This window comes from Pseudoalteromonas luteoviolacea H33-S (assembly GCF_001625695.1).
Lineage (GTDB): Bacteria > Pseudomonadota > Gammaproteobacteria > Enterobacterales > Alteromonadaceae > Pseudoalteromonas > Pseudoalteromonas luteoviolacea_B.
In genome coordinates, this window is sequence record NZ_AUXY01000061.1 from 1 (window position 1) to 57,671 (window position 57,671).

The following is a 57,671-nucleotide window of genomic DNA, read 5'->3' on the forward strand; positions in this document are numbered from 1 at the left end:
ATCCCTATCTCTCCGCCACTACAATAAACATCACGTTTAAAATGTGTTGTTTTACAAACTTGGAGAGATGGCTGAGTGGTTGAAAGCACCGGTCTTGAAAACCGGCATACGTTAATAGCGTATCTAGGGTTCAAATCCCTATCTCTCCGCCATATTAAGCCCAAGCTAAGTTAGCTTGGGCTTTTTTACTTTCAAAATATATTTAGCTTAATTTAGTAGTATGCGACCAAAGTCTTATTGATGGGATTTCACTAACAAAGAAGACTTCACTAACGACATATTCTTGTAAGGAATTTGAAATGAAAAAAGTCGCAACTGCAATTGGCGTTTCAATGTTATCGCCTCTTATCATTGGCAGCGTATTAGGTGCATACTTTTATATTTCGACAGGACAAGGGCAGCTTTTTTTTCAGCTGCTAACCACTGCGATTTCAAATGCACATATTGTGGGTATGGTCATGGCGTTATGTGTTTTACCGGCGTATTTATTTTTGTATAAACGCGACAAGCTATCGTATTCGGCCTTAACAACAACAGCTCTACTAGGCGGAACTGCATTTACTTACGTGCTTGCAGTCTCTACGGGGCCAATACTCATTGCAAATGCGGTTATGAGTGCGTTTGCATCCGCACTTTTTTTATACAGTCTCAGAAGGCAATAACATTTCCTTTGAGTGTAAATTGAACAGTTGCAGTTAGATTGAGGATAAATTGGGACTTTTTCCTCTGAAAAGGTTTCATTTATTGGCTTGAAAGAGTACCTTTACTGTTTATATGTAAGAATGTTCAGTATTAATAATGCAAAAGCAAAAATTTTATGAGCTGTTAAATCAACAGGCAAAAGGGTTAATTGAAGGCGAGCACAACCACATTGCTAATATGGCGAATTTAAGTGCCTTGCTGTTTACCAACATGGAAGATATTAACTGGTCTGGTTTTTATCTTATGGATGGTGACAATGAACTCGTATTAGGCCCATTCCAAGGTAATCCTGCATGTATTCGTATTCCGGTTGGTAAAGGCGTTTGTGGCACCGCAGTGTCAGAGGCTAAAACTCAACTAGTTGAAGATGTGCATGCCTTTGCAGGTCATATTGCATGTGATGCGGCGTCTAACTCTGAAATTGTAATACCTATATATAAGCAGGGTAAAATATTTGCTGTGCTGGACATTGACAGCCCTAGTTTGGCAAGGTTTGATGAACAAGATAAACTGGGCTTAGAGGCGTTAGTTAAAAGCTTCGAGGAAACACTTTAAAATGAAAGATATGCTTAATGTACAAGACTACTTGTTCTCTAATTTTGATGTTGGGGACTGGGAAGGTGACGAAGAGCAAGTAGCAGAAACGCTCAACGAGCTTATCCATTTCGCTTGGGAAAGATTACCGGAAGATCTTGGAAGTGAGCAAATTGATCAAATTATTAATGGTATTTGGGAACATCTGCGCGGTGACATGGCTTTAATTGAAACCGAATTGGATGAACTCTTAGACTGGGTTACACACTATATTAACTCATCACTTGATGAAGATATTTAAATAGGTTTAGACATGGAAACCACAAACAAGCTAAAAGATATTAATGAGGTTCTGGAGTTTTTATACTCAGAGTTCCCTCAGTGTTTTAAACAAAAGGATGGTATAAAGCCACTTAAGGTCGGGATCTTTAAAGATATTGCTGAGAAGATCGAAGGCTCTGATAAAGTGAGCAAAACACAAGTAAGACAAGCTTTAAGAAAGTACACGTCAAGCTGGCGCTACTTAGAAGCGGTGACTAAAAATGAGTTTCGTGTCGATTTAGAAGGTGGTCAAGCTGAGAAAGTTGAGCAAGAGCACGTTGAGCACGCACAAAAAGCATTAGAAGAAAGCCGTGCGAAAATGGCTAAGCGCAAGAAGCAGCAAAGACCTCGCAACGACGGTGACACAAAGTCTTACAAATCAAAAGGGCCTGGCCAAGCACGCCATGCTAACAAAAAGCCTAGAGTTAATAAGAAACCAGCTCAACAACAGCAGCGCAGAAGCTCTGGAAAAGTTGAACCTCTTCCTGCAAATGAGGTCAAGGTTAATAACAAAGTAAAAGTTAAACTTGGTCAAGCGCTAGTTAACGCAACGATTACTGAAGTCAATAAAGACGAGGTACATGTTGAACTTGTAACTGGTATGCAGGTTAAGACAAAGGCTGATAGTCTATTTATTCTATAAGGAGTAGTGTATGAGTAAAAATTTACCACTCATTGGGGCAGTTGCATTGTTTGTTGCAAACACGTGTTTTGCAGCTAATAGCGTTGTAACAGAAAAAGACATACCTGTGCTAAAACCTGAATTACAGCACGCAACAGCTACGAAAAGAGTGACAGATAAATTTACTCAGAACCACTACAAACGTTTTAAACTGAATTCAACATTGTCAGAAGAAATTTTTGATAGATATGTAGAAACCTTAGACTACAACAAGTCTATTTTTTTGCAGTCGGATGTTGATGGTTTTGAACAACATAAAGCAAAGTTTGATGAAGCCCTAGCTGATGGTAAGTTAGACTTTGCTTTTGAAATGTTCAATGTGAGCTTACAGAGACGGTTTGAGCGATTCCAATATGCCATTTCTTTATTAGATAAAGAGATGAAATTTGATACGCCAGATGCGTTTTACTTTGACCGTGAAGAGGTCGTTTTTGCTAAAGACCAAGCGGAACTCAATGAGTTTTGGCGCCAAAGAGTCAAATCTGATGCCTTGCGATTAAAGCTAACGGGTAAGGATTGGGAAGGCATAAAAGAGATTTTAACTAAGCGCTACAAAAACGCTCAAAAGCGATTAGTTCAAACCAATAGTGAAGATGCATATCAAATTGTTATGAATGCATTCGCTAGAAGCATCGAAGCACACACATCTTACCTTTCTCCTCGTAGAGCTGAGCAATTTAAGATGGATATGGACCTTGAACTTGAAGGGATCGGTGCTGTATTAAGCTACGATGAAGATTACACTGTTATTCGCAGCTTGGTTCCAGGTGGGCCTGCTGATAAAACGGAACAGATAAAAGCAGACGACAAAATCATAGGGGTAGCCCAAGATGGTGAAGAGTTTGTAGATGTTATCGGCTGGAGACTAGATGACGTGGTCGATCTGATAAAAGGACCAAAAGGCACTAAAGTCAGATTGCAATACCTTAAAGGAAGCGATTCACACGGTACTCCGAAAGTTGTTGAAATAATTAGAGACAAGATCAGGTTAGAAGATCGCGCCGCTAAGTCGTCAGTCTTTGAAGCGCAGTACTCTGATTTAACGAGTAAGATAGGTGTAATTGAAATACCTAGTTTCTATAACAACCTTTCTGAGGATGTTCTTAAAGAAATCAACTCCCTCAAAGCAGAGAAAGTTGACGGTATTATTATTGACCTTAGACAGAATGGTGGTGGCTCACTTTACGAAGCTAAGAAGCTGTCTGGACTGTTTATTGATAAAGGGCCAATCGTACAAATTCACACTGCGCAAAATCGTTTAGACGTACAAAAAGATCAAGACGGTAAAACATATTACAGCGGCCCGATGACAGTGTTAGTTGACCGCTATAGTGCTTCAGCATCTGAGATTTTTGCAGCTGCAATGCAAGATTATGGCCGTGCAATTGTTATTGGTGAGCAAACATTCGGTAAAGGTACTGTGCAGCAACATAAAGGGCTGAGAAGAACTTACGATTTGTTCGAAAACCCACTTGGTAGCATTACCTACACAATTGCTAAGTTTTATAGAATAAATGGTGGCAGTACTCAGAATAAAGGTGTGATCCCAGATATTTTATTGCCGTCTTTTATTGAGCCAGAAGAGTGGGGCGAAAGCCAAGAAGATAACGCATTGCCGTGGGATAGCATTGCCCGTGCCAAGTACAATACCATTGATGATTTATCATCGGTGATTGCACATTTAAATGAAAAGCACACCAAGCGTATAGCTAAAGAGCCTGAGTTTTCATACGTTTACGCCGACATTAAACGTTATAAAGATAAAGAAAACGAAGTATCAATTTCATTAGTCGAAGCGCAAAGAAAGAAAGAGCGTGAGGAAAGAGATCAAAGAGCGCTTGCCAGAACCAATGAACGTTTGAAGCGTTTAGGCCTAGAGGCAATCAAAGATTTGGATGATGCACCTGACGTTATTTCGGAGCTAGACCCCTATTTGGAAGAAACAGCACTAATCACTCAAGATATGATTAACTTTGGTAAGATTGTAAAGAACGATATTTAAACCTATTTAATGGTTTGGTATTACGAAAAAAGGCGCAACAGCGCCTTTTTTCGTTACTCCTGAACGCAAATTTGTTATTATCGTCAGCCGCAACAAGACAACATAGACTATGTTTATCAATCCGTCTTGATAATCGATACTGACAAGTACGGGTTTAATTATTATCAAACCGGATTGGTAAAAGAGTGAAAATACTCGGTCAAATAATAATACGCACCAAAATGAGTGCGAGGGGTACATAAATTTGAAACAACCAAAAACAGCATCTTCGTGGGATGCTTTTATACCAATTATTGTATTGGTCAGCTTATTAGGCGCCGCTGTTTATCTTTATGGTGACAGTTCATCGTCTGGTCCAAACCAAATCGCGTTATTGTTCGCAACGTTTACAGCGGCACTAATCGGCTTAAAAAATGGCTTCACATGGAAAACGCTTGAAGAAGCGATGATCAAAGGTATCACGATTTCGTTGGGTGCTATTTTGATCTTGCTCATGGTAGGCGCTTTAATCGGTACTTGGCTTTTATCTGGTACGGTCCCGACACTGATATATTATGGATTGCAGATCATCAATCCGTCTTGGTTCTATGCCGCAAGCTGTTTAATCTGTGGTATTGTCGCCATGAGTATTGGCAGCTCTTGGACCACGGCCGCAACAATTGGTGTGGCTTTGTTAGGCGTGGCCAACGGTTTAGGGCTCGACCCCGTTGTGACCGCGGGTGCCGTGATATCTGGCGCCTATTTTGGCGATAAACTCAGTCCGTTGTCAGAGACAACTAACCTAGCGCCAGCAGTGGCAGGCAGTGACCTGTTTGATCACATTCAGCATATGCTTTGGACTACGGTACCAAGTTTTGTTATTGCCTTGATTATTTTCATTGTAATGGGCTTTAACGCTGATGTTGCAAGTGATGCGAGTAAAATTGATGCAATCAGCACGATTTTACAAGACAATTTTAATATCAATATTTTGATGCTCGTCCCACTGGTTATTTTACTTGGCCTTGCAATTAAGAAGATGCCGGCATTTCCAGCGATATCAATTGGTGCTGTCGTCGGCGCTGTGTGGGCATTACTTTTCCAAGGTGATTTAATTGCAAGTCAAATAGATGCGTCTCAAGGTGAACTTGTTGGGCAGTTTAAGCTGATTTGGGCAACTTTTTTTGATGGGTTTAGTGTTCAAACTGGCGATGCAAAAATGGATGATTTACTCAGTGGTGGAGGTATGTCAAGCATGTTGACAACAACATGGTTGATCATGACAGCCCTGATGTTCGGTGCCATCATGGAGAAAACAGGCTTACTAGAAGTTTTTGTTCGTAGTATTCTTCGCATAGCGAAAAGCACCGGCTCACTTATTGCTTCAACAATAGCAACATGTTTTGGTACGAACCTTGTTGCAGCCGACCAATATATCGCGATTGTGGTCCCTGGTAGAATGTTCAAAGAAGAATACAAAAAGCGTGGTCTTCAGAGCGTTAATTTATCTAGGACGCTTGAAGATGGTGGAACGATTACTAGCCCGTTAATACCATGGAATACCTGTGGTGCATATATGCAAAGTGTACTATTGATTAACCCATTAGATTATGCAGTTTACGCTTTCTTCAATTTAATCAACCCGCTTTTAGCAATCGTTTATGGCTATCTTGGTGTCAAAGTCTTAAAGCTAAAACCAAGAGAACAAGATTAAAATAGGCAGGCTCCAAATACTGGGGCCTTTTTTATTGTCTAAACAGTCAGATAACCCATCTAAACTTATTTGCAAGCTACATTTCCCTCATTTAATATTATAAAATCTCGTTTAACTTATGTATGTGTCCTTAATGGATGCATGTGTATATATATTAGACACTTGCATGATTTAGGTAGCAAAGATTGGCGGATAGGTGGTGTTAATCATATTGCGCTATTTTATGCGATGAAGGAATTTTAATGACACAAAAACCGCAAGCTAAATTATTGGCAGATTATCAGCCACCAAGTCACCAAGTGGATCATATTGACCTCACATTTAACTTATCACCGTTAAAAACCCGTGTAATCGCAAAGTATGAATTGCAAGCGAATGGTGCGCAACCATATGTTCAGCTTGATGGCGTTGATTTAACGCTTATTTCACTCAAAGTTGATGGCCAGCCACACTCTGATTTTACCCAGCTAGTTGATGGAATAAAGATCAACTCTGTGCCTGCATCCTTTTCCCTCGAAATAGAAACTGAGATTGCCCCTGAACAGAATACGTCACTTGAAGGGTTATATCTTTCTGATGGTGCATATTGCACGCAGTGTGAAGCTGAAGGCTTTAGGAAAATAACCTACTTCTTCGATAGGCCTGACGTATTAGCGACTTATAAAGTTACCGTAATAGGGGATAAATCATTTCCGTTTTTACTTTCCAATGGTAATCAAGTTGATTCGGGAGAGCTAGAAGGTGGGCGACACTTCGTTGCTTGGGAAGACCCGTTTAAAAAGCCATCTTATCTATTTGCTCTGGTTGCAGGTGATTTTGATACCCTTGAAGATAAGTTTGTGACTAAAACAGGTCGTGAGGTTAAGCTGCAGTTATTCGTCGACAAGGGCAATTTATCAAAAGCCCCTCATGCGATGACGTCTCTGAAAAAGTCGATGCAATGGGATGAGGAGCGTTTCAATTTAGAATACGACCTTGATATCTACATGATTGTTGCAGTCGACTTCTTTAATATGGGCGCAATGGAAAACAAAGGTCTGAATGTTTTTAATAGTGCTTGTGTACTTGCTAATCAAGAAACAGCGACGGATAGAGATTATCACGTTATTGAATCCATTGTTGGTCATGAATACTTCCATAACTGGACCGGTAACCGTGTAACTTGCCGCGATTGGTTTCAGCTGAGTTTAAAAGAAGGTTTGACTGTTTTTAGAGATCAAGAGTTTAGCAGTGACTTAGGCTCTAGAGCATTAAACAGAATTGACGCTGTTAATGCGATGCGCACGCATCAGTTTGCAGAGGACGCGGGCCCTATGGCGCATCCTATCCGCCCTGAAAAAGTCATAGAGATGAATAACTTTTATACGGTGACTGTTTACAATAAAGGCGCTGAAGTGATCCGCATGATGCATACCTTGCTTTCGGAGGAGGGCTTCCAGCGAGGTATGAAGTTATATTTCGAACGTCACGATGGTCAAGCTGTAACCTGCGATGATTTTGTTAATGCCATGGCTGATGCAACAAATACCGATCTGAGTCAGTTTAAATTGTGGTATCAACAATTTGGTACGCCAACACTACATGTTAAAACCAAATATGACGCACAAGCAAAAACATATCAAATAGATATCACCCAGACTCACGCAAAGAACGATCCGGTGACCGAGCCTCTACATATCCCCGTAGCGATTGAATTACTTGATGAAAATGGCAAAGCGATTGCTCTTAAGGGAGCACCTTTAAAGCAAGGTAAAGTACTAGAGTTAACCGAAGAAAAGCAAACTTTTGTGTTTGAGGATATCGGTTCAGTACCAACTCCTGTTCTATTAGAGGACTTTTCTGCGCCGTGTTTACTTGAGTATGAATATTCCTTGTCTCAGCTGAGTCATATTGCAAAATATGCATCAAGCTATTATGCAAGATGGGAAGCGATGCAAATATTGTTTACTCAGCAAATACGCGCTTATGTCGATTGTGAAGAAAATAATCAAACTATGTTTGGTGAGTTATCTTCTGTGCTAGAAAGCCTATTTGAAAATAAGCCAGATGATTTAGCAATTTTGGCTGAGTACATTTCAGTGCCAAACTTTGACACACTGTCAGGTGGTTACGATGTTGTGCCTGTAGATGCTTTATGCCAAGCAATTGAACGTCTTGAGCGACAAATTGCAGACTTACTAGAAACTCAGTTAGCTGAATTCTATCAAAGTGTTAAGGACAGCGGTGGGTTAAGTGCTGAAGATGTGGCGATCAGAGCGCTACGTAATAAGAGTCTCTATTATCTGTCACTCTCGACGGCCAATGTATCAGATTGGTTGAAAGAGCAGGCCAGCTCTTCGAATATGACAACTAAACTGGGTGGGTTAAAGAGTGCACTAAACGCTCAGCATCCACTGTCAACAGAATTAATGCAAGAGTTTGATACACAATGGAATCATGATCTACTTGTCATGGATAAATGGTTTGCACTGCACGCAACAAGTCAGTCAGATAAGTGCATAGACGTGATCCTATCATTGTATGAACACCCATGCTTTGATAAGTCCAACCCGAATAGAGTGAGATCTTTGGTTGGTACCTTTGCAAGGATGAATCCTAAACAATTCCATAGACCTGACGGTAAAGGCTATGAATTATTAGGTAACTTAATCGCTGAGCTTAATGAACTTAATCCACAAAATGCATCAAGAATTATTACTCCACTCTTATCTTTTAAGCGGTTTGATGAAAGCCGACAACAAAAGATGCGAACACAACTTGAGCGTTTAGCAGGAATTTCAGACTTAAGTGATGATCTATATGAGAAAATTGATAGAGCATTAAACTGATACATGCAAGAATATTACTTTTATTTAAGACTGACCCATGAGCAGTGCCTTGCTTATTATGAAGGGGATATTGAATCTATTCAGGTTGTGGAAGATGGTGGGAAGCGGATCCGCTTTCCAGCAGCACACATCAGAAGGTTTGTATCCAGCATTGGTGTGAATGGGCGTTTTAGATTACAGCTTGACGGTAGCAACCGATTTATCGCACTTGAAAAGGTGACATAAGCACTAAAAAGGCTTTGTGGGATAAAGTATTTTTGTTAATTCGGTTTGTTTTAAACTTAAATTACGTGTTATAACTATTCTGGTAAGACGTCTTACCAAGGTTAAAAGACGGTCTAAAAAGTTAAAAATGCACCGAACGAACGCGTAAAATTTGTAATTTTCGATTTTCGCTTCTATCGTTACGACAACAAAAAACAATAACTTGATTAGATTTACCCGCCATAAGGGGGAGAAATAATGATAAAAAAAGCGCGCTTTACTAAGAACAAGATTATGCTTGGACTTGGAGCAGCCATTTTCGGAACGGTTGGCATGCATGCGCAAGCCGCTAATTTCCAAGTCGGTGATTTTGAGATAACGTTCGATTCAACGTTCTCATATGGACAAAGTATTCGTGTTGAAGACCGAGACTTTGGAATTATCGGTAAGAGTAACCACCCTAGGTTTAATTGGAGTGGGTACAATGCCTCAACGGGCAATACCTTGTACTCTTCTTCACAAGTTTGGAGCCAAGAAGGTGCTTACTCTAACAATGGTGATGCAGGCAACTTAAACTTTGACGCTGGTGATACTTTTTCTCAACAGTTAAAAGGCACACACGAATTTGCCATCACTAAAGATAATTATGGTTTCTTCTCTCGCTTTATGTACTTCTATGACTTTGCGATGGAAGACGGTGATTTTGCTTACCGTAACCCAGTGTCTGGTCAACATGTAGACCCATGTGCAGATGACGATACGAAAGAACAGGTTTGTTCTGACGCTAGATTGTTAGATGCCTTTGTGTGGGCTGATTTTGATTTAAACGACGGCAATAATCCGCTGTCTATTCGTCTAGGTCAACAAGTAATCAACTGGGGTGAAAGTACATTAATATCGCATGGTATTAACGTAAACCCTGTTGATATCGACCGTTTGAAAGCGCCGGGCTCTGAGTTAAAAGAAGCATTTATCCCTGTCGGTATGCTTTGGGCTTCATTGGGCATTACTGAAAATGTCACTCTAGAAGCATTTTATCAATACCAGTGGCACGAGACTCGCTTGCCAGCGACAGGTAGTTATTTCTCGACGAATGATTTTGCATCAGCAAATGGTTATTCGCAAAATGTACAACTTGGTTTCACGTCAAACCCAGATATCGACTTACATCATCTAACTGAAGCTTTAAATTCTTTGCAGTCTAACTGGGTTGGTGCACTTGCTGCACAAGGTTTAGACGTCACAGATCAAAACGTATTGAGCAGTCCTGATGCATTGCAAATGCTATCGTCTATGTACCTTGCTTATCCAACAAGAGTTGCGTTAAAAGGTAAGGGTGACGCGGGTAAAACAGATGCTGATGACAGTGGCCAATTCGGTATTCGTTTAGGTATGTTTGTGCCTGAGCTGAATGATACTGAGATTGCGCTTTATCATATTAATTATCACAGCCGTAGACCGCTTATTTCTGGTAAAGCATCTAACTTTACTACCGGTGCGATAATGCAGGATCTTAACTATATTCAGAATAATAAGATCACTGAAGACAATATCACGAACCTGAACGCTTTCACGCAAGCGGTTATTGTTTATCCTGAAGATATTAAACTTTATGGCTTGAGCTTTAACACGGCAATTGGTGAAACAGCTTTCTCTGGTGAATTTGCTTACCGTCAAGACGAGCCGCTTCAAATTGATGATGTGGAGCTTTTATATGCTGGCATGGTTGAGCAGTTAGCTGCGGCAGGCATTCGCGAAGATTTTGAAGGCTTCTCTCAATTAAGCCAAGGTAATGATGTTTCTTATGTTCAGCCTGGCGAAGTTGCACAAGGTTTCGTATTAAAAGATACGATGCAGCTACAATTCACAGCAACGCATTTATTCGGTCCATCACTTGGCGCGGATAGCTGGGCGGTTGTCGGTGAACTAGGTGCTGTTACGATTAAAGACATGCCTTCTTATGATGAATTACGTCTGAATGTTGCGGGTACTGGTCGAAGCGGCACAATTGAAGGAATAGAAGGTCGTAACTACGATTTGATCCATCAAGCAGTGTCTAATGGTCCTGAAGTTAATCCATTCCCAACGGCTTCTTCATGGGGTTACCGTCTGATCGCTAAAGGTGAATACAACAATTTATTCTCAGGTGTAAACTTCTCACCACGAGTTGTGTTTTCACATGACGTAAACGGAACAACACCAGATCCAATGTTCTTGTTTGTTGAGGATAGAAAGTCGATGGGTGTGAACCTTAACTTTAGCTATCAAAATGCATGGTCATTTGATTTAGGGTACAACACGTTCTGGGGCGGTGGTGCAACAAACACATTCTCAGATCGCGATTTTGTATCATTTAATATTAAGTACTCAATTTAAGGGCTTTCGATATGTTTAGAAAACCTACACTACTAGCAGCATCAATAATGACAATAATGGCTGCACCAATTGCTTTAGCGAAAATGACACCTGAAGAGGTTGATCGCTTAGGTAAAGACTTATCACCAATCGGCGCTGAAGTTGCGGCTAATGCTGATGGCTCAATCCCTGCTTGGACTGGCGGTATAACTAAGCCACCTGCAAACTTTAAGCCTGGTATGCACCATCCAGATCCGTATGCGGACGACAAGATCTTATTTACTATCGATAAGAGCAATCTTGATAAATATAAAGATAACTTGAGCCCTGGCCAAATTGCTTTATTTGAAACGTACCCTGATACGTTTAAGATGAATATCTATCAAACGCGACGAAGCGCGGCTTATCCGCAGTTTGTATACGATGCGACTAAAAAGTACGCATCAACGGCTGAGCTGATTGAAGGCGGTAACGGGATTAAAAATACAGCGATTGGTATTCCATTCCCAATTCCAGAAAATGGCTTAGAAGCGATTTGGAACCACTTATTAAGATATCGTGGCTTGTCTATTGAACGTAACGGTGGTCAGGCAATGCCAACGGCTTCTGGCTCTTATAACATCATTGGCTTTGATGAGAAGCTACTGGTTAAGTATTCAGATCCAAGTGCAACACCAGAAGAGCTACAAAAATCTAATGTGTTATTTAAGTTCAAGCAGAAGGTAACTGAGCCTGCGCGATTGGCGGGTACAGCATTACTTGTGCACGAAACAATGGACCAAATATTAACACCACGACAAGCATGGACGTACAACACAGGTCAGCGTCGAGTTCGTCGTGCACCTAACGTTGCATATGATGCACCGGGAACAGCGTCTGATAGCTTACGTACAACAGATGACTTTGACATGTTCAACGGTTCTCCTAACCGTTATAACTGGACATTAAAAGGCAAAAAAGAGATGTACATTCCGTACAACAGCTATAAATTACATAGCGACTCTTTGAAGTATGAAGACATTCTGAAGGCCGGTCACATTAATCCAGATCACGTACGTTATGAAAAACACCGCGTATGGGTTGTTGAAGCGAACCTTAAAGAGGGAACACGTCACATTTATAAAAAGCGTGTATTCTTCATCGATGAAGATAGCTGGCAAATTCATGTAGCGGACTTGTACGACAACCGTGACCAAATGTACCGTGTTGCGATGGCACATGGTATTAACTATTACGACGTACCGACACATTGGAGTACACTAGACGTATACCACGATTTAAACTCTCGTCGTTATCTAGCAATCGGCCTAGACAACGAAGAAAAAATGTATGACTTTACACAGTCATTCCAAGACAATGAGTTTACTCAAAGTGCACTTCGTCGAGAGGGAAGACGTTAATATAACGTCTTTCGGGGTCAATTAATTTTGATCTTTCTACACTCTATTAAAACTGGACATCAATATGTCCAGTTTTATCCCCCCAGTCATTCACGACATTTTTATTTGAGTATTCATAATGATTAAGAAGTTAATTGCAACCTCGATTGCAGTGTTCGTTATGCAAAGTGAAGCTATTGGCAGCGCCTCAGAAGCGTTGAGAGTTGCACACCCAGAGAAAACCTTGCTAACTGATATTACCAATAGCGGAAAGAAACTTGTTGCCGTAGGGAAGCATGGGACAATAGTGTACAGTGATGATGGTTCAAATTGGGAGCAAGCGCATGTACCAATCCAATCTCTCTTAACTGCGGTGGAATTTACATCGGCAAAAAGAGGCTGGGCGTGTGGTCATGACGCTTCGATTTTAAATACCACCGACGGTGGCGTCTCTTGGCAAATCCAACAATACTTGCCTGATCTAGAAAAACCTTGTTTAGATATTGAGTTTGTAGATGATAAGCAAGGTTTCGCAATTGGTGCATACGGCATGATGTATCAAACACAAGATGGCGGTAAAAGCTGGACTAAACGCTTTTTAAATGAGTTTGTACACCCTGATGACGTTGAGTATTTAGCTGAACTAAAGCAAGACGATCCGCAAGCATATGAAGAAGAAACGCAATTTATTTTACCTCACTTCAATCGAATGCTGATTGATGGCAACGATATTTTTCTGGTTGGCGAGATGGGCCTATTTGCGGTAAGCCGTGATTTCGGCACAACATGGGCAAGAATTGACGAATTTTATTCAGGCTCACTGTTTGCTGTAAACAAAAACAAACAAGAACAGATTATTGCAGCAGGCTTACGTGGCAACACATTTATTTCTGATAGTAAAAACGTGTCTTTTTCACCTATCAATGTGGAAAAAGCCGCGACGATTAACAGTATTGTTTCAACTGATACTGCACAAATTATGCTGGCGAACAGCGGTTTTGTTTTTACTGTAGAGGGTAAAAATGTGAAAACAAAACAGCTGAAAAACGGCAAATCTATTCTTTCAGGTGTGCTGCACAATGGTCAACTGGTGCTGGCTACAGAAGAGGGTATTCAAACAATCGAGGTTGATCGCTAATGCAGTCTATTTTAAATCAACTAGTGTATGTCGTTTTTAGGCATCGTTTTATGGTTATAGCGCTGTTTGCGCTAGCGACGGTCTTTTTAGGTTATAAGTCTACACATATCCAGCTTGATGCATCTTTCAATAAAAATATTCCTTTAAATCATGATTACATGAAGGTTTATCTAAAGCATGAAAAACAATTTGGTGGTGCGAACAGTATTTTAATCTCTGTATGTGATGCCGAAGGTGATATTTTTAATCCTGAATTCTTTACACAGCTAAAAGCGGTTCATGACCAACTTTACTTTATTCCTGGCGTGAATCGTCCTTTGGTAAACTCTATTTTTGCACCGAGTGCACGATTTGTAGAAGTCGTTGAAGATGGATTTGCAGGTGGCCCAATTATTCCTGCGAACTTCACAGCTGATGCAACAGGTCTTGCTGTAGTGAAGCAGAATATTGAAAAAGCCAAAGTGGTTGGTCGCATGGTTGCGAGTGACTATTCTTGTGCCATGGTATCTGCTCAGCTTATGGAGACAGATCCGCAAACACAGCAAAAGTTAGACACGCTCGCATTTGCAAAAAAATTAGAGTCTGAGATCCGCGAACCTTTAAGTACAGATAAAGTATCAATTCATATCATTGGTTTTGCCAAGATGGCAGGGGATATTGCTGATGGTGCAAAAGATGTAGTGTTCTTTTTTGCAATCGCCATTTTATTCACTTTCATCATGGTTTGGCTATTTTGCAAAAGCTTTAAACTGACATTGTTACCTATCGCCTGTTCGTTAATTGCGGTAGTTTGGCAGTTAGGTTTGTTATCTGTACTTGGCTTTGGTTTAGATCCAATGTCTATTCTTGTGCCATTTTTGGTCTTTGCGATTGGTGTAAGCCATGGTGTGCAAATGATCAACGCCATTGGTAAAAAGGTATCTGAAGGCGTGACCAGTAAGGTTGCTGCTGAAGCAAGCTTTAAAGCGCTGCTTATTCCGGGCGGTATCGCGCTGTTATCTGATACGATTGGCTTTATGACTTTACTTGCTATCGATATTGGTATTATCAGAGAGCTTGCTATCACAGCAAGTTTGGGTGTTGCTGTTATCATCTTTACGAACCTAATTTTACTGCCTGTTCTAGCTTCTTACTTCAAGTCTTCAAAAATGCATCGCGTTGATGATGGTAAAGCCAAAGCGAATAGCGTGTTCACTAAACTAAGAGAAAGTCTTGTTTTAGCGACGGATAGACGCTATGCCGCTGTTATTTTATTGATATCAGCTGGACTATTTGCATTTGGTTATTGGCAGTCAAAAGACATGCGTATTGGTGATTTACATGCAGGTGCACCTGCGCTGCATGAAGACGCGCGCTATAACCTAGATACTTTCTTGATTTCAGATCGCTATGAGATATCTTCGGATATTTTAAAAGTATTGGTAGAAGCGTACCCAGCGGCATGTACTGAACACGATACCATGGATAGAGTAAGTCGTTTTCAGTGGCGAGTGGAAAACTTAGACGGGGTGCAATCCGCAGTTTCATTGAGCTCTGTAGCACAAGCTGTCAATGCAGGTTACAACGAAGGTAACTTAAAGTGGCAAACCTTGCCAAGAAATGGCGCGTCTTTAGTTCAAGCGACTTCTCGCGTTGAAACGAGTACGGGTTTATTAAATGGCGACTGTTCTGTTATGCCGATCATCATTTTCATGGACGATCATAAAGCTGAAACCATTGACCATGTTGTGTCGGAAATTAAGCGGTTTGCTCAAGAAGAAGGAACAGACCGTGTAAGTTTTAAACTCGCATCTGGACCAATTGGTGTGATGGCTGCAACAAATGAATCTGTCGCTGCTGCACAATTACCAATGATGATCTATGTTTATGGTGCGGTGATTATTTTATGCCTTATCAGCTTTAGAAGTATAAGAGCAACAGTCGCAGTTGTTTTACCTCTGTATATCGTTTCAACCTTGGCGCAAGCGCTGATGGTTAAACTTGAGATTGGTCTAACCGTATCCACATTACCTGTGATTGCATTGGGTGTGGGTATAGGCGTTGACTATGGTATTTATATCTTGTCGTCAATGATGAACCAATTAAAGCAAGGTATGCCATTGTCGGCTGCGTATCGCAATGCATTGGCTGAACGAGGAAGTGCTGTATTGTTCACAGGTATTACCTTGGCCATAGGTGTGAGTACGTGGATTTTCTCTGCATTAAAGTTCCAAGTTGACATGGGCATATTGCTTACGTTTATGTTCTTGGTAAATATGTTGGGCGCTGTGCTGTTATTACCTGCGATAGGGACTTTTATCTGGCCAGACCAGAAAAAAAAGTGTGAATAATTGTGCTCTTAAATGGCCTTAATTGGCCATTTATATCTACAATTTGTGAATATATGACCAACTGGCTGAAAAGCCTCAAATGTTTTTGTCAAAAAAGCTTTTTATTAGCGCCAGAAAGGTTAAAATCCTCTGGACTCCACGCTAATAATTGGCTGTACAAATAATCTACCGTTCAAAGGTGGTATAGATTAAGGAACACATAATGACACAAAGTGAAGGTCCAGCATCGGTTATCCTTGATAACGTTTGCAAGTTGATCCAGAAAAAAGTTCATGCCGATAACGTGTCGCTCGTTGAAACATTCGCCAAAGCCTTGTACAGCAACATGTCTAAAGAGGACTTGGCTAATCGTAACGACAGCGACCTGTACGGTGCTGCTCTGAGTCTGTGGAATTCTCTTGAAAAGAATACTTCAGAAGACGCAGTTATCCGTGTATTCAACCCTGAAGTTGCGAAAGATGGCTGGCAATCGTCTCACACGATTGTAGAGATCATTTCAGATGATATGCCATTTTTGGTTGACTCAGTGCGTATGGCGCTAAGCCGTAAGAATATTGCTTCGCATCTACTTTTACACTGCCCTCTCAAGATCAACCGTGACCAAGAAGATAAAATCTCAGCTGTTTCAGGTTTAAAAACTGAACAAGAATCTTCATCTACTAAGACTGTTTTCTTTATTGAGATTGACCGTCAAACAGACGAGTCGGTCATTGCTGACTTTACGCAAGAATTAGAATCAGTGTTAAAGGATGTTTCTGTAGCGGTTGAAGACTGGTTACTTATCAGAGATAAGTTGGTTGCAGTTGGTGAAGATATTCCTAATCGCAAACACAGCTCTTCTGAACAAGAACTCAGTGAAGCGGTTGAATTCCTTGATTGGCTTGCGCGTGATAACTTCACGTTCATGGGATACCGTCAGTATGACCTTGTGCCAGTTCAAGGTGACTACGAGCTTAAGCCTGTAGCAGGTTCAAGCTTAGGTCTAATGAAAAACTCTTCTGAAAGTAGTCGTCTGTTATCAGAACTACCAGAAGTTGCGCGCCTTGAAGCTCGCAGTAAAAACTTATTGATCTTAACCAAGACAAACTCTCAATCTCGCGTTCATCGTCCAGCACATATTGATTATGTTGGTATTAAGCGTTTTGATAAAGAGGGCAACGTGATTGGTGAAGATCGTTTCATCGGTCTTTTCTCTTCAAGTTTTTACAACAACAGTGCTTCTGACGTTCCTGTATTAAAGAGTAAAATTGCGCGCATTATGGAGCAGTGTGATTTTGCTAAAGGAACTCACGCTTACAAAGCAGTGCTTAATATCTTAGAGACGTATCCACGTGACGAGCTTGTGCAGGCTCGTGAATCTGAGTTATTAGATGTTGCAACGGGTGTATTACAAACCCAAGAGCGTGATATGTGTCGTCTATTCGTTAGAAGAGACGTATATGGACGTTTCTTCTCTTGTATGGTCTATGTACCGCGTGAGAGATACAATACCGCGCTTCGTCGCGAAACTCAGAAATTGTTAGGCGATGCCTTTGGGTCTAACGAAAAAGTTGAGTTCACTACATTTTTCTCAGAGTCTACATTGGCAAGAACGCATTATATTGTTCGTGTAGCTGACAACAACATTAAGTACAACGTGAAAGAAATCGAAAATAATTTAGTAGAAGCTGCCCGTACTTGGGAAGATAAACTACAAACAGCTTTGCTTGCGGGCGAAGGTGAAGCACGCGGTAACGAGTTAAACCGTAAATATGCAACGGCTTTCCCTCGCGCATACAAAGACGAAGTTTTGCCAAGCGCTGCTGTCGTTGATATCTCAAAACTTGAGAAGTTGAGCGATGAGAACAAGCTTGAAATGTTGTTCTACAGACCTCAAGAAGAAGCGAATTCACAAATCGTTCGCTTAAGCTTGTTCCATAAAGATGAGCCAATTCACCTTTCAGACGTGATGCCAATGCTAGAAAACTTTGGCTTACGCGTAATCGGTGAAACACCTTTTGCGGTTAAGACAAGTGATGGTCAAGTTAATTGGATCATGGATTTCTCTATGCTGTTAGACAGCAAAGGGCTAGCAGATTTTGATAAAGTATCAGCACGTTTCCGCGCTGCACTTATCAACGTTTGGAACAACCGTCTAGAAAATGATGGCTTCAACCGTTTAGTTTTAAAAGCGGGTTCTACGGGCCGCGAAGCATCTATCCTTCGTGCATACGCTAAATATATGCGCCAGATTGGTGTGACTTTCTCACAGTCTTACATCGAAAATACGTTCGAGCATTATCCTCACATCGCAAACCAATTGGTTGAGTTGTTTGAGAAGAAATTCTGCCCACAGAAGAAAGTTGCGCAAAAGTCACTTGATAAGCTAGTAGAGAAAATCTACCACGAGCTGGAAAGTGTAGCTAACCTTGATGATGACCGTATCATTCGTCTTTACGTAGCAATGATTGATGCGACGCTAAGAACGAACTTCTACCAAAAAGAAGCGGATGGCTCTAACAAATCATACGTTTCATTCAAAATTCAGCCAAGCGCAATTCCAGAAATGCCGTTGCCGTTACCTGCATTTGAAATCTTTGTATACTCTCCTCGTATCGAAGGTGTTCACTTACGTGGTGGTAAGGTTGCGCGCGGTGGTTTACGTTGGTCTGACCGTCGTGAAGACTTCCGTACAGAAGTGCTTGGCCTAGTTAAAGCACAGCAGGTTAAGAACACTGTAATCGTACCTGTTGGCTCTAAAGGCGGCTTCGTATGTAAACAGTTACCAAATGACCGTGAAGGTTTCTTCCGTGAAGGACAAGAGTGCTACAAGATCTTCATCCGTGGTCTGTTAGATATCACAGATAACATCATTCACGGTGACATCGTGCCGCCTGTAGATGTAGTTCGTCATGATGAAGATGACCCATATCTAGTAGTTGCTGCCGATAAAGGTACAGCGACATTCTCAGATATCGCCAACGGTATTGCTGATGAATATAACTTCTGGCTAGGTGATGCATTTGCATCAGGTGGTTCAATTGGTTATGACCACAAGAAGATGGGTATCACAGCTAAAGGTGCTTGGGAGTCAGTTAAACGTCACTTCCGTGAAATGGACATTGACTGTCAAACAACTGATTTCACAGCGGTTGCTATTGGTGATATGGCGGGTGACGTATTCGGTAATGGTATGTTGCTATCTGAGCACACGCGCTTAGTTGCTGCATTTAACCACATGCACATCTTCATTGATCCAAACCCAGACGCAGCGAGCTCTTACAAAGAGCGTGCACGTATGTTCGAATTACCACGTTCATCGTGGGAAGACTATGATGCAAGCTTAATTTCTCAAGGTGGCGGTATTTTCTCTCGTGCAGCGAAGTCAATCACGCTAACACCAGAAATTAAGAAAATGCTTGGTACTAAGAAAGCAAGCATGACACCAACTGAGTTGATTAAAGCGCTTCTAATGATGCCAGTTGATCTACTTTGGAATGGTGGTATCGGTACTTATATCAAGGCGAAAAACGAAAGTGACGCGGATGTAGGTGACAGAGCGAATGATGCACTACGTATCAATGGCTCTGAGCTTGGTGCTAAGATCTTCGGTGAAGGCGGTAACTTAGGTGCTACCCAACTTGGTCGTATCGAGTTTGCAGCTAAAGGCGGTCGTATTAACACTGACTTTATCGATAACGTTGGTGGTGTTGCATGTTCAGATAACGAAGTAAACATTAAGATTTTACTTAATGGTTTAGTTGCTGAAGGTGACCTTACGAAGAAACAACGTGACGAATTGCTATATGCAATGACTGACGAAGTGTCTGAACTTGTACTTGCTGATTGTTACCGTCAAACACATACATTGTCTGTAACTAAGTCAAAAGGTCCTGCGACACTTAAAGAAAAGATCCGCTTCATCCACGCACTTGAAAAAGACGGTAAGCTTGATAGAAACATTGAATTCTTACCAAGTGATGAAGAGCTAGCAGAGCGCGCTGCAGCCGGTCTTGATTTAACTCGTCCAGAGCTTTCTGTTCTAGTTTCTTATTCTAAGATGGTACTAAAAGAAACATTAGTGGTTGATGAAATCACTGAAAACCCTTATTACCGTCAGCTACTAGTAAACTCTTTCCCTGTGCCTCTTCGTGACCGCTTTAACGCAGCAATGGATGAGCACCCGCTGAGAAAAGAGATCATTGCTACTAAGCTTGCTAACAATATCGTAAACGATATGGGCTTGAACTTCATGATCCGCATGCATGAAGAAACAGGCGCAACAGAAGCTGAAATTGCACTTTGTTACTCAATTGCATGTGCGACATTCGAGATGTCAGAAACATGGGCTGAAATTTCAGCGCTTGATAACAAGATCCCATCAGCTGTACAAACAGAAATGTTGTATCAGTTACGTCGTACAGTTCGTCGTGTTACGCGCTGGTTCTTACGCCACCGTAACAAAGCACTGAGCATTGAAGAAACAATTGAGTTCTTCGCACCGACATTTGCAGACTTAAGCGCTAACCTGACAACTTACATGGTTGAAGAAGAAAGTGCGCGTCTTGCTGAGAAAGCAGCTGAGTTAACATCAGAAGGTGTTCCACAAGCATTAGCGGATCGCATCGTATCACTATCTAGCTTGTTCTCAGTGATGGATCTTGCAGAAGTTGCAAACAACGCGAAGCGTGATATTTCAGTAGTATCTAACACGTACTTCAAGTTAGGTGCAAACATGGGCCTACACTGGTTCCTAGACCAAATCACTGCGCAACCAGTGGCTAACCACTGGCAGGCACTAGCACGTGCTTCATACCGTGAAGAGCTAGACTGGCAGCAGCGTGCATTGTCTGAAGTTGTTCTAAACAGCTTTGAAGGAGACGGTGAAGTTGACGCACTTATCAATCAGTGGATGGATAATCAGTCTTCACTTTTACACCGTTGGCAGCAAATGCTAGCGGAGTTTAAGACTTCTCAGAACCATGACTTTGCGAAGTTCTCAGTAGCGTTAAGAGAATTAATGTTATTAAGTCACAACTGTGACACTTCCAAATAAAAATTAACACGTTAAAATACCCCGGCAATTGCTGGGGTATTTTTTTGCCTCAAACTGTTACCAGGAACTTAAGGAGTCTCGATGTTTTACGATTTAGCACGTCGTTATATGTTTAATAAAGATGCGGAATGGGCCCACGATTTTGCTTTAGGCAATTTGCGCCGTTTCAAAAATACCCCATTAAGTCTTGCTTGGTCACAGTCTCTTCCTAAAAAGCCAGTTAACTTTTTAGGCTTAGAATTTGATAACCCAGTGGGATTAGCTGCTGGTTTAGACAAAAATGCTGAATGTATTGATGCATTTGGCCAAATGGGTTTTGGGTTTATTGAAGTAGGTACTGTTACACCTAGGCCTCAAGCTGGAAATGATAAGCCACGTATATTCCGTCTTCCAGAAGCACATGCTGTGATTAACAGAATGGGCTTTAACAATAAAGGCGTAGATAATTTAGTTGCTAACGTAAAAGCTTCAAATTATACCGGGATCCTTGGGATCAACATTGGTAAAAACAAAGATACACCAAACGAGCAGGGCAAAGATGATTACATCCATTGTATGCGCAAAGTTTTTGAACATGCATCATACATCACAGTAAACATCTCTTCACCGAATACGCCTGGCCTTCGTGATCTGCAATATGGTGAAGCGCTAGATGACTTATTACAAAGCCTTAAAAATGAGCAGGTAGACTTAATTGAAAAGCACAAAAAGTCAGTGCCAATGCTTGTTAAAATTGCGCCAGATGTTGATGCGGTGCAATTAACGCAAATCGCTGAATCACTTGTAACTAATCGCATTGACGGCGTCATTGCGACGAATACAACGTTAGCAAGAGACGCAGTACAAGGCTTAGAATTTGCAAATGAAGCTGGCGGTTTATCAGGACGTCCTGTGCGTGAAAAGTCAACGCATGTTGTTCAAGAACTAAAACGCCTTACAGAAGGCAAGCTGCCTATTATTGGTGTGGGTGGGATTGACAGCGCTGAAGCTGCGCAAGAAAAGCTCAACGCAGGTGCAGATCTCGTCCAATTGTACACTGGTTTTATTTACGAAGGACCACAATTGATCAAAAGGATCGTAAATTCTTTATAAGGATCAGTCATATTACAAAATGATCCTAAACAAATTGTTATTATAAATATTTTTACACTTGCAAAAATCGCGATATACTTCGCGTTACTGGATGAATTAATTTAATAGTAACGCGGAGGGCGATTTTGCAAGCATCAAAAGAGTGGCGTTGGCTTCAATGTCGCACACAAAACCGTTTGCTTGTTGATTTAGGCGACGAGCTTCAACTCTGCACGCCGTATCGTCTTCGCCAGCTTACTGCCGATTCTGATTCCAGCCCCACATTTAGTGTCGAAGAAGCTGCATTTTATCAAAATGTATTTGATTACTTGTGTACTTATTCTGTCTGGTCAGAAGCGCAATGTTGTCAGATTGCACTTAATGCCACTGCTGCTAAATTCCACTTGTTACCTGTCCAAGCCAAGAGTTGGTTTTTCCAAGCCTATATTGGCAATGAAGTTTTGTGTAATGCAGTCATTAGTCTTAAGTCTAAAGTCATGACAGGCGATTGTTTGATAGTTGATCATGAACGCGATGCAAGCTTGTGTATAAACCTGACCGCGAACTTCCAGCTAGATGAAAATATCAGTTTAGAGCAGTTTCAGGCCATCAAGGTTTTAAACGATCGCATTCACCCTGTATTGGCGAGTAATAAAGTCAGTAGAAGGGCTTAATCCAATCCCAGTCTGTACATAGCTGTGTTATACTCGCGTCAATTGAAATTACAGGGTTATCACATTGCAGTTTATTGCGCTTACATCGATTGGCATCGAAAATCTACTAGTCGAAGAACTTCAATCTTTCGAAATTAAAGTTACTAAGCAAAGCATTGGTTCGGTTCGCTTTGAAGCCGACAATCTTACCGCTCAGAAATTTTGTATGATGACGCGATACTCAACGCGCGTTATGTTATTAATTGATGAGCATGAAGATATTAAAAATAAAGATGACCTGTATAAGTTTGCTCGTTTCCAAGGCTGGCAAGAGTGGTTTGGCCCGTCACAAACCTTTGCTGTTGAGTTTAATGGCACGAATAAAGAATTAAAAAACACGCAGTTCTCGGGTTTGGTCATTAAAGATGCCGTTGTTGATTATTTCCAAGATCTTTATGAGCAACGTCCATCCGTAGATAAACAAGACGCAAATGTTCGAATTATTGCTAAGCTTAATAAGCAAAAAATTGCACTATATCTTGATTATTCAGGTCCAAGATTGTCTGACCGCGGCTATAGAACCAAACAGGGTAAAGCCCCAATTCGTGAACACCTAGCTGCAGCGCTTGTTACTCGAAGTGGCTGGCTGAATGACACCTCAAAGCCTTTGTTTGACCCTTGTTGCGGCTCTGGTACATTGTTAATTGAAGCCGCCAGTATGGCTTTAAACCTGCCTACAAACCTGCATAAGGCATTTGCTTTTAAGCGTCTACCGAGCTTTAGAGAAGCAAAGTTCAAAGAAATCCAAAAAGAACTTAAAGCGGAAAAAGTCGATTCTAAATTGTGGCTAATTGGTCACGATATTGATGGAAGAGTGTTAGACACAGCTAAGTCTAATGCAAACCGTGCAGGTGTTGGCGAACTAATCCAATTTAAAGAAGCGGATGCGGGCAAGTTGCAGTCTGTCGCAAAGCGCCCTGGTACAATTTTAAGTAACTTACCGTATGGTGAGCGCTTGGGTTCAATGGCTGAATTGATTAACCTATATCGTAATATGGGTGTGAGCTTCAAAAAGCATTATCGCGATTGGAACGCTGCATTGCTTGGTACTGACGATGAGTTATTTAGATTACTTAAGCTCGCGTCTAAAAAGCGTTACAAGTTTAAGAATGGTCCAATTGATGTCACCTTGTATATGTATGAGCTGAATGAAAAGCAAGTTGCTCAGAACCAACAAGCTTCAGAACTGCATTTTGAGCAGTCTCGTGCATTTGCTAACAGACTTAAAAAGAATAAGCAGGGCCTAAAAAGTTGGTTGAAAAAAGAGTCTGTTGAAGCTTATCGTTTGTATGATGCTGATATCCCTGAATATAACGTCGCCGTTGATGTATATGGCGACAACGCCGTTATTTTTGAATATGCTGCACCAAAAGAAATCAACGCCGACGTTGCGGATAAACGTTTACAAGATGTGATTTCTTTAACTGCCGAAACTCTCGATATTTCGCCGAGCAACTTAGCGGTAAAGGTACGTAAAAAACAGCGTGGTGATGAGCAATATACTTCATATGAGAAGCAAAATCGTTATCAAGTTATTGAAGAGTTCGGTGCAAAATTTAAAGTTAATTTGTATGACTATTTAGATACGGGTCTGTTTTTAGATCACCGTCTTGCACGTCGATTTATCCAACAAAACTCAAAAGACAAACGCGTTTTAAACCTGTTTGCTTATACGGGCTCTGCGTCAGTTCACGCAGCACTCGGCGGTGCAAAGTCGGTTACTACTGTTGATATGTCAAAAACTTACCTTAAATGGGCCGAAGAAAACTTTGCACTTAATAACCTTAAAAATCCACGTTTTAGATTCGAGCAAGCGGATTGTTTGAAATGGTTAGAACATGCTAAGGGTCAATACGATTTAATTTTCTTAGACCCGCCTACTTTTTCAAACTCCAAGAGAATGAAAAACGTGTTTGATGTTCAACGTGACCATATCCAATTATTAACTTGGGTGAAGAACATTCTAAGTCCTGATGGCGTGCTACTGTTCTCTAATAACAAGCGCGGTTTTAAAATGGATGAAGTTGCACTGATGGGATTGGGCTTGAAAGCTGAAAATATCTCAACGGAAACATTATCTCCAGACTTTAAACGCAATAAACAGATCCACAATAGCTGGCTTATTACACATGGCTAAAGTGGTTTTATATCACACTGATGGATGTCATTTATGTGAACAGGCACACGATTATGCTGTGTCTGTGCTTTCAAGCGGTGACATTCACCTTCAAGATATCTTGGATGATGAAAATTTGATGTCGCAATTTCAAACTTCTATTCCAGTAATTAAAAATATAAAAACAGGTAAATTGCTCTACTGGCCATTTACCCAACAACAAATTCAAGAGTTAATACAAGAAGATGGATTTAATTAGAATTGCTAAAGCACAACTTGCTTTTGGTTCTCATCCGCTACTAGACAATGCAGATGCCTTGATTGAAGCCGGTGAGCGAGTCTGTATTGTTGGTAGAAACGGTGCTGGTAAGTCAACCTTACTAAAAGTACTTGATGGGCAGGTGTTATTGGATGATGGTGAAATAAACCGTCTTACAGGTCTTAAAGTATCACGCCTTGAACAGGATCCACCAAAAGGGGCGCAGGGCAGCGTCTTTGATTACGTGGCTCAAGGTTTACCGGATGTCGCGAGTCTTTTAATTGAATATAACCATGTCAGCGAAGCGCTCCAAACAGACCAATCTAACAGTTTATTGAATAAGCTTGAGCGCTTATCTGCTGAAATTGAAGCAGCAGATGCGTGGCGCTTTGAAAGCCGAATTAATTTGGTTCTAAGCCAGCTTCAGTTGACCGCGCAAATGCGCCTTGAAAAGCTTTCAGGTGGTTGGCTGAGAAAGGTTGCGCTAGCCAAAGCGCTTGTCAGTGACCCAGACTTATTACTACTTGATGAACCGACTAACCACTTGGACATGGCAAGTGTGGAATGGTTAGAGTCATTTTTGAAAGATTTCAAAGGTGGCATCGTGTTTATTTCCCATGACCGTGCTTTTATTAGGGCTGTAGCGACACGTATTTTAGATTTAGATAGAGGCAAGCTGGTTTCTTACCCTGGTAATTATGCTAAGTATCTCGAGCAAAAAGCCCATGATTTAAAAGTCGAAGAGGCGCAAAACGCATTGTTTGATAAAAAGCTCGCTGAAGAAGAGACTTGGATAAGACAGGGGATCAAAGCGCGTAGAACACGTAATGAAGGTCGTGTTCGTGCGCTAAAAGCGCTACGTGTTGAGCGAAAGCAGCGAATTGAGCAAGTGGGTAAAGCGGACTTTAATATTGAATCTGCTGAGCGCTCAGGCAAGTTAGTATTTGAAGCAAGCTTTGTAAATCATGCATTTAAAGATAAGCCAATTGTGAAAGATTTTTCTACATTGGTTATGCGCGGTGATAGAGTCGGTTTAGTAGGCCCGAATGGCATTGGTAAAACAACGTTATTAAAGCTACTTTTTGGTAAATTATCAGCAGACAGTGGCAAGATTAAACAAGGTGTTAATTTAGAAGTTGCTTATTTTGATCAGTATCGAGAAAAACTTGATGAAGAAATGACTGTTCAAGATAACGTTGCTGAAGGTAAGCAAGAAGTATCTATTGGTGGTCGAAGCCGACATGTACTTGGCTATTTGCAAGACTTCTTATTTCCACCAGCACGTGCTCGTACCCCTGTTAAGGCGTTATCAGGTGGTGAGAAAAACCGACTGCTCTTAGCTAAGCTGTTTTTAAAGCCGTCAAATGTATTGGTGCTGGATGAGCCAACCAATGATTTGGATATTGAAACGTTAGAACTGTTAGAGGAAATCATTACTCAATATCAAGGCACAATATTAATTGTTAGCCATGATAGGGAGTTTATTGATAACACCTGTAATAGTGTTTGGGCTTTTGAAGGCGATGGTATTGTGACTGAGATTGTTGGTGGTTACAGCGATTTTGAGGCGTATCGGGATAATAAAGTTGCTCAACAAAAAGAACTTGAAAAACTAGACAAAGAAAAGTCTGCTGCCACATCCGCTAAACGCGATACAAGCAAAAACAAATCTAGTAAGCTCAGTTACAAATTAAAGCTTGAATTAGAGGCCTTGCCGGGTAAAGTAGAGGAACTTGAAACCGCGCTAGAAAATCAGCAAGAGTTAGTGAACTCGCCTGAATTTTTTAAACAAGAATCTGATGTAACACAACAAGCATTGAACCAACTGGCGGAATTGGAGTCCAAGCTCGAAGCCGCGTATGAACGTTGGGAAGAATTAGAAGCTTTACAGAATCAGCAGTAAGGATTGAAATGAAATATTCACTTTTAGCCGCCAGCATTGGTTTGTGCTTTTCAGGGCAGCTTTTTGCTGCAACATATCAATTGACTGAGTTACCATCGCATAGCTCTACAACAGACACTATCATTAATGATGCTAATGAATCTGGAGAAGTTGTTGGTAGGTCTTCTGGTCTGTTTAATATTAAGATTGATACCAGTTATATTGATTTTAACGATGACAGTATTACAAGTTCATACGATCAATTTAAAACAGCACGTGAGCGAATTGAAGACCCAATTAATTTTACATTAGACGACATAAAAAATAATAATGCGGCAGCGACTGATCCAGATGCGCATGAATTTATGCGTTCATATCTAAACACCCGCAGTGGTAATGGCGAATTTCAAAAAATTAACTCGGGTATTTCTGTCATATTTTCTGCGACTAGCGCCGATGAAAAAGTATTATTTGATGAGCAAAGAGAGTATACGGGTAATGAGCTGTCTCGTTCTGTTACCACCTATATCAGCGGTATTGCCTCTGATGGGGCGATGGTGGGATGGGGAACAGCGCCTTATTCTAAAAGAACTGACTTTGTAAAAGATGGAGAGTCAGATCCTACCGTATTTTTTGAGCGCGCATTTTCTTCTCGTGCCGTTTTCATTACCCCTGGTGGCGAACTAGTTGAGTTACCTCCAGCTTTTGTTGGCGAATATGGTGGATTCAGTACAGCGAACCATGTAGAAAAACTAGATGACGGTACTTATTTAGTTGTCGGTCAAACTTCTACAGATGTTGCGATAGATGGCCAACAGCGCTTTGATGATATTTGTAACGGTGATAGTAAGCCGGTAAATGTGTGTGTATGGGAACTTCAAAATGGTTCAATTTACTACAACCGTCACGCGTATCAGTGGAAGTTAGACGCAAACTTTAACCTTATTGAAGGTGAGTCTAAGCTTTTGGGCTTGGGTATTGTTCGTGAAGAAGATGAAGAACGTGTTCACCTTGGCACGGCAATCGCTGTGAACCAAGCCGGTTACGCGGTTGGTCATTCTCAGACTCGTAAAGACGACCGCTTTATCAGTCGCCAAAGAGCTGGGTATTATAAAGACGGCCAATTTGCGCAAATCATTGATCATGTAGAAGGTTATGAGTCTAGTCGAGGCGTTGATATTAATAATAATAATATCGTGGTGGGCTATCGATTTGATGAGCTGAATTCGTTTGAGCAAGTAAAAGGCTATTACTACGACATCAATAATAAGTCTTTCACTGAAATGACATCGTTCTTTAATAGCTCTGATTTGTACCCACGAGATATTAATGACGCGGGTATCATTGTAGGCCAGGCAGAGGTAACCAGTATTGGTGATACTCCGAGACGAGAAGCTTTTATCTATGATATTGCAACCTCTGAACTAAAAAATATAAATGACTTACTACCTTGTCCAAGTGACGATTTTAATTATCGTGTCGGTGATGCAGTTAAGATAACTGAAGATAATCGTATTTTTGCCGTGGCATCAAAGACGGTGAAGCGCAGAGACAATTTGGGCAATGTAACTAAAGACAGCTCAGGCAATGATGAGTATGAATCAGTAGCAGTGCCAGTACTATTGACGCCAATCAGTGGTGAGCCTGAACAGTGCCCAGTTGAAGAGGCGGAGACTTATGAACGCAGCTCGGCTTCTTTTGGCATATTTGGTCTTTTAGCTTTACCATTACTAATGCTAAGAAGACGAAGAAAATAAGCATAATAAAAAAGGGCCTTTAGGCCCTTTTTTATTATCGTTGAAAATGGTGTTATTGATTTCTTGCTTCCCAAGCTTTGTTCACGGAGCGTCGCCAAAGATAATCAATACCAAAAAAACCTATGATTGCAGCAATACATGCGCAAATTAATGAGCCAACGATAAAAGCTGGGCCTATTGTTGAGATACTTTGAGTTAACCATTCCCATGTAGGTTCGAAGTGAAAGGGCTGGAGCTCTTGACCTAGGGCAAATACACCGACAAGATATGAGCAGTAAAATATGGGTGGCATTGTTAGAGGATTAGTTATCCATACCAGTGCGATAGATAAAGGTAAGTTTACTCGAAAAGGAATTGCGAGAGCTGCCGCGAGTACCATTTGAAAAGGGACAGGGATGAACGCAAAAAAAAGTCCAACTGAAAATGCACCTCTTGCTGAGCGTCGGTTAAGATGCCACAGATTTGCATCATGCAATAAACTTCCAAAAATTCTTAACGATTTTTGTTCTTTGATCTTATTGTGATCGGGTAAAAAGCGTTGGATCGTTTTTTTCGCCATATAGAGCAACCATCTACTTCAGTTTTGATTTGCTGCGGCATCATTTTCGGGTGTGCAATATCCGTGTTTTTCATGGATACATGGCAATTACCCGTCAGTTTTGCCTTGCTCGTTTTTGTTAGTAGCTATTTTAAGCTTTTTTCGAACGTTTTGGCAGGTTTTATTTTAGGTATTTTTGTTACAAACTTGAATTACTATATGTTCTATCAGATTTCATGGCAGAATTTAGTCATTGAAAAACCAGTTAAAATTGTTGCAACAGTGTCTCAATTTATCAAATCTGGTGAGCGCCCATATATCCAAGTAAAGATTGAATCCATTGATACCTTTCAAGTAAGTGTATGGCAAACGGTAAACGCAAATTTGTCTGTTGGTAAGCATAGTATGCCATTGCGAGAAGGGGACAAAATAGCAGGGATTGCAAAGTTAAAAGCATTTCGTTCAAGAAAAAACTTCCATACGTTTGATAGCGAGCTATTTGCTTTTCAAAATCATATTTATTTTAAAGGTAAGGTAGAGATTGAACGACATGATAGAAAAGAGCGAGCTTGGCAAACTAGCTACAGGCACTATATTTCAAGTGTTTTTCAAAAATATGAGCTGAGTTGGCTATATTACACATTGCTGACTGGTGATAAAACCAAAACCCCCAAAATAGATAAAGAACACTTTCGTATGCTGGGCTTGAGTCATTTACTCGCCATTTCTGGACTGCATATAGCAATTTTCTTTTCATTAAGCTTTATACTTTTAAAAGTTCTATTAATACCAGTGCAAAGCTTCCTAAAACAAGATGCTAATATCCACACCTTTGGGGTTTTATGTGCGCTTATAAGTGCCGGACTGTATGTTACGGTGAGTGGCATGCAAATATCAGCACAGCGCGCTTGGTTAATGGCATTGATAGGCGTGGTTTGTTACTTATTAGGAACTCGTATTAGTTTTTTTCGGCTTATTTTGTACGCGCTCACAGTTATTATCTTAGCTTCTCCATTTTCATTATTAAACATGGGATTGTATTTTTCATTTGTGGCTGTGAGTTGCATCCTTTGGTTTGTTTCAAAACAAAATAGGGCGGCTGGAGAGCCTTTGAAGTGGCTCGATAAATTAGTCTGGCTAATAAAGGTACAGCTACTTATATTTGTGTTCTTATTCCCACTGACAATATTTGCGTTTCAAGGCGTTAGTATTAGTGGTTTAGCATTAAACATTGTGGTGATCCCATTGCTGTCTTGTGTGATTTTTCCGGCAATTTTATTGCAGTCTGCAATTTTTCACGTATTTGATGTGAGTGCTATTTCATTGTTGGATACTTGGCTCTTTGAGGCTTACAGGTGGTTGTTGAATTTAAATTTTCACTGGCTAGATATTGCGCCAATCACCGTTCGCCAATTGTTCGCAATTATGCTCATTATTGTGTTGTTGTCTAATCCGTTAACGCGTTTTTATTCATTAATTCCAATAATTGCAACTTCGCTTCATTGGTGGCTGAGCCCTAAACCACATTGGCAAATCAATATTTTTGACGTCGGACATGGCAGCGCAGTGTTGGTTGAGCACAACGGTAAAGGCTTTTTGTATGATTTGGGGGCTAGTTACTTTGGCACGTATTCTATGTTCAAACATGTTGTGGTGCCTTATATCAAAGCGAATAATATTGAGCTCATATATACCATTGTGAGTCATGATGATGGCGACCATGCTGGAGGGTTAAAAGATTTAAATTTTCTTGGTTATAGGGACACGCTACGTGCTTTTCATAGAGAGGAATATTCGCAGCCTTGTTTACTAAAAGCGATTGAGTTAGGCAGTTTGACTATTCAGTCGATTTGGCCTGGGCAGCTACAGGGCAATGATAATAACAGCTCATGCGTTGTTATGGTGAGCGATGGCGAATTTAAACTTTTGCTCCCAGGTGATATTGAAACGGACATTGAATCGCAAATAGTTGCTCAATATGAAGCGCATCTAAACGCCTCATTTCTACTTGCTCCACACCATGGCAGTCGCACATCTTCCAGTGCCCAATTTATTGAGCAAGTAGACGCAGAATTAGCCATATTTTCTCGCAGCTATAATACGCCTTGGCGTCTGCCTCATTCAGATGTTGTAAGGCGTTATCACCATTTTGGATATAAAACATACGACACGGCATTAGATGGCCAAGTTCAGATCCGTATTTTTAAACAGCACTTTGAAGTTTACACCGCTAGAAACGCGAAAAATCTATGGTTTTTAAGATAATGCATTCAGTTTTTGCTTGATGGGAGATACAATAAGGGGGTTTTGAAGTTTTAGAGTAACACTATGCAACAGTCTGGAAAGCAAATATATAAAAGGCTTTTGACTTACACCTATGAATTTAAAGCAGCGTCGTTGTTTGCGATAATTGGCATGCTAGGTTATGCCGCTATGGATGCGCTGTTTATTCAGTTAATGAAACCATTTATGGACGATGGTCTCACGCAAGGTAATCAAGAAGTACTCGCAATGGCTCCTATTGTGGTCATTTTATTGGTCTTAGGGCGCGGTATCTTTAATTATATGTCTTCATATTGTTTAAGTTATGTAGGCTCTCAAGTCGTAAGAAAGCTAAGACAACAACTGTATGAGCATATGTTATTTATGCCTGTTTCTTTTCACGACAAGCACTCTAATGGTGAACTGGTCTCAAAAATCACATTCGATACAGAGCAGGTTCAGCAGGCGGTTACACGTGCACTTCAAGTTGCTATCCGCGAAGGGGCATTTGTAGTCTTTTTATTATGGGGCATGTTCGCAATTAGCTGGAAGTTATCACTTTTATTTCTAATTATTGTGCCATTTGTCGCCATTGTGGTCAGTATAGTTTCTAAACGTTTCAGAAAGATTTCAAAAAATATACAAGATGCTATGGGCGCAGTGACTAGAGGCTCGGAGCAAATGCTGTCTGGTCACAAAGAAATCCATGGATTCGGCGGTCAGGAAAAAGAAATTACACATTTTGCGAAAGTGAATAATCATAACCGTCAGCAGCGGGTTAAAATGGATGCGACAAGGGCGCTCAGTGTTTCAGTCATTCAACTGATTGCGGCCAGTGCCATGGCTGTTGTTTTGGCGATTATCGCAATGCCAGATGTGCATGAGTCTTTAACACCAGGTGTTGTTGCGTCTTTGATTACGGCTATGGTTATGATGCTTCGTCCTTTGAAGCAGCTTGCAAACGTAAACAGTGATTTTCAAAGGGGCATTGCTGCTGCGAAAAGTATCTTTGATGTACTCGATGAAGAAAAAGAAAAGGATACTGGCACGCACTCTGTTGATAGTGTTACGGGCGCAATTTCCGTAAAGGGTGTAACTTTCACCTATCCTACAAAAGATGAACCAGTCATCAAAGACCTTTCGATTGAGATCCCTGCGGGCAAGAGTATCGCATTAGTGGGCCGCAGTGGCTCTGGTAAGTCGACATTGTCTAGTTTATTACCGAGATTTTATGAATTGGATAGCGGTGCTATTACATTAGATGGTGTAGATTTAAGTGAATACACTTTAGCCAGCCTTAGAAATCAATTTGCGCTTGTTTCTCAGCATGTCACTTTGTTCAATGACACGATTGCAAATAACATTATGTACGGTTTGGATGAAAAGCTCAGTGAAGCGGAATTAATTGACGTTGCTAAGAAAGCCCATGTTTGGGAATTTGTTAAAGATTTACCTGAAGGTTTAAACACTGAAGTCGGTGAGAATGGTGTCATGCTTTCTGGCGGTCAAAGGCAGCGTATAGCGATAGCACGTGCGATTGTGAAAGATGCGCCTGTATTAATATTAGACGAGGCTACTTCGGCATTAGACACAGAGTCTGAGCGATTGATCCAAGAGGAGCTTGATAAGCTGATGGTTAATAAGACCTCGATAGTCATTGCACACCGCCTATCAACGATAGAAAAGTCTGATCAAATTTATGTACTCGATAAAGGTCGAGTGCTTGAACAAGGGAAACACGACGAGTTGCTAGCCAACGATGGAGCGTACTCTGCACTTTGCAAGATGCAATATGGTGAATAACAATGAACAAAGTGGAACAAAGTTGGTATAAACCAATTAGTCTTATCAATATTGTTTTATTGCCACTAAGCGGACTTTTTTGGTTAGTAAGCTCAATAAGAAGGTTGATGTTTCGTATTGGCATAAAGTCATCATACAAGGCATCTGTGCCAGTTATGATTGTAGGTAACATTGGTATTGGCGGTAACGGTAAAACACCATTTGTACTGTGGCTTGTGCCTTATTTACAATCACTTGGTTTGAAAGTCGCCGTGATCAGTCGTGGATATGGTGCCAAGCCGCCACACACACCATACAAAGTAAGTGATGACAGTACCGCAGAGTTGGCGGGAGATGAGCCGTTATTAATTTATAAACGATTAGGCTGTGATGTGGTTATCGGTGGTGACCGAAAAGCAAGTATCGAACATTTAATCGCGCACAATGAACCTGACATCATTGTCAGTGATGATGGGCTTCAACATTATCAGCTTGATAGAGATATTGAGATTTGCATCGTTGACAACGAGCGTCGTTTTGGCAATGGGTTACTTTTACCTGCTGGGCCACTGAGAGAAACGCCCAAGCGCTTAAAATCAGTTGACCTTACCGTGTTTAATGGTTCCATCAAAGAGGACGGTTATTCACTTAATACAACAGGTATTTACAGTGTGAAAACGGGGGCACGGGTTACACAATTTGAGCCGAAAGGTATCGCCGTAAGTGCGATTGGTAACCCATCTCGCTTTGAGAAGTCGCTCAGTGCAAATGGGGTGACAATCACACAAAGTAAACACTTTGCAGATCATCATATGTTTACCGAAGAAGATTTTGAGATCTACAACAAAAGCAACATATTTATGACAGAAAAAGACGCAGTAAAATGCCAGTCTTATGCGAAAGACAATTGGTATTTTTTACGCGTAGATGCTGTTCCGTCAGAAGGGCTTGTTAACAAGCTTCACAACTTATTAGATAGAAAGGGGATTATTACCCATGGCGTTTGATACTAAATTACTTGAAATTATTGCGTGCCCAGTATGCAAAGGCAAATTAGCATATGATAAAGATAACAAAGAGCTTATCAGCACAGCAGCAAAGCTTGCCTATCCAGTAAGAGATGATATTCCTGTTTTGTTAGAAAATGAGGCAAGAGAATTATCTCTTGAAGAGGTAGAAAAGTGGAATTCATAGTTGTCATACCTGCAAGGTATGCATCAACACGCTTGCCAGGTAAGCCACTGGTGAATATCTGCGGTAAATCAATGATCCAAAGAGTCTTTGAACAAGCGCAAAAATCAGGTGCAAAAGCAGTTTATATCGCGACGGATCACCAGCTGGTTTTTGATGAAGCAAAGTGTTTTACTGATAACGTATTGATGACCCGTGAAGATCACCAGTCTGGTACTGAACGCTTAGCTGAGGTTGTTGAGTTACTCAACTTGGATGACGATACATTAATAGTGAATGTGCAGGGGGATGAGCCTCTGCTTGAGCCAGAAAATATCTCTCAAGTAGCAGAGTTACTGTTTAACTCTTCTGCACCTATGGCAACATTGAGCGTTGACATTGAAGATGTGGAAGAAGTGCTTAATCCGAATGCTGTAAAAGTAGTTAGCGATATTAAGAATAATGCGCTGTATTTTTCTCGCTCACCGATCCCGTTTCAGCGTGACAGCATGATGTCTATGGATAAAGATAGCATTCCACTTGCACACTTTAAGCGTCATGTGGGGATTTATGCTTATCGCGCTGGGTTTATAAAAACCTATCTGGATTTGAGTGTGTCGCCGCTGGAAGTGCAAGAGTCTTTAGAGCAACTTCGAGTACTCTATCATGGCCACTCAATCAAAGTGACCAAAGCGTGTAAACCTGTACATGCAGGCGTTGACACACCTGAAGACTTGAATCGAGTGATTGAGTTTTTAAATGGCTGATATCAAAGTCATTGCGCAGCATGAAGATTTTGTTGTTGCTTACAAGCCGTGTGGCTTGAGTTTTCATAGCGAAGAGCAAACAGGGTTTGTCGCTTTGCTGGAGCAACAGTTGGAGATAAGTTTATTTCCAGTGCACAGATTAGATAAGGTCACATCTGGCTTATTGGTGTTGGCAAAATCTAGTCAAGCTGCAGCTAAACTGACAGAGCTGTTCACAAGTCGCGAGGTAGATAAATATTATCTCGCGCTGATTTCAGATAAGCCAAAGAAAAAACAAGGGTGGATAAAAGGCGATATGGCCAAGTCTCGGCGTGGCACATATAAACTTTTAAAAAGCCAAGAAAACCCAGCGATAACTCGATTTTATTCTACCAGCATTGAGCCTGGTCTACGAGCTTGTTTACTGAAGCCGTACAGTGGCAAGACTCATCAATTACGAGTTGCCTTGAAAAGCCTGTCGGCACCCATTTTAGGTGATGATAGCTACGGAGGTAAACAGTCAGATAGAGTGTATTTACACGCTTACTATCTCTCGTTTAATTGGAATGATGAGCGTGTGGCTTTTAGTATCGAGCCTGAAGAAGGCAGTAAATTCATGCAATTAATTGAGCATGAGGTATTTTTATCATGGCGTCAGCCTGAGCAGTTAGAGTGGTAATATGACAGATCAAGATACATCACTTCGATTTGGTGGCATAGGTAGATTGTATGGCGAGCAACAATTAGCGTGGTTAAGCGACGCGCATTTTTGCGTTATAGGTATCGGTGGTGTGGGCAGTTGGGCTGCTGAAGCATTAGCAAGAACTGGTATCGGACATATTACGCTGATCGATCTTGACGATATTTGTGTGACGAATATCAACCGTCAATTACACGCAGTGACGCAAACAGTGGGTGAAATTAAAGCTGAGGCAATGAAGTCTCGTCTTGAAAGCATCAATCCAAATTGTCAGGTCACGGTAATAGACGACTTTATCACGCAAGAAAATATCAAAGAGTATATTCAAGGCTTTGATTATGTGATTGACTGCATTGATGCTGTTAAAGAGAAAGCCGCATTGATAGCGCATTGTAAGCGTAACAAAATCCCTGTCATCACAACTGGCGGGGCAGGCGGTCAAACGGACCCAAGTCAGATTAGTTTTGGGGATGTTGCTAAAACAACTCATGACCCGCTACTTGCAAAAGTACGATATTTACTGCGCAAGCAATATAACTTTACCACTAATCCGAAGCGCAAATTTGCCGTGGATTGCGTGTATTCTACAGAACAACTTGTATACCCAACAGAGGGTGGCGAAGTTTGCAAAGCGAAACAACAAGCTGATGGCAGTAAAAATATGGATTGCGCGACAGGCTTTGGCTCAGCAACCATGGTGACTGGCAGTTTTGGCTTTTTTGCTGCAGCAAAATCTATTCGAAAGTACTTAGATAAAAAAGCACGAGCAAGTGAGTAGCTCCAATTACTGGAGCATATTTACCTGTTGTTGAATACGTTCAACAATCGCTTTGACACCATTGCCTCTCGATGGGCTTAAATGTTTAATTAGGCCCATTTCTTCAAACAGCTGATAAGCGTCTATGTCTTTTGCTTCATTTGGTAATGTATGATTGTAACAGGCCAGAATAATCGCCAATAACCCTTTTACGATACGCGTATCTGAGTCAGCAATAAGCACAAGGCGTTGCTGAGACTCGTCTAGGTCAATGTGCAGCCATACGTTGCTTTCGCAGCCTTTTACAAGTGCTTCAGAGGTTTTCAATGGCTCTGGCAGACTTGGCAGTTTTTTACCAAGTAACATGATCTCACGGTATTTTGCTTGCCAGCCAGATAAACTGTTTAGCTTTTCTTGGATTTGAATGATATCCATTATTCTATTCTTCCAACATCTCAATGGTTTCTATAAGTGCACTGATAAAAGTGTCTATGTCTTGTTGATTATTATAAAACGCAAGGCTTACGCGAATTGTGCCGGGAATATCTAAATGTGCCATTAAAGGCTGTGTGCAGTGATGGCCACTTCTTACTGCGACGCCGTAGGTATTTAGTAGGGTAGCGATGTCAAAGTGATGCTCGTCTTTGTATGTAAAACTGACAACACCAATATTATGTGTTGTGTCGCCCCACATTTTAATGCCTGCTATTTTTTGCAGGTTTGATACCAGATATTGATACAAAGTATGCTCATGCTCAATCAATGCATTCCGTTCAATATTATTGAGATAATCAAGTGCCGCTCCAAATCCGAGAACACCGCTTATATTAGGTGTACCAGGTTCAAACTTTTCAGGTGCTTGTCTAAACGTTGTGCCTGAGAAGCTAACAGTGTCGATCATTTCGCCACCGGTCTGGTAAACAGGGAGGCTATTGAGCAGTTCAAAACGACCGAATAGACCACCAAGACCCGTTGGCCCAAGCGCTTTATGTGCTGAAAACACAAAAAAATCACAACCAAGTTGTGTTAAGTCTGGCTTTAAATGCATAAATGACTGGGCACCATCAACGACAGTGATTGTTGAATAGGCTTTTGAGGCCTCAATCAATGATTTGACGTCATGAATATTGCCCAGCGCATTTGAGGCATGGCAAATACTTAAAATCGTCGGTTTAAGCTCGTGTATGAGTTCAATTGACGCCGTATGGTCTAGCACCCCATCTTTTGAGGCGGGTAAAACAACGATTTTAGCACCTGTTCTGGCAGCTGCTTGTTGCCAAGGTACAATATTGGCATGATGCTCAAAAGGGGAGAGCGCTATTACATCATCTTGAGCTAACTTTTCTGATAGACCATGGGCGATTAAATTAAGAGAGTCGGTTGCGCCTTTAGTCCACACTATTTCGTTTCTTTGAACATTTAAGTATTGAGCAAGTTTGTCGCGAACTGCTTCATATTTTGTGGTTGCATCAGCGCTAAGCGTGTGTGCGCCGCGGTGTACATTGGCATTCTCGAGCTGATAAAAATGGCTTACTGCATCAATTACACTTTGTGGCTTTTGTGTTGTGGCGGCAGAATCAAAATAACAAAGTGGCTGCTCATCCACTAATTGGTGTAATAAAGGAAAGTCTTTACGAAGTTGCTCAATCAAGATAGTTGCTCATTAAGAACCGGAAACCGCCGAATTTTACCTAATTGAAATTCCCTTGCAAGTATGAACAATTAAATCAGTAGGGTAAATTTAAAAAGGCAGCTTGTTGCTGCCTTAATTGTGCTTTTAGTGCTCAACCTTTGGAGGGAAGTTGGCGAGAATATCTTTGACGGTATTATTAACAGACTCGGTGCGTTTTTCAGGCGACTGTTTTTTACGTAAGCGACCTTCTTTTGCGCCACGCCAAACTAGTTGATTTGACGCACTGTCGATAATATCAATGACCAAAGTACCGACTTCATATTCGCGCGCTTGCGTTTGTGTATGCCAGCCAACACCCCAATAGTTCCAGCGTGCAGAGTAGCTGGTATTAAAAGTGTCTACGTCAAGCTTTGTATCTACTGCCGCGTGGAAGTTTACCATTACATCCGCTTTAGTGCCTTCAACAAGGGTGATACCGTGCTGTGTCATCTCAGTAATAATTGCGTTGCGTACGCGCTTTTCCATCAGCTCACTGATTTGATAATTGTCTGCACCTTTATCAAAATTGGCAGTGTCAGGAGACCAGGAAAAGGTTTTGTAATTGGCAAACTCAACAGATTTATCATAATCCCAATCTGGTGTGTTAGAACAAGCACTTAAAACAATTAAACTTAGCGCTACAAGCAGGTTACGAGTCATTTTTTACTCCTTAATTAAGGCTTTTGGCCTTGTAATACTAACTGGACCTTAATGGGTAAGCAAAAATGCCCTAAGATCCAGTTATTAAGACCATTTTAAACTACGAATGTTCCACTTCAATCCAGTCTTTTTCGTCTACCCAGTTTTGGCTGCCTTTATTCACACTGCGAATTGGCACTAGGTAATCACAACTTATCTGTGGCTTCACCGACGCAAAAATAGGCACGAACCCAAAACTTAAGGCAGTCTCTATAATTGCTTTTTGGTTCTGCGGGTCAATATCAGCCGCTTCATCAATATAAATAGGTATACGGTACAACGCTTGCTCTTGATCAGAAAGCAGGTAGCGGATAAACAACATACCGCACAGTAACTTAATGGTGATACGCGTACCGTTTGAACCGGCAGAGTCAATTTTATCGAAGTGCTCGGTTTCACCAGCGCGGTTGACGACTTCAAAGCGGATGTCAAATAAATCGGTTAGTGTCAGGCCTGCTTTTTCACTTGCCAGCTTAATAATGTGATCTTTTGCTTCATTTACCGCATTTTCGTCCGCTTTGGCTTCACTGAGCAAATCAAAGCTTTCACCTTGCTCGTAGACTTCTGAGGTACTGATAATAGTATCAATACTGTCAACCAGCATCTTGCGAGGGATCACATTTATCTTAAACGCTTTTAGGTTTGAAATACGGTGTTGACTGATCCCACGGTTGAAACTGTTCATTTCACGGCGTAAGCGATCTAAGTCTTCTCGTAAGCCTTTAATTGTTGCCGCAACCTCTGTAAGTGCAACACGTGCTTGACGCTCTACCGCATCGCGCTCGTTATCAATATTGTGATAGGCGCTGATCAACTTAGCGTATTTTGTCGACTCATCTGTTTCGTTATCAAACTTTGTAATGCCCGCATTGTAAATGTGCAAATAGGTGTTGCGCACATTTACATCAAGGTTTCTCAGCTCTTGGCAGTCTTTATTAAACTGATGCACGATTTCCGAGAGGTTATCAAAGTCAATTTTAACATCGATAGGGTAAGGGGTTTGCTTACCCTCATAAATCGCCAATGTATGGTCGATACGTTCAGACTTAACTTGCTTTAAACGATCGCTTTGTCTCAGGATGAGATCTTGTTTGCTCTTGATGATCGAGCGACGATCTGAAATAGATCCCGCATTGCGTTGCACATCTTGTAAATAGTCATCAACTTGCTCGCGCTCAGCCGTTAATTGGTCTTTAAGCGCAAGCTGTGCTTCAGCTGATTGCTGCATAGTTTGGAATTGCTCAAAGCGCTTGAGTGCTTCTTCGGTTGCCATCAGCTCCTGATATAGCGCATCGCGTTCTTGCTGCTTATCGGCGACGTTTGCAGCAACTTCTCTTTGTTGTTTAAGCTCTGTGAGCGAGCGCTGCAGGGCTTCAAGCTGGGCTTGTAGCTGTGCTTTATTCTCTCCACTTTGCATTTGCACAGGCGCTAGTTTTTTCAGCTTAATGCTGACACCAGGTAGTTTAAGTTCACCGCCTTTTACAGCGTTTGATAGAAGCGCTAAGAAGTCTGCAAATGCGTCTTCATTTTCAATTGTGACTTCACCCTGTGAAGTGGTGGCAAAAGAGAGCAGATCAGGATTTAAAATTCGTGAGATCTCTTCAACTTCTTTTAAAGAGAGATCCTCACGCATACGCGTAAATAAATTAAATTCTAAGTTTTTAAGCTGAAGCTTTAAGCTCTTGATTTGCTTTTGCGTTTCACCAATTCGGTAGTCAAGTGTATGTAAGCTTTGACCTTGCGCACTGTTAATTGAGAACGACAGTTGCTCATACTCTTTTTTCAACAGTGTTAGGTTGGTTTTCAAAGTGGCGTGATTGGTCAGCTCAAACTCTGATTTAAGGGCTTGGTAGTCTGTAAACCACTGCTCAATTTGTGTTTGTTTACGCTCTATATCACGAGATTGCTGAACATACAGCTGCTGTTTTTGCTCAAAATCACGCTTTTCTTGTTCGATGTTTTCAAGCTGTTCGTTAAGCTCATCGATCTGTGTCGTTTGATATTCATCAAAGGCGATAATGGCTTGGTCAATCTTAGGCGCATAAGCAGCTAATTTGCCTTTAATGGTTGCTTCACTTTCGATCATCTGCTCAAGTGCAGCAATGGGCTCTTGCATTGACTCTAGTGCATTGAGCTCTCGTTTTGAGCGGTTAACCTTGTCAAACGCGCGGCGCCATACTTCATAAAAGTCAACCTTCGAATTTGACATATGACGTTCAAAAACACGTAGCATAAAGCGTTTAACATCATGAGCACCAAGCTTGTGCAAATTTAAGATACGTCTAAAGATCTCTTTATAGATCGCGGCATCTTGCACATTGTTGAGTGGGATCATTTTAAGGTTAATGTCGCCGTCGTAAGGCGTCGCACCACCAGTTAACAATGCGTTTAATTCGGCAGCTTTAAGCTCAATGGGCTTGAAACCTTTTTCACCAAGGTGATTAAATAACTTGGTGTATTTGATGATGCTTTTGCCTTCAGTAAAGTCATCAAGGTTTAATTTGCCGTTGTAGCAAAAAAACTGATGCGCATAGCCTGCAATTTTACCGAGGCCTGCGACACCAATCACGACGTCGCCATGAGGGAGGTTTGCTTCGAGTAAAATATAAGATTGATCACTAGAGAAGTAGAATTTTCTGGTTTCTTCTAAGTCGTGACCATCCCATTCAGTCAAACGTAAGTCATTGACTAATGGGAATTGTAGCGCATTGATAACAGAGCTTTTACCCGTGTTGTTTGGCGCACAGATAGATGCACTTTTATCTAATGGGATAACACACTTGGCGTAGCCTGCCGTGTTTAAAAGCGCCAGTTTGCTTAGTCCATATAATTCGCTCATACTTCTTCCTCTAGCGCTTCAAAGTTATCTTCATTGACTTCCATCAAGGCGTCGATATATCTATAAACCGGTGCTAACAATACAAAACCACGCTCGGTTTCTTTACAAAGCCCTAATCTCAACATCCTTAAAAAGACATCTTTTCTTAAATCTGATCCTGAGAAGATCTCTAATTGATCAAATAAGTGTTTGTTAAGTTGGATGAGTGTTTGCATTAGTTCTAAATCGATTTGCTCATCAAACAGCGCACGCAAAGGATCTTTGCCTTGGTTTGCGTAATACTCGATGAGGATAAACACCGTTAGTGCAATGGCGCGGCTGATTTTGCCCATATTAGGTGTGCTTTCGTCACTGGCAAGATAATAAAAGCCGCGAGCATCATGCTGAAGATCGTGACCAAGTGCCGCAAATAGCGCTTGGTAAGCTTCAATGTGCTGATCAAGTTCTTGCCAAAGCGTCGTGTCTTGTTCACTAATGTGGTAACCACCAGCAAGCTTTTTATTGATAGCTTGCAACTGGGATAAGTCGTTTAGATTAATTTGTGTCATGGTGTTGTACTTATTGCTTTACTTTTTCAGCGTCAGACTCAGTGTGCTCTGAAGCGCTAAATGGATACAATTTAATTTTGGTATTTGCCAGCTGCATAGACTCTTGAGAGTCAGACTGCGTGACCGAGAGCTCAGGGTCGCTGATAAGCTTTTGGTATAAAAACAGCATTTCATCAGCTTCAAGCTTCGGATAGCTATCACTTAAGAAACCAAGTAGGGCGGTGCGCTTTTTACCGCTGCTGGCAAATGATTTTCTAACATCCTGATAGTCAGGGATATTAGGGCTTTGATATGCCGGTACATCGTCGTGATCAGGGAGCTGATATTCTTCATGCTCAAACTCTGCAAGACTTGCCATATAAGCAACCATATGGCGTTTTTGACCAAGGTTAAAGCGCTGTATATCAGACACAAAATCGGGTTGTACAGGACTTAGCATACGATCAACGCCATTTTTACGAATAAGCCCCAATACTTTGGCTGCCTGACGTGTGATTAAGGTATTACGTCTAAGCTCTTCACGCAGTGGCATGAGCATATCTGCACTTTTTCCTAAGCTTTCACGACCGATTAAATGCATGTCTAGAATGCGTGTTCTTAATTGCTCTAACATACGTTTGTCGTGCGCACCGCGTCCAAGCTGCTCAATTTGGCTTATTTGCTCACTTATTTGTAATTCAATTTGGCTAAAACAGGCTTGGAATGGTCCGTGAATGTCGACCATTTCAAGCATCGGCTCAATGTATTCGTCAAAGGCTTCAATGACAGCTTGATAACGTCGTTTTAGTGATAAATTACTGTGATCAGACTTTGCTTGCTCAACCAAGTTGAGGATCGCGCTTTCGTTGTGTTGATATAGCTTTACAATTTTTCTGACGCGTTCGTCCATTATACGACTGAATCGTCTCAACTCACTGTGGTCACCTTCATTGCCTGCTTGAGAAAGGCGCTCGCCTAAACGTTGCAAATCTTTCACTAGTACAGTGATTTCTTCAGCCAATCCCAAGTGCTCTTCTTGTAATAAAAAGCTTGCAAAATCAGCGACTGCACGATTGATCTCAAGTTGAGAAGACTTAGCTAATGGAATAATAATTTCTTGATTTAATAATCTATTTGTCTCTTTATAAACCCGTTCACTTGACCAGTTTGGGTTTTTTAGTTTTATTAAGTTTTGTACATCTTTTATACTGAAATCGGACATTTTAAAGCGTTTAAATAACAGCTCTAAAACACTCCAGTGCTCATTTAATGTATTAAGAACTTTTTTAGCTGGGATCATAACTTTCCAGTTTGTATCATTTTTGTGACATCACTAGTTCACTAATTTGTCATAAAGTGTAATTAGCGATAGCAGTCACTTGCCCATAGTGTTAGACTCCGCGCCGATTTACATCGCCCTTTACAAAAATTACATTTTATTACAGGTTGTTTACGCGTATGGTCACTTCCATAATCCTAACCCTAATAGCGCTAGCTTTTGTGCTTATCGTTATAGAGGATATTATCCATGTAAACAAGGCCAAAACGACGCTTTTTTTTGGCACTTTATGTTGGATTATCGCTTTTATATCTCCAATTCATGGTGAAAGCTCAGAAACTATACAACATCAGCTCGATCACAACATTTTAGAAATCGCGACCTTATGGCTATTTTTAATGGCTGCGATGACCTTTGTTGCTTATTTAAACTCCAAAGGTTTTATTCAGAATATTGTACACAGGATCATGCCTGCGCAAATCAGCGAGAGAAAGTTAATGTTTCTTGTCGGTGCATTTGCCTTTGTTTTTTCTTCGATTTCGGACAATATTACCGCGACTTTAATTTCACTCGCGGTTGTCATGTCATTGAAGTTGGATGCTAAAAAGCTTGTTAAGTATGCCACATTAATCATATTTAGCGTAAATTCTGGCGGTGTCTCTTTAATCACAGGCGATGTAACGACCTTAATGATATTTTTGGCTGGTAAAGTCACCATTCCTGACTTGCTGTTGTTGGTGTTGCCAGCGATTGTGAGTGTATTTGCACTGGCAGCTATGTTGTCCATTGGTATGAATGAGCAGCTTCACTTTGCAAGGCAAGAAGTCAGAAGAATAGAAAAAACTGATATCACCATTGCTGTGATTTTCATGTCGACTGTACTCGCTACCTTATTTTTAAGTGTGCAATATCAAGTACCACCCATGCTTACATTTTTGTTTGGCTTGTCATTTATGTTTTTAGTCGCGCAGTTTCTTATGCGTAAAAAGGACGTCAACAAGAAGATTATTGATTACATACGAGAGATAGAGTACGACACATTACTGTTTTTTGTCGGTGTACTTTTGTTGGTGGGCGCGCTTAAAGAAGTTGGCGTATTGAGTATGTTTACTGAGTTATATCAATATTTGGCACCAGAATATGCGAATTATCTAGTTGGGCTGTTGAGCGCGGCGGTCGATAATGTGCCACTTACGGCAGCTTTACTTAAAGCGCAGATTGAAATGACACCTCAGCAATGGCTAACCTTTACGTATGCAACTGGGGTTGGTGGCTCGATGCTTATTATTGGTTCAGCTGCGGGGATCATCGCAATGAGTAAAGTTAAAGCGCTGACGTTCATGAGTTATTTAAAGATGGTGTTATATCTTCTTGTCGCTTATTCCATTGGTTATGCGGGTTCATTTTATATGGGACAGTTTATCTAAATATACTTTTTGATGTCTAGGTACAAAATTACTTGACACCTAGACGTCTAAAAGATAGTTTTTAAAAGCCTGCTCCAGTAGCAGGCTTTTATTTTGCTATTGTTCAGCTTAGAACACGCAAAATAGACAGAAGAGGTGCGATGCTTAGGTAGCTTGTTTGAGGACACGACATCCAACGACAGCAAGTGAGGGAAGTATTCGCCGAGGAAAGTCATTGGTCGTCACAATAACTTTTCGGTTTACGGGGTTGAATCCCCGGAACTGTCACCGATTATTGGTGGAGAGCTTCTGGCAGTGGTTTTTCAATGTATTTCAATATCCTCTTGCCAATGAGTTCTCCTTATTTTTTGACAGCACCGATGTTGTCACAAGGAGATAAAATGAATTCCCAGTATGTAGTTGCTAAGTTTGGTGGTACCAGTGTTGCCGACTTCACAGCGATGCATCGTTGCGCGCAAATCATAAATGATGACCCAAATGTTCGAGTAGTCGTAGTGAGTGCCAGTGCAGGCGTAACTAATCACTTAGTTGAATTGGTGCAACAAAAAGCAGATGAAACTCAGCGACAATCACTCGTTGATGCTGTGATGCAAATTCAGCAACGTATATTGGAGCACGTAACGCTCGATGCGGATTTGCAGTCTGGTTTTGATGACACATATAAAGAGTTTAAAGAGATAGCGCTTCTGCCTGCATTAAGCACACAGCAATGCGATGAAGTATTGAGTTTTGGTGAGCGCTTTTCATCATTTATCTTTACTCAAGTGCTGAGAACCTTAGGTGTCAGCTCGGTTCGCTTTGATGTAAGAGAGGTATTGAAAACAGATAGTAATTTCTCTAAAGCGACGCCCGATGTTTTGGCAACAGCGATTGCTGCCTCAGAACACTTGCAGCCACTGCTTGAGGAGCAGGTAGTCGTCACACAAGGTTTCATCGGCAGCGATAAATATGGGCAAACGACGACACTTGGTCGCGGTGGATCTGATTACAGTGCTGCGCTTATTGCAGAAGCAATCAATGCACAAAGTGTACATATATGGACTGATGTAGTTGGCATATTTAGTACAGATCCTAGGTTATGCAGTAAAGCAAAACCAATTGCTAGGTTAAGCTTTGACGAAGCTGCTGAAATGGCGACTTTCGGTGCAAAAGTGTTGCACCCAGCAACGATTCTACCTGCAAGCCGTAAAGGTATTTCGGTATTTGTGGGTTCGAGTAAAGCACCAGAGCAGGGTGGAACTTGGATTGAAAAAGAAACACAATCCCAATCTGGCATAAGAGCTGTTACACAGCGCAAAAATCAAATTTTATTGACCTTGAAGAGCCCTGAAATGTTGTTAGCTAGTGGCTTTTTGGCAAAAATATTCACCATACTCAGTAATTATAATATCTCTGTTGACCTTGTCACAACTTCTGAAATCAGTGTTGCCCTCACTTTGGACAATGCGCCAAATGCTTCTCGACCTGAGCTTGAACAAGCATGCCTTGATGAATTGGGCGAATTTTGTCATGTGTCAGTTGAAAACAACCTAACGCTTGTTGCCATGATTGGTTCTGAGATTCAGTTAAAAGGTGGAGATGACTGCTTGGTTGATGTGTTATCTGAGTTTGATATTCGTTTAATTTGCCATGGTGCAAGTCGACATAACCTGTGCTTTTTAGTAGAGCAATCAAGTTCTGATGCGGTTGTACAGGCAATTCATCAGAAGTTGCTCGAAGCAGCTTAATCATTTTACGATTGCAGGGGCTAGTTATATTCTCTATGTCCCTTCGGAACTCTTCCTAAGAAGAAATAATTCTATAACAAAAATTAATGATAAAGTTGCAATAAAAGGCGTATGGTGACAAGCTTAGATAAGAGGAGAATAAAACACTAAGGGTTACTTATGCAGTATCAAGATATCTATGAATTTTGGTTTGTGACTTGCTCTGAGCAAGACTGGTGGCAGAAATCAACGACATTTGATCAAAAAGTGAAAAGCCAATTTTCAATCCTCCATAAGATGGCACATAGCGGAGAGCTTGAAAAGTGGCGTGAAACACCTGTTGGCTCTTTGTGCGAGATAATTGTGTTAGATCAGTTCCCAAGAAATATGTACCGAGATACACCGCAAGCCTTTGCAAGTGACGCGCTAGCACTAAGCCTATCACAGCAAGCGATTGAAAAAGGGTTTGATAAAGCATTAAATGATACTGAGGTTGGTTTTTTATACATGCCGTTTATGCATAGCGAAAGTGCCGTGATCCATCGTCAGGCAGAGGTGCTGTTCAGAGACTTACCTGGATATGAATTCGAGTTAGCACATAAAAAGATCATCGATCGCTTTGGTCGTTACCCTCATAGAAATGACATTCTGGGCCGCGTATCAACAGATGAAGAGCTAGAATTTTTGCAACAGCCAGGCTCAAGCTTTTAACTGTTGCTATTAATTCATCAATAAACCGTATAAGTTCCTGTAAGAGGGTTCTTGTACTCGCATTTTTCGCTCGAAAAGGTATAATCGCTGGCCAAAACAATAATTATATTTGTGTTCAATTATGGCTCAGGTACGTGATGGTTTTCAAAGCCGACTTGGTTTTGTTCTAGCGGCGGCAGGTGCTGCTGTTGGTTTAGGTAATATTTGGGGTTTTCCTACGCAAGCTGCTAATCATGGCGGTGGTGCTTTTTTACTCGCATATTTTATCGTTATCTTTTTGTTGGCTTTACCAGCTTTGTACACTGAGCTTTACCTCGGTCATCAAGCGCAAGCTAATCCAGTAAAAGCATTAAAGCAAGCGTGGCAAGAAAAACAGCCGAGTGTCGGGGCTGCTGCCGGTTATATTGGTTTGGCTGGCGCGATTGTGATGCTGAGTTTCTATTCAATAGTGGCCGGGTGGATGCTCGCCCATTCCATTGAGCCCGTTACATCCTTATTAGGTATGGATGCTGCGAGTCAGTTTCTGACAGGGGACTCTACACATAGAAACTTTATCTTCACGCCTTTGATGTTGCTGCTAACAGCCGCAATTATTTTGAAAGGGGTGAAGTCAGGTATTGAGACATGGTCACGTCGCTTAATGCCACTTTTATTGTTATTACTATGCTGTTTGATAGCTTACATGGCAACACTTGAAGGTGCATCAGACGGATTCAGGGCATACTTAGTTCCTGACTTTAGTAAAATTACAGACCCAGATTTGATTATTGCAGCAATGGGCCAAGCGTTCTTCTCTTTATCGCTCGGTGTTGGCTGTATGATGATTTACGGCTCATATTTAAAACCAAATGAAAACCTACCAAAACTGACTTTCAGCGTTGCTATGCTAGATACTGGAGTGGCATTTTTAGCTGGTTTGTTGATTATTCCTGCTATTTTTGTTGCGCAGCAAAATGGCGTAGAAGTGTTTCAAGATGGCAAGCTCGCTGGGGAAGGGCGACTCATTTTTGCAATTCTACCTGAACTTTTCTCGAGCATGGGACAAATTGGTATTTGGGTTGGCTTAACATTCTTTGTATTAATGTCAATTGCTTCTCTTACTTCAACGATTTCATCCACAGAAATCCCGGTGTCTTTCTTAGTTGAAAATCACGGCATGGAGCGAAAAAGTGCAACTTGGGTAGTGACGCTGGTGATACTGGTGTGTTCTAGTCTCATTATAATGAACTTTGATTGGCTGTTTGGCTTGGTTATCTCAGTATTTACTCGCTATCAGTTACCGCTAATGGGATTATTCTATTTTGTTACTGTAGGCTGGATGTGGAAACGTGGAAATAAGCTGATTGAGAACGCCTCAGGTATGCATTATTGGTTTGCGCAATACTTACGTTTTATCTGTCCAATTTTAATGACAGCTGTATTCGTAAATGTTGTGGTAAATAAATAAACTGGTTTTAAAAGAAAAAGCGCAGCTCGGCTGCGCTTTTTTTTTGCCCTGTTTTAGACAATGTTTGGTGTATGGGTTTTATTTTTGAGTGCGTATAAGTTTTTAACTGTTGTTAAGGCAATTTCGGTTAGCGCTTCTTGAGTAAAAAAGCCTTGATGGCCGGTGATTAAGACGTTAGGAAACCCACTAAGTCTGACAAAAGTATCATCTTGAATGATTTCTTCACTCCGGTCTTTGAAAAAAAGCTCTGACTCTTGTTCGTACACATCAAGACCTAAATAACCAATCTTTTTTGATTTAAGTGCTGTGATACAGGCTTGTGTGTCAATCAATGCACCGCGACTGGTATTGATGAGCATTACACCGGGTTTCATTTTACCAAAGGCTATTTCATCGATTAAATGATGTGTAGCTTCAGTTAATGGGCAGTGTAGTGAAATGATATCGCTTTGTTCTAACAACATATCTAACGAGACTTGTGTGTATGAGCCTTCACCGATATTTGGATCATACACAAGCGTGTGTGCACCAAAGCCATTTAAAATTGAGACGAGTGATTGACCTATTTTGCCGCAGCCAATGAGTCCAACCGTTTTATTATGGATGTTAAACCCTAATAAGCCATTAAGATCAAAGTTTTCCTCTCGTACGCGGTTATAGGCTTTGTGGGTTTTTCTCGCCAGTGTCAAGATAAGTGCCATGCAGTGTTCCGCGACGGCTTCCGGGCTATATGAGGGGACTCTTACAACCTGTATGCCAAGTGCATGTGCCGCCTCGATATCAACGTTGTTGTAGCCTGCACACCTTAAAGCAACAAACTTGATACCAAGCTCGGCTAAATCACCTAGCACGCAGGCATTGAGATCATCATTAACGAATACACAAACAGCATCATACCCAGATGCCAAAAAAACGGTTGCGCGCGTCAAACTGTGTTCGATGTGCTCTATCTCTATGCCATTGAACTTTGAGATAGCATCTGAAAAAAAAGCGTGTTCATACTTTTGCGAACTGAAAAGTGCTACTTTCATCTTGTAACTGACCCTCAATGATTTGCTTCAAGGACTCTGGCTTGGTGCGAGGTGCATAGCGTGATAATAGCTCACCATCTGTACCAATTAAAAACTTTGTGTAGTTCCACTTTATCGCACGATTTTGCGCAATACCACGAGTATGTGACTTAAGGTAATTAAATAGTGGATGGGCATCAGGTCCATTGACTAAGGTTTTTTCAGCAATGTTAAAGCTTAAGTTAAAGTGTGATTGATAAAACTCTTTAAGCATTTCATTCTCTAACGGTTCATTCTTGCCGAATTGATTACATGGGAATGCGATGATCTCTAGCCCTTTTTTGTTATATTTACGATACATTTTTTCAAGGGCAGTTAGCTGTGGTGTAAAGCTGCATTTGCTGGCGATGTTGACTAAAATAACAGGCCTGCCTTTTAACGACTTTAACGAAAGCGTTTCACCTGTGAGTAATTTGACACTGTATCTGTAAATATTTTCCATGCTGCAAGGTTCCGTGCATATAACAAGTTCTATTAATGATCTTCATGTGGAGTTTGTATATGTTCCACAGACTGCTTTTGAGGTGAAATCCCCTCCATTGTTCAAGCATAGCAGTCATTTTGGTCAATTTTATGTCAAGTTGGTTTAAATTTAACGCAATGTACACATTTGGGTAGAAGTGTGGAGAAAGGTGTTGATAGAGCAAAGAAGGGTGTCACGAGTGTGACACCGAAAACCTTGATTAAACTAGGCGCTTGAGCAAACTCGAAGTGTCCCAGCGGTTGCCTCCCATTTTTTGCACATCAGCGTAAAATTGATCAACCAATGCAGTTAGGGGCAGGGTAGAGCCGTTCTTTTTGGCTTCATCAAGGGCGATAGACAAGTCTTTGCGCATCCAATCAACGGCAAAACCATGCTCATAGTGATCGTCCAACATGCTTTTATGGCGGTTTTCCATCTGCCAACTACCTGCTGCGCCTTTAGAAATTACTTCAACGACTGCTTCGCAATCGATATTTGCATTTTGACCAAACTGGAGTGCTTCTGCGAGGCCCTGAACAACGCCTGCAATACAAATTTGGTTCATCATTTTGGCTATCTGACCAGATCCGACAGTGCCAAGTAATTTGGAAAAACGTGCGTAAGCAGCCATTACAGGCTCAATATGTGTGTAAGTATCGAGGTCGCCACCACACATGATGGTTAGTTGGCCGTTTACCGCACCAGCTTCACCGCCAGAAACAGGTGCGTCAATAAAGCCAATATGCTTATTATGACAAACAGAATTTAATTCTCTTGCGACATCAGCTGAGGCTGTTGTATGGTCAACTAAATAGGTATGCGCTTTCATGCTTTGCAGTACACCGTTACTACCAGTGGTCACCTCACGCAGGTCATCGTCATTTCCGACACAAATAAAAACAATATCTGCGTCTGCTGCAGCGAGTGCAGGCGTTAAGGCTAGTTGTCCTGAATAGGTTTCTACCCATGACTCTGCTTTGCTGGTGGTTCTGTTATAAACAGTGACATTGTGTCCCTGTTCAGCTAGATGTCCAGCCATTGGAAAACCCATTACACCTAGGCCGATAAAAGCAACATTTTTTTTATTTGAAGTCATAATTTACAATCCAGTTGTGTCGTTTGACTCGATTGTAACTGAAGTAGAAGTGTTATGGATGAATATTTTGCATGAAGGTGTGAATTAAGCGCGCTTGTCATTTGAATGGATAGTGTAGAGTAGTGCTGTAAATCATTCTACTCTACACTGACTTGGATTATGCTTTAGAAGTACTTAAGTTTTCTTCAAGTTCCTTGGCTGCATTTGGGTCGTTGAAAACAGATTGGTCCAATTCACCTTCAGATTTTGCAACTACACAAGTTACCATACAGTCACCAGTTACATTCACAGCTGTGCGCGTCATATCTAGTAATCTGTCTACACCCATGATGATCGCTATGCCTTCAACAGGCAAGCCTACTTGATTTAGTACCATCGCCAGCATGATCAAACCAACACCTGGAACACCCGCTGTACCAACGGACGCTAACGTCGCTGTTAAAATAACCATTAGGTAGTCGCTCAAAGTTAAGTCAACGGCAAATACTTGTGCAATAAATACGGTTGCAACGCCTTGCATAATGGCTGTGCCATCCATATTAATAGTAGCGCCTAGCGGGACAGTGAAAGACGCAACAGTGTTATTTGCACCGAGCTTTTTAGTCGCTGTTTCTAGCGTTACAGGCATAGTTGCACTAGAGCTTGAAGTACTGAACGCGAACATACACGCATCTTTCATTTTCTTTAGGAAGGTAACAGGGTTTAAGCCGGTAAGCGTTTTAAGTAAAATCGTGTAGTTGACCAGTGCATGGAAGAATAGGGCTGCAACCACAACTAGGAAGTATTTACCGAGTTCAACAATTAAGCCCATCTGGATATCAGTAAATAGTTTCGCCATCAAACAAAATACACCATATGGCGCTAAATTCATCAGTAAGGTAACAAGTTTAAGGATCACTGTGTTTAGATCATCAAATACAGCTGCAACGCGTTTACCTGGCTCGCCACTGAGCGCCATTGCAATACCAAACAGTAATGCAAAAACGATGACCTGCAGCATATTGCCGTTTGCCATTGCATCTATTGGGTTAGTCGGAAACATACCGATAATGACTTGAGCAAGCGTTGGGGCTTCTTTTGCATCAAAACTGCTTGTGGTTGGCATATCTATGCCTGCACCCGGACTTACAAGTAACGCCAGAGAAATCGCAACAGTGATAGCGATAGCCGTCGTCGTCAAATATAGCAGTATTGATTTTCCGCCCAAACGCCCTAGCTTTTTGGGGTCGCTTAGACTACAGGTGCCGCACACTAGAGATATGAAGACTAGCGGCACCACCAGCATTTTTAAACTGGCAATGAATATTTGCCCACCAACATGGAATAAACCATCGACGAAAAACCCTCTTACAGGAAATTCTGCAAACCCTAATGGGATTAAAAACTCTGGCTCACCTGCAAGGATTTGCTGCAGAATTACACCGACACCAATACCCGCGATCATGGCAATCATGATGCGTGTTGTCAGGCTAAATTTATTATTATCAGTCATTGTTTTGGAGACGCCCTAAAACTTCTTGTTGTTAAAATGGTTATAGCCTAACAGGATGGTGCAAAATGAACAAAAAAAATTGCTAGGTACTACGAAAAAATTGTGATTTTTTGTCTGGTTTTGAGTTAACATTGTGCAAATAACTCTAATTTAAAATTGTGCGAGGGAGAACTGCGGATGTTTTCAATGCGTTGGTTTAGCACCATATTTATGATATTCCTTCTAACAGCCTGTGGCGGAGGAGGTTCAATTGAAAAAAACTCCTCTGGTGACGGCGGTACTGATACAGACGAATATGCACTTGCATTAAGTCTCAACTCTCCAAGCGGTTCCTCAGAGCTTAGTGTCTCTAATCCTATCCAAATTCAAGCGACAGTAACCAAAGATGGTGAAAAACAAGCTGACAGGTTAGTTAAATTTGTTGGTGATGAGTTCTCCGAATTCAATGGTACGTCATCAGTCTTAACTAATAGTGAGGGCATTGCTGAGGTTAATATTGTTGCAAATAGTAACCAAGGGGCAGGCGCTATTAGCGCTTCTTTTGATGTGAATGGGCAAACAATTACGAAGAGTATAGAGTATGCCGCTATTGGAGATGGAGGAATTCAAATTGCATTAGAGTTTAAAGATGCAAATGGTAATGAAATCAATACCGAGAACAAGCTCGCCGGAGAAAATGCGGCCACTGTCATGGCGACTTTGACGAATAACGGTGTAGCACTCCCAAATGAGCTATTGACGTTCACATTTGACGAGCTAATAGATACGCCTAGCAATGGTAGAATCGTCACTAATGGCAGCGGACAAGCTCTTGTGCAAGTCAATGCCACAGATCAGATAGGTGCGGGGACTATATCCGTTGCGTTTGAGGATGAGACAGCAACTTTAAACTTTGCATCGGATGGTTATGAGTTCTTCAATCGACAAGTTTATGAGTTATCTGTTGTGGGCTTAGATGCTCAAGGACAAGAAACCAGTGACCTTTCTTTCAATACACCTATCGCAATTCGCGCAACATTGACACTTAATGACAAACCCGTTGCTGATGAACCGTTGACTTTTAGTGTCGATAAGGCACTGCTCGGTACGGTCACAAATGTCTTAAAGACAGATAGTTCAGGCTCAGTTACATTCAATTTAATAGATAATAATGAATCGGGCGTAGGAGTATTAAACGTATCCTTTGATGCTCCGGGAGATGTTGCTAATGTGTCCTCTTCATTTAGCTTTGAAAGCGAGGGTGATGGCGGCTTGCAGCTTAGCGTCATAGTAGCAGATTCTGAAGGGGTACTCATATCTGACCAAAACAGACTAGGTACGGGCAAAAATGGCTCAGTTAAAATAACCCTTGTTGATAATGGTGAGCCATTATCTGACGTCATAGTAACAGTAAATAGCGGAACAAAAGCTGTGACCATCCCTTCTGATGGTAAAGTTATTACAAATGCTCAAGGTGAGGCAACATTGACGCTTGTACCTAACATTTTGTCTGGCGTTGATACATTAACAGTAACCTATACAACCGAGTCAGAAACAGTTACTCGCACTGTAAATTACCACTCCGATGGAGATGAGTTTTTTGGTATAGAAAAGTATGAAATTGCACTTTCTGGTCAAAATGCCAGCGGCACTTCATCAAATCAATTGTCTTTTGTAAATCCCCTGACAGTTCGAGCTTTGTTGACGCTTAATGGGTCGCCTGTTTCCGGACAAAATATCAATTTTACGGTAAACGACAAAGGACTATTATCGAATAGCGTTCTAGAAACCGGCGTAGATGGCGTCGCAGCAGTTGTTTTAACAGAAAATAACGTCGATGGTGCAGGGGTTTTAACTGCAACCTACACCACAGAAGATAATGTTGTAATTACCAAAGATTTTAGTTTTATCAGTGCGGGTGATGGTGGTTTGCAAATGACGCTGACCGTGAATGACCAAACGGATGATAAAAACCCTATCAATCAACAAAACCCGCTAAATGGTGCAACCCGGGGGTTGGTTGAAGTTACACTTTCTAACAATGGTAATTTAGTTAGTGGTGCAATCGTTAATGTTTCATCTGGTGGAAAAGCGGTTACAGTGCCTTCCGATGGACAAGCTGCAACTCAGCAAAATGGTAAAGCATCACTTGAACTTGTTGCTAATAAAGAAACGGGTATCGGCCAATTATCTGCCACCTATACGGATCCCACAACCTCTGAAACTGTAACTGAGCAGTATATTTATTATTCAGATGGTGATCCTGATTTCAGTGATTCTGAATTTGAGTTATTAATTGTCGCGAGAAATGCGTTAGGTGTTGAAACAAAAGAACTATCAGGCGACTCTGAGCTGACGTTAACTGCAACTTTATTGCAAAATGGTTCCGCATTTGAAAATCAGTTAATTCAATTTACAGTGAATGAGTTTGGTACCCTAGATCCTCAATCAGGCTCTGTGTTGACAAATTCGTCTGGTATTGCAGAAATTAAGTTAAAAGATAACTCTGTGCAAGGGGCTGGGAGAGTCATCGCGACCTTTACCTCGAGCAGCGGTGTACCGGTATCACGTAATTTTAACTTTAACAGCCAGGGCGACGGTGGCTTATTATTAGTTATTGAGTCAATCACAGGCGATGAAGACAAAGATATTAAGAAAGATAATGCGATTGGGAAAGACCAAAATGGCACCGTGACAGCTCTTTTGACGGAAGACGGACAACCAGTGAGCAATGCATTAGTTACATTTACGGTTGATGAAGTTGCTACAATGGAACCTTCAAATGGACGTGCAGTGACTAACAGTGAAGGCAGGGCGAGTGTAGAATTACTGACAACACGAGTTTCGGGTGTAGGTGAAATATTTGCAGAATATCAAGGGCTAAGAACAAACAACGCACTATTCCATTCTTTAGGTGATGCAGAAGCAGTAACGGGTGATTACAGCTTTGATATTCAACTCTTAACTGGCTGTAACGACGATTGGGATGCTGTTCGAAATGATGTAAATAATCCAATAGATCCTGAAACTGGTGGGTGTACGACTGTTACAAGTTTAGATTCGAGCGTGCTTCCGGAGTTATTCATCCAGATAGCGCGAGTAACCGATGATGCGAAAGAGGTTGATAACCAAATTATCGAAGTTATTACCGATAAGGGACAGGTATTGCCGAGTTCAGGTAAAGTGCTGACGGACGTCAATGGAATTGCGTTATTAAAATTACAGCCCGGTGACAGCGATGGTGCAGGCACAATTAGTGTAACCTTCGATAATCAAACAGCGACAGAGAACTTTTCAGTAGGTATACAAGAACTTTATTTGCAATTGTCTGCAGATTTACCCTCTTCACCAGCGTCAGAACAGCCCCTGCCTGAACTAGACTCTGGCGATAGTTTTATTATTACTGCGCGAGTTTATACCGACGAAGCGCTGACCACGTTATATGAACAGCCCGTTGATATTGGTTTTTCATCAGTTTGTGCAAGTCAACAGCCAGCAGGCACACTGGCGACAATTGACAGCCCTGTACGCTCTCAAGCCGGCGTCGCAACGTCTACTTATCAGGCAAGTGGCTGTAATGGCAACGATACTATTACCGCAAGTATTTCAGCGGCTGACCCCGCAAGTTACCCATTTTTCGTAAACACTGCACCAGTACAGTCACTGAAGTTTATTAGTGCAAGTGACCGTTTTATCGGGTTACCGCCGGCAACTGGCAGTGTGCCAGTCACATCCACGATCACTTTCCAGTTGATTGATACAGACGATAATCCGTTACGTCAAAAACAAATTGAATTTAGATTCGCTGACTTGACCGGAGAAGCAACTCTTAACACTTACAAAGGTAACACTGATAGCAATGGCGAAGCAAAAACCTTGATTGAAGGTGGTGTAGTTCCTGGAGGGTTAGTGGTTGAGGCATGTTATTTGCTAGATGATGTCATTACCGCAGCTGCACAAAACCTCCAGTTTCCAACATGTTGGCAATCCAAGATTGATCAGTGTTCAGCAGACTCAAGTTTAGAGTTTTGCGAGTTGCCAGACGCTCTGACTAACGGGTTTATGCTTATTCCTGCTGGAGATCAGATTAATGCCGTTTCATCTGGAGTTATTCTGTCCTCTGGCGTGCCAGATCAAGATAGCTTTGATGCAGCGCCAGATAGATTTATTCTTAATACGCAAAATTATGTGAATGTCACTACAAACATTAATGTCTACTTTGGCGATCAGTTTAATCAATTATCTAGAGATGACCTTGTCGCTAATGTACAAGCTGAGGCTGGTGTTATTGGGAATATCGATGGATCA

General features: G+C 41.3%; 42 protein-coding genes, 1 tRNA gene and 1 riboswitch (1 of these 44 running past the window's edge). Of the genes, 32 read left to right on the forward strand and 11 right to left on the reverse strand.

Annotated features, from left to right (window positions below; all coding sequences use genetic code 11):
- Positions 1–61: 61 nt before the first annotated feature.
- The 20 genes from N477_RS08065 to N477_RS08160 all read left to right on the forward strand — a co-directional run bounded on the left by N477_RS08065 (position 62) and on the right by N477_RS08160 (position 29,001).
- Positions 62–152 (forward strand) — tRNA-Ser (locus N477_RS08065).
- Positions 153–299: 147 nt separating this feature from the next.
- On the forward strand, positions 300–662 hold the full coding sequence (locus N477_RS08070) for a hypothetical protein (RefSeq protein ID WP_063360862.1): 363 nt from the start codon (positions 300–302) through the stop codon (positions 660–662).
- 136 nt (positions 663–798) lie between these two features.
- Positions 799–1,257 (forward strand): GAF domain-containing protein, encoded by a 459-nt coding sequence (locus tag N477_RS08075; protein WP_063360861.1) that lies wholly within the window; start codon positions 799–801, stop codon positions 1,255–1,257.
- Position 1,258: 1 nt separating this feature from the next.
- The gene (locus N477_RS08080) at positions 1,259–1,537 is read left to right on the forward strand and encodes a hypothetical protein (protein WP_063360860.1); all 279 of its coding nucleotides are present in this window, start codon (positions 1,259–1,261) and stop codon (positions 1,535–1,537) included.
- Between the two features lie 12 nt (positions 1,538–1,549).
- Positions 1,550–2,200, forward strand: a complete 651-nt coding sequence (proQ, locus tag N477_RS08085) for an RNA chaperone ProQ (RefSeq protein WP_063360859.1) — start codon at positions 1,550–1,552, stop codon at positions 2,198–2,200.
- A 10-nt stretch (positions 2,201–2,210) separates the two neighbouring features.
- Positions 2,211–4,241 carry a carboxy terminal-processing peptidase gene (gene prc, locus N477_RS08090; protein WP_063360858.1) on the forward strand — a complete coding sequence of 677 codons (2,031 nt, stop codon included), beginning with the start codon at positions 2,211–2,213 and terminating at the stop codon, positions 4,239–4,241.
- 244 nt (positions 4,242–4,485) lie between these two features.
- Positions 4,486–5,934 (forward strand): Na+/H+ antiporter NhaC, encoded by a 1,449-nt coding sequence (gene nhaC / locus N477_RS08095; RefSeq protein ID WP_063360857.1) that lies wholly within the window; start codon positions 4,486–4,488, stop codon positions 5,932–5,934.
- A 242-nt stretch (positions 5,935–6,176) separates the two neighbouring features.
- Positions 6,177–8,762: an aminopeptidase N gene (gene pepN, locus N477_RS08100; protein WP_063360856.1), complete on the forward strand. Its 2,586-nt coding sequence runs from the start codon at positions 6,177–6,179 to the stop codon at positions 8,760–8,762.
- A 3-nt stretch (positions 8,763–8,765) separates the two neighbouring features.
- Positions 8,766–8,987: a DUF2835 family protein gene (locus N477_RS08105; RefSeq protein ID WP_063360855.1), complete on the forward strand. Its 222-nt coding sequence runs from the start codon at positions 8,766–8,768 to the stop codon at positions 8,985–8,987.
- A gap of 237 nt (positions 8,988–9,224) precedes the next feature.
- On the forward strand, positions 9,225–11,342 hold the full coding sequence (locus N477_RS08110; RefSeq protein ID WP_063360854.1) for a DUF1302 domain-containing protein: 2,118 nt from the start codon (positions 9,225–9,227) through the stop codon (positions 11,340–11,342).
- 11 nt (positions 11,343–11,353) lie between these two features.
- Positions 11,354–12,721: a DUF1329 domain-containing protein gene (locus tag N477_RS08115; RefSeq protein ID WP_063360853.1), complete on the forward strand. Its 1,368-nt coding sequence runs from the start codon at positions 11,354–11,356 to the stop codon at positions 12,719–12,721.
- A gap of 118 nt (positions 12,722–12,839) precedes the next feature.
- Positions 12,840–13,838, forward strand: coding sequence for a YCF48-related protein (locus tag N477_RS08120; protein ID WP_063360852.1), 999 nt, complete (start codon positions 12,840–12,842; stop codon positions 13,836–13,838).
- A complete protein-coding gene (locus N477_RS08125; protein ID WP_063360851.1) occupies positions 13,838–16,168 on the forward strand; it encodes an efflux RND transporter permease subunit in 2,331 nt (776 codons plus the stop codon). The genes N477_RS08120 and N477_RS08125 overlap by 1 nt, the downstream gene beginning before the upstream one ends.
- Before the next feature lie 202 nt (positions 16,169–16,370).
- Positions 16,371–21,203, forward strand: a complete 4,833-nt coding sequence (locus N477_RS08130; RefSeq protein ID WP_063360850.1) for an NAD-glutamate dehydrogenase — start codon at positions 16,371–16,373, stop codon at positions 21,201–21,203.
- An 81-nt stretch (positions 21,204–21,284) separates the two neighbouring features.
- Positions 21,285–22,295 (forward strand): quinone-dependent dihydroorotate dehydrogenase, encoded by a 1,011-nt coding sequence (gene pyrD, locus N477_RS08135; RefSeq protein ID WP_063360849.1) that lies wholly within the window; start codon positions 21,285–21,287, stop codon positions 22,293–22,295.
- A gap of 122 nt (positions 22,296–22,417) precedes the next feature.
- Entirely contained in the window at positions 22,418–22,948 is a 531-nt protein-coding gene (locus N477_RS08140) for a cell division protein ZapC domain-containing protein (RefSeq protein WP_063360848.1), read from the forward strand.
- Positions 22,949–23,012: 64 nt separating this feature from the next.
- On the forward strand, positions 23,013–25,124 hold the full coding sequence (gene rlmKL, locus N477_RS08145) for a bifunctional 23S rRNA (guanine(2069)-N(7))-methyltransferase RlmK/23S rRNA (guanine(2445)-N(2))-methyltransferase RlmL (RefSeq protein ID WP_063360847.1): 2,112 nt from the start codon (positions 23,013–23,015) through the stop codon (positions 25,122–25,124).
- Positions 25,117–25,362: a glutaredoxin family protein gene (locus N477_RS08150; protein WP_063360846.1), complete on the forward strand. Its 246-nt coding sequence runs from the start codon at positions 25,117–25,119 to the stop codon at positions 25,360–25,362. Before rlmKL ends, N477_RS08150 begins: the two co-directional genes overlap by 8 nt.
- Positions 25,349–27,265 (forward strand): ABC transporter ATP-binding protein, encoded by a 1,917-nt coding sequence (locus N477_RS08155; protein ID WP_063360845.1) that lies wholly within the window; start codon positions 25,349–25,351, stop codon positions 27,263–27,265. Before N477_RS08150 ends, N477_RS08155 begins: the two co-directional genes overlap by 14 nt.
- 8 nt (positions 27,266–27,273) lie before the next feature.
- Positions 27,274–29,001, forward strand: a complete 1,728-nt coding sequence (locus N477_RS08160; protein WP_063360844.1) for a DUF3466 family protein — start codon at positions 27,274–27,276, stop codon at positions 28,999–29,001.
- Between the two features lie 52 nt (positions 29,002–29,053).
- Here N477_RS08160 and N477_RS08165 read toward each other — a convergent pair whose 3' ends face one another.
- The gene (locus tag N477_RS08165) at positions 29,054–29,560 is read right to left on the reverse strand and encodes a DUF2062 domain-containing protein (RefSeq protein WP_063360843.1); all 507 of its coding nucleotides are present in this window, start codon (positions 29,558–29,560) and stop codon (positions 29,054–29,056) included.
- A 72-nt stretch (positions 29,561–29,632) separates the two neighbouring features.
- On the opposite strand from N477_RS08165, the gene N477_RS08170 reads away from it, so the two are divergent.
- From N477_RS08170 to tcdA, 7 genes are all read left to right on the forward strand, one after another.
- On the forward strand, positions 29,633–31,804 hold the full coding sequence (locus N477_RS08170; protein ID WP_063360842.1) for a DNA internalization-related competence protein ComEC/Rec2: 2,172 nt from the start codon (positions 29,633–29,635) through the stop codon (positions 31,802–31,804).
- A gap of 63 nt (positions 31,805–31,867) precedes the next feature.
- Complete coding sequence (gene msbA / locus N477_RS08175; RefSeq protein ID WP_063360841.1) at positions 31,868–33,604, forward strand: lipid A export permease/ATP-binding protein MsbA; 1,737 nt, start codon at positions 31,868–31,870, stop codon at positions 33,602–33,604.
- A gap of 2 nt (positions 33,605–33,606) precedes the next feature.
- The gene (lpxK, locus tag N477_RS08180) at positions 33,607–34,590 is read left to right on the forward strand and encodes a tetraacyldisaccharide 4'-kinase (protein WP_063360840.1); all 984 of its coding nucleotides are present in this window, start codon (positions 33,607–33,609) and stop codon (positions 34,588–34,590) included.
- Entirely contained in the window at positions 34,580–34,777 is a 198-nt protein-coding gene (locus N477_RS08185) for a Trm112 family protein (protein WP_046355029.1), read from the forward strand. Before lpxK ends, N477_RS08185 begins: the two co-directional genes overlap by 11 nt.
- The gene (gene kdsB / locus N477_RS08190) at positions 34,765–35,520 is read left to right on the forward strand and encodes a 3-deoxy-manno-octulosonate cytidylyltransferase (RefSeq protein WP_063360839.1); all 756 of its coding nucleotides are present in this window, start codon (positions 34,765–34,767) and stop codon (positions 35,518–35,520) included. Before N477_RS08185 ends, kdsB begins: the two co-directional genes overlap by 13 nt.
- The gene (locus tag N477_RS08195) at positions 35,513–36,178 is read left to right on the forward strand and encodes a TIGR01621 family pseudouridine synthase (protein ID WP_063360838.1); all 666 of its coding nucleotides are present in this window, start codon (positions 35,513–35,515) and stop codon (positions 36,176–36,178) included. Before kdsB ends, N477_RS08195 begins: the two co-directional genes overlap by 8 nt.
- Position 36,179: 1 nt before the next feature.
- Entirely contained in the window at positions 36,180–36,977 is a 798-nt protein-coding gene (tcdA, locus tag N477_RS08200) for a tRNA cyclic N6-threonylcarbamoyladenosine(37) synthase TcdA (protein ID WP_063360837.1), read from the forward strand.
- Positions 36,978–36,983: 6 nt separating this feature from the next.
- On the opposite strand, the gene N477_RS08205 is transcribed toward tcdA, so the two are convergent.
- The 6 genes from N477_RS08205 to N477_RS08230 form a co-directional block, all read right to left on the reverse strand.
- Positions 36,984–37,391: a SufE family protein gene (locus N477_RS08205; RefSeq protein WP_063360836.1), complete on the reverse strand. Its 408-nt coding sequence runs from the start codon at positions 37,389–37,391 to the stop codon at positions 36,984–36,986.
- Between the two features lie 4 nt (positions 37,392–37,395).
- Positions 37,396–38,607 carry an aminotransferase class V-fold PLP-dependent enzyme gene (locus tag N477_RS08210; RefSeq protein ID WP_231098061.1) on the reverse strand — a complete coding sequence of 404 codons (1,212 nt, stop codon included), beginning with the start codon at positions 38,605–38,607 and terminating at the stop codon, positions 37,396–37,398.
- A 126-nt stretch (positions 38,608–38,733) separates the two neighbouring features.
- Complete coding sequence (locus tag N477_RS08215) at positions 38,734–39,288, reverse strand: DUF4136 domain-containing protein (RefSeq protein WP_063360834.1); 555 nt, start codon at positions 39,286–39,288, stop codon at positions 38,734–38,736.
- A gap of 100 nt (positions 39,289–39,388) precedes the next feature.
- Positions 39,389–42,166: a hypothetical protein gene (locus N477_RS08220; protein ID WP_063360833.1), complete on the reverse strand. Its 2,778-nt coding sequence runs from the start codon at positions 42,164–42,166 to the stop codon at positions 39,389–39,391.
- Positions 42,163–42,714 (reverse strand): condensin complex protein MksE, encoded by a 552-nt coding sequence (locus N477_RS08225; protein ID WP_063360832.1) that lies wholly within the window; start codon positions 42,712–42,714, stop codon positions 42,163–42,165. The genes N477_RS08220 and N477_RS08225 overlap by 4 nt, the downstream gene beginning before the upstream one ends.
- A 10-nt stretch (positions 42,715–42,724) precedes the next feature.
- Complete coding sequence (locus tag N477_RS08230; RefSeq protein ID WP_063360831.1) at positions 42,725–43,993, reverse strand: hypothetical protein; 1,269 nt, start codon at positions 43,991–43,993, stop codon at positions 42,725–42,727.
- Between the two features lie 158 nt (positions 43,994–44,151).
- Here N477_RS08230 and nhaD point away from each other — a divergent pair, with 158 nt between their 5' ends.
- From nhaD to N477_RS08250, 4 genes are all read left to right on the forward strand, one after another.
- On the forward strand, positions 44,152–45,399 hold the full coding sequence (gene nhaD / locus N477_RS08235) for a sodium:proton antiporter NhaD (protein WP_063360830.1): 1,248 nt from the start codon (positions 44,152–44,154) through the stop codon (positions 45,397–45,399).
- A 122-nt stretch (positions 45,400–45,521) separates the two neighbouring features.
- Positions 45,522–45,695: riboswitch (Lysine riboswitch) on the forward strand.
- Positions 45,696–45,779: 84 nt separating this feature from the next.
- On the forward strand, positions 45,780–47,126 hold the full coding sequence (gene lysC / locus N477_RS08240) for a lysine-sensitive aspartokinase 3 (protein ID WP_063360829.1): 1,347 nt from the start codon (positions 45,780–45,782) through the stop codon (positions 47,124–47,126).
- A gap of 159 nt (positions 47,127–47,285) precedes the next feature.
- A complete protein-coding gene (locus N477_RS08245; protein WP_063360828.1) occupies positions 47,286–47,816 on the forward strand; it encodes a DUF924 family protein in 531 nt (176 codons plus the stop codon).
- Positions 47,817–47,937: 121 nt separating this feature from the next.
- Positions 47,938–49,263, forward strand: a complete 1,326-nt coding sequence (locus tag N477_RS08250; protein ID WP_063360827.1) for a sodium-dependent transporter — start codon at positions 47,938–47,940, stop codon at positions 49,261–49,263.
- A 53-nt stretch (positions 49,264–49,316) separates the two neighbouring features.
- On the opposite strand, the gene N477_RS08255 is transcribed toward N477_RS08250, so the two are convergent.
- The 4 genes from N477_RS08255 to N477_RS08270 form a co-directional block, all read right to left on the reverse strand.
- Positions 49,317–50,294: a 2-hydroxyacid dehydrogenase gene (locus tag N477_RS08255; protein ID WP_063360826.1), complete on the reverse strand. Its 978-nt coding sequence runs from the start codon at positions 50,292–50,294 to the stop codon at positions 49,317–49,319.
- Positions 50,260–50,775 carry a glutathione peroxidase gene (locus N477_RS08260; protein ID WP_063360825.1) on the reverse strand — a complete coding sequence of 172 codons (516 nt, stop codon included), beginning with the start codon at positions 50,773–50,775 and terminating at the stop codon, positions 50,260–50,262. The genes N477_RS08255 and N477_RS08260 overlap by 35 nt, the downstream gene beginning before the upstream one ends.
- Positions 50,776–51,016: 241 nt before the next feature.
- A complete protein-coding gene (locus N477_RS08265) occupies positions 51,017–51,892 on the reverse strand; it encodes an NAD(P)-dependent oxidoreductase (protein WP_063360824.1) in 876 nt (291 codons plus the stop codon).
- Between the two features lie 157 nt (positions 51,893–52,049).
- On the reverse strand, positions 52,050–53,384 hold the full coding sequence (locus N477_RS08270) for a dicarboxylate/amino acid:cation symporter (protein WP_063360823.1): 1,335 nt from the start codon (positions 53,382–53,384) through the stop codon (positions 52,050–52,052).
- Between the two features lie 186 nt (positions 53,385–53,570).
- Here N477_RS08270 and N477_RS08275 point away from each other — a divergent pair, with 186 nt between their 5' ends.
- Positions 53,571–57,671 carry the 5' portion of an Ig-like domain-containing protein gene (locus N477_RS08275; protein WP_155731844.1) on the forward strand. 1,143 nt of this gene lie beyond the right edge of the window, so the window shows 4,101 of its 5,244 coding nt (coding positions 1–4,101); it begins with the start codon at positions 53,571–53,573; its stop codon lies beyond the right edge, outside the window.

Coding starts and splice junctions, on each gene's coding strand:
- N477_RS08070 (WP_063360862.1), top strand. CDS start 300: ATGAAAAAAGTCGCAACTGCAATTGGCGTTTCAATGTTATCGCCTCTT.
- N477_RS08075 (WP_063360861.1), top strand. CDS start 799: ATGCAAAAGCAAAAATTTTATGAGCTGTTAAATCAACAGGCAAAAGGG.
- N477_RS08080 (WP_063360860.1), top strand. CDS start 1,259: ATGAAAGATATGCTTAATGTACAAGACTACTTGTTCTCTAATTTTGAT.
- proQ (WP_063360859.1), top strand. CDS start 1,550: ATGGAAACCACAAACAAGCTAAAAGATATTAATGAGGTTCTGGAGTTT.
- prc (WP_063360858.1), top strand. CDS start 2,211: ATGAGTAAAAATTTACCACTCATTGGGGCAGTTGCATTGTTTGTTGCA.
- pepN (WP_063360856.1), top strand. CDS start 6,177: ATGACACAAAAACCGCAAGCTAAATTATTGGCAGATTATCAGCCACCA.
- N477_RS08105 (WP_063360855.1), top strand. CDS start 8,766: ATGCAAGAATATTACTTTTATTTAAGACTGACCCATGAGCAGTGCCTT.
- N477_RS08110 (WP_063360854.1), top strand. CDS start 9,225: ATGATAAAAAAAGCGCGCTTTACTAAGAACAAGATTATGCTTGGACTT.
- N477_RS08115 (WP_063360853.1), top strand. CDS start 11,354: ATGTTTAGAAAACCTACACTACTAGCAGCATCAATAATGACAATAATG.
- N477_RS08120 (WP_063360852.1), top strand. CDS start 12,840: ATGATTAAGAAGTTAATTGCAACCTCGATTGCAGTGTTCGTTATGCAA.
- N477_RS08125 (WP_063360851.1), top strand. CDS start 13,838: ATGCAGTCTATTTTAAATCAACTAGTGTATGTCGTTTTTAGGCATCGT.
- N477_RS08130 (WP_063360850.1), top strand. CDS start 16,371: ATGACACAAAGTGAAGGTCCAGCATCGGTTATCCTTGATAACGTTTGC.
- pyrD (WP_063360849.1), top strand. CDS start 21,285: ATGTTTTACGATTTAGCACGTCGTTATATGTTTAATAAAGATGCGGAA.
- N477_RS08150 (WP_063360846.1), top strand. CDS start 25,117: ATGGCTAAAGTGGTTTTATATCACACTGATGGATGTCATTTATGTGAA.
- N477_RS08155 (WP_063360845.1), top strand. CDS start 25,349: ATGGATTTAATTAGAATTGCTAAAGCACAACTTGCTTTTGGTTCTCAT.
- N477_RS08160 (WP_063360844.1), top strand. CDS start 27,274: ATGAAATATTCACTTTTAGCCGCCAGCATTGGTTTGTGCTTTTCAGGG.
- N477_RS08165 (WP_063360843.1), bottom strand. CDS start 29,560: ATGGCGAAAAAAACGATCCAACGCTTTTTACCCGATCACAATAAGATC.
- N477_RS08170 (WP_063360842.1), top strand. CDS start 29,633: ATGGATACATGGCAATTACCCGTCAGTTTTGCCTTGCTCGTTTTTGTT.
- msbA (WP_063360841.1), top strand. CDS start 31,868: ATGCAACAGTCTGGAAAGCAAATATATAAAAGGCTTTTGACTTACACC.
- lpxK (WP_063360840.1), top strand. CDS start 33,607: ATGAACAAAGTGGAACAAAGTTGGTATAAACCAATTAGTCTTATCAAT.
- N477_RS08185 (WP_046355029.1), top strand. CDS start 34,580: ATGGCGTTTGATACTAAATTACTTGAAATTATTGCGTGCCCAGTATGC.
- N477_RS08195 (WP_063360838.1), top strand. CDS start 35,513: ATGGCTGATATCAAAGTCATTGCGCAGCATGAAGATTTTGTTGTTGCT.
- tcdA (WP_063360837.1), top strand. CDS start 36,180: ATGACAGATCAAGATACATCACTTCGATTTGGTGGCATAGGTAGATTG.
- N477_RS08205 (WP_063360836.1), bottom strand. CDS start 37,391: ATGGATATCATTCAAATCCAAGAAAAGCTAAACAGTTTATCTGGCTGG.
- N477_RS08215 (WP_063360834.1), bottom strand. CDS start 39,288: ATGACTCGTAACCTGCTTGTAGCGCTAAGTTTAATTGTTTTAAGTGCT.
- N477_RS08220 (WP_063360833.1), bottom strand. CDS start 42,166: ATGAGCGAATTATATGGACTAAGCAAACTGGCGCTTTTAAACACGGCA.
- N477_RS08225 (WP_063360832.1), bottom strand. CDS start 42,714: ATGACACAAATTAATCTAAACGACTTATCCCAGTTGCAAGCTATCAAT.
- N477_RS08230 (WP_063360831.1), bottom strand. CDS start 43,993: ATGATCCCAGCTAAAAAAGTTCTTAATACATTAAATGAGCACTGGAGT.
- nhaD (WP_063360830.1), top strand. CDS start 44,152: ATGGTCACTTCCATAATCCTAACCCTAATAGCGCTAGCTTTTGTGCTT.
- lysC (WP_063360829.1), top strand. CDS start 45,780: ATGAATTCCCAGTATGTAGTTGCTAAGTTTGGTGGTACCAGTGTTGCC.
- N477_RS08245 (WP_063360828.1), top strand. CDS start 47,286: ATGCAGTATCAAGATATCTATGAATTTTGGTTTGTGACTTGCTCTGAG.
- N477_RS08250 (WP_063360827.1), top strand. CDS start 47,938: ATGGCTCAGGTACGTGATGGTTTTCAAAGCCGACTTGGTTTTGTTCTA.
- N477_RS08255 (WP_063360826.1), bottom strand. CDS start 50,294: ATGAAAGTAGCACTTTTCAGTTCGCAAAAGTATGAACACGCTTTTTTT.
- N477_RS08260 (WP_063360825.1), bottom strand. CDS start 50,775: ATGGAAAATATTTACAGATACAGTGTCAAATTACTCACAGGTGAAACG.
- N477_RS08265 (WP_063360824.1), bottom strand. CDS start 51,892: ATGACTTCAAATAAAAAAAATGTTGCTTTTATCGGCCTAGGTGTAATG.
- N477_RS08270 (WP_063360823.1), bottom strand. CDS start 53,384: ATGACTGATAATAATAAATTTAGCCTGACAACACGCATCATGATTGCC.